Annotated in this window: 48 protein-coding genes; 18 read left to right on the top strand and 30 right to left on the bottom strand. The window is 71.3% G+C overall.

Annotated elements, in window-relative coordinates; genetic code table 11:
• Positions 1-158: 158 nt before the first annotated feature.
• The 6 genes from ACFWRO_RS24620 to ACFWRO_RS24595 form a co-directional block, all read right to left on the bottom strand.
• Complete coding sequence (locus tag ACFWRO_RS24620; RefSeq protein ID WP_384513281.1) at positions 159-1,733, bottom strand: APC family permease; 1,575 nt, start codon at positions 1,731-1,733, stop codon at positions 159-161.
• A 260-nt stretch (positions 1,734-1,993) separates the two neighbouring features.
• Entirely contained in the window at positions 1,994-3,454 is a 1,461-nt protein-coding gene (locus tag ACFWRO_RS24615; protein ID WP_384513280.1) for an aldehyde dehydrogenase family protein, read from the bottom strand.
• The gene (locus ACFWRO_RS24610) at positions 3,451-5,178 is read right to left on the bottom strand and encodes an amidohydrolase family protein (protein WP_384513278.1); all 1,728 of its coding nucleotides are present in this window, start codon (positions 5,176-5,178) and stop codon (positions 3,451-3,453) included. The genes ACFWRO_RS24615 and ACFWRO_RS24610 overlap by 4 nt, the downstream gene beginning before the upstream one ends.
• 576 nt (positions 5,179-5,754) lie before the next feature.
• Positions 5,755-6,879 (bottom strand): LLM class flavin-dependent oxidoreductase, encoded by a 1,125-nt coding sequence (locus tag ACFWRO_RS24605; protein WP_384513276.1) that lies wholly within the window; start codon positions 6,877-6,879, stop codon positions 5,755-5,757.
• Positions 6,880-6,977: 98 nt separating this feature from the next.
• A complete protein-coding gene (locus ACFWRO_RS24600; RefSeq protein WP_384513274.1) occupies positions 6,978-7,739 on the bottom strand; it encodes an SDR family NAD(P)-dependent oxidoreductase in 762 nt (253 codons plus the stop codon).
• 14 nt (positions 7,740-7,753) lie between these two features.
• Positions 7,754-8,674 carry a TIGR03619 family F420-dependent LLM class oxidoreductase gene (locus ACFWRO_RS24595; RefSeq protein WP_384513272.1) on the bottom strand — a complete coding sequence of 307 codons (921 nt, stop codon included), beginning with the start codon at positions 8,672-8,674 and terminating at the stop codon, positions 7,754-7,756.
• A 228-nt stretch (positions 8,675-8,902) separates the two neighbouring features.
• Between ACFWRO_RS24595 and ACFWRO_RS24590 the strand changes: the two genes are divergently transcribed.
• The gene (locus tag ACFWRO_RS24590; RefSeq protein WP_384513271.1) at positions 8,903-9,775 is read left to right on the top strand and encodes a hypothetical protein; all 873 of its coding nucleotides are present in this window, start codon (positions 8,903-8,905) and stop codon (positions 9,773-9,775) included.
• 68 nt (positions 9,776-9,843) lie between these two features.
• On the opposite strand, the gene ACFWRO_RS24585 is transcribed toward ACFWRO_RS24590, so the two are convergent.
• Complete coding sequence (locus tag ACFWRO_RS24585) at positions 9,844-11,061, bottom strand: amidohydrolase family protein (RefSeq protein ID WP_384513292.1); 1,218 nt, start codon at positions 11,059-11,061, stop codon at positions 9,844-9,846.
• Between the two features lie 198 nt (positions 11,062-11,259).
• Here ACFWRO_RS24585 and ACFWRO_RS24580 point away from each other — a divergent pair, with 198 nt between their 5' ends.
• The gene (locus ACFWRO_RS24580) at positions 11,260-14,241 is read left to right on the top strand and encodes a BTAD domain-containing putative transcriptional regulator (protein ID WP_384513269.1); all 2,982 of its coding nucleotides are present in this window, start codon (positions 11,260-11,262) and stop codon (positions 14,239-14,241) included.
• A 204-nt stretch (positions 14,242-14,445) separates the two neighbouring features.
• Positions 14,446-14,646: a hypothetical protein gene (locus ACFWRO_RS24575; RefSeq protein WP_384513267.1), complete on the top strand. Its 201-nt coding sequence runs from the start codon at positions 14,446-14,448 to the stop codon at positions 14,644-14,646.
• 258 nt (positions 14,647-14,904) lie between these two features.
• Here ACFWRO_RS24575 and ACFWRO_RS24570 read toward each other — a convergent pair whose 3' ends face one another.
• From ACFWRO_RS24570 to ACFWRO_RS24555, 4 genes are all read right to left on the bottom strand, one after another.
• Positions 14,905-15,300 (bottom strand): hypothetical protein, encoded by a 396-nt coding sequence (locus ACFWRO_RS24570; RefSeq protein ID WP_384513265.1) that lies wholly within the window; start codon positions 15,298-15,300, stop codon positions 14,905-14,907.
• On the bottom strand, positions 15,297-15,596 hold the full coding sequence (locus tag ACFWRO_RS24565) for a ribbon-helix-helix domain-containing protein (RefSeq protein WP_384513263.1): 300 nt from the start codon (positions 15,594-15,596) through the stop codon (positions 15,297-15,299). The genes ACFWRO_RS24570 and ACFWRO_RS24565 overlap by 4 nt, the downstream gene beginning before the upstream one ends.
• A 60-nt stretch (positions 15,597-15,656) precedes the next feature.
• Positions 15,657-16,367, bottom strand: coding sequence for a hypothetical protein (locus tag ACFWRO_RS24560; RefSeq protein ID WP_384513261.1), 711 nt, complete (start codon positions 16,365-16,367; stop codon positions 15,657-15,659).
• 244 nt (positions 16,368-16,611) lie between these two features.
• Positions 16,612-18,153 carry a FadD3 family acyl-CoA ligase gene (locus ACFWRO_RS24555; protein ID WP_384513259.1) on the bottom strand — a complete coding sequence of 514 codons (1,542 nt, stop codon included), beginning with the start codon at positions 18,151-18,153 and terminating at the stop codon, positions 16,612-16,614.
• A gap of 93 nt (positions 18,154-18,246) precedes the next feature.
• On the opposite strand from ACFWRO_RS24555, the gene ACFWRO_RS24550 reads away from it, so the two are divergent.
• Genes ACFWRO_RS24550 through ACFWRO_RS24540 form a run of 3 tightly spaced genes read left to right on the top strand, consistent with a single transcriptional unit; the run spans position 18,247 to position 20,604 of the window.
• The gene (locus tag ACFWRO_RS24550) at positions 18,247-19,389 is read left to right on the top strand and encodes a lipid-transfer protein (protein ID WP_384513258.1); all 1,143 of its coding nucleotides are present in this window, start codon (positions 18,247-18,249) and stop codon (positions 19,387-19,389) included.
• Between the two features lie 16 nt (positions 19,390-19,405).
• The gene (locus ACFWRO_RS24545) at positions 19,406-19,831 is read left to right on the top strand and encodes a Zn-ribbon domain-containing OB-fold protein (RefSeq protein WP_384513256.1); all 426 of its coding nucleotides are present in this window, start codon (positions 19,406-19,408) and stop codon (positions 19,829-19,831) included.
• Positions 19,828-20,604 (top strand): enoyl-CoA hydratase/isomerase family protein, encoded by a 777-nt coding sequence (locus ACFWRO_RS24540; protein ID WP_384513255.1) that lies wholly within the window; start codon positions 19,828-19,830, stop codon positions 20,602-20,604. The genes ACFWRO_RS24545 and ACFWRO_RS24540 overlap by 4 nt, the downstream gene beginning before the upstream one ends.
• 16 nt (positions 20,605-20,620) lie before the next feature.
• Here ACFWRO_RS24540 and ACFWRO_RS24535 read toward each other — a convergent pair whose 3' ends face one another.
• Positions 20,621-21,187: a hypothetical protein gene (locus tag ACFWRO_RS24535; protein WP_384513253.1), complete on the bottom strand. Its 567-nt coding sequence runs from the start codon at positions 21,185-21,187 to the stop codon at positions 20,621-20,623.
• Positions 21,188-21,307: 120 nt separating this feature from the next.
• Here ACFWRO_RS24535 and ACFWRO_RS24530 point away from each other — a divergent pair, with 120 nt between their 5' ends.
• The gene (locus tag ACFWRO_RS24530; protein ID WP_384513251.1) at positions 21,308-21,979 is read left to right on the top strand and encodes a hypothetical protein; all 672 of its coding nucleotides are present in this window, start codon (positions 21,308-21,310) and stop codon (positions 21,977-21,979) included.
• 69 nt (positions 21,980-22,048) lie between these two features.
• On the opposite strand, the gene ACFWRO_RS24525 is transcribed toward ACFWRO_RS24530, so the two are convergent.
• The gene (locus ACFWRO_RS24525; RefSeq protein WP_384513249.1) at positions 22,049-24,421 is read right to left on the bottom strand and encodes a PQQ-binding-like beta-propeller repeat protein; all 2,373 of its coding nucleotides are present in this window, start codon (positions 24,419-24,421) and stop codon (positions 22,049-22,051) included.
• A gap of 103 nt (positions 24,422-24,524) precedes the next feature.
• Positions 24,525-25,418 carry a VOC family protein gene (locus tag ACFWRO_RS24520; RefSeq protein WP_384513247.1) on the bottom strand — a complete coding sequence of 298 codons (894 nt, stop codon included), beginning with the start codon at positions 25,416-25,418 and terminating at the stop codon, positions 24,525-24,527.
• A gap of 305 nt (positions 25,419-25,723) precedes the next feature.
• Here ACFWRO_RS24520 and ACFWRO_RS24515 point away from each other — a divergent pair, with 305 nt between their 5' ends.
• The gene (locus ACFWRO_RS24515; RefSeq protein WP_362013000.1) at positions 25,724-26,371 is read left to right on the top strand and encodes a TetR family transcriptional regulator; all 648 of its coding nucleotides are present in this window, start codon (positions 25,724-25,726) and stop codon (positions 26,369-26,371) included.
• Between the two features lie 251 nt (positions 26,372-26,622).
• On the opposite strand, the gene ACFWRO_RS24510 is transcribed toward ACFWRO_RS24515, so the two are convergent.
• The 3 genes from ACFWRO_RS24510 to ACFWRO_RS24500 form a co-directional block, all read right to left on the bottom strand.
• Positions 26,623-27,093, bottom strand: a complete 471-nt coding sequence (locus tag ACFWRO_RS24510) for a nitroreductase family deazaflavin-dependent oxidoreductase (protein ID WP_384513245.1) — start codon at positions 27,091-27,093, stop codon at positions 26,623-26,625.
• The gene (locus ACFWRO_RS24505) at positions 27,093-28,259 is read right to left on the bottom strand and encodes an acyl-CoA dehydrogenase family protein (RefSeq protein WP_384513244.1); all 1,167 of its coding nucleotides are present in this window, start codon (positions 28,257-28,259) and stop codon (positions 27,093-27,095) included. Before ACFWRO_RS24505 ends, ACFWRO_RS24510 begins: the two co-directional genes overlap by 1 nt.
• Positions 28,260-28,349: 90 nt before the next feature.
• Positions 28,350-28,721, bottom strand: coding sequence for a DUF1801 domain-containing protein (locus tag ACFWRO_RS24500; RefSeq protein WP_384513242.1), 372 nt, complete (start codon positions 28,719-28,721; stop codon positions 28,350-28,352).
• A 42-nt stretch (positions 28,722-28,763) separates the two neighbouring features.
• On the opposite strand from ACFWRO_RS24500, the gene ACFWRO_RS24495 reads away from it, so the two are divergent.
• The 4 genes from ACFWRO_RS24495 to ACFWRO_RS24480 all read left to right on the top strand — a co-directional run bounded on the left by ACFWRO_RS24495 (position 28,764) and on the right by ACFWRO_RS24480 (position 32,279).
• Entirely contained in the window at positions 28,764-29,939 is a 1,176-nt protein-coding gene (locus ACFWRO_RS24495) for an acetyl-CoA acetyltransferase (protein WP_384513241.1), read from the top strand.
• Positions 29,940-30,061: 122 nt separating this feature from the next.
• Positions 30,062-31,324, top strand: coding sequence for an FAD-dependent monooxygenase (locus ACFWRO_RS24490; RefSeq protein ID WP_384513240.1), 1,263 nt, complete (start codon positions 30,062-30,064; stop codon positions 31,322-31,324).
• A 9-nt stretch (positions 31,325-31,333) separates the two neighbouring features.
• Positions 31,334-31,987, top strand: coding sequence for a pyridoxal 5'-phosphate synthase (locus tag ACFWRO_RS24485; protein ID WP_384513238.1), 654 nt, complete (start codon positions 31,334-31,336; stop codon positions 31,985-31,987).
• Between the two features lie 43 nt (positions 31,988-32,030).
• A complete protein-coding gene (locus ACFWRO_RS24480) occupies positions 32,031-32,279 on the top strand; it encodes an SCO4226 family nickel-binding protein (RefSeq protein WP_384513236.1) in 249 nt (82 codons plus the stop codon).
• Here the strand turns inward: ACFWRO_RS24480 and ACFWRO_RS24475 are convergent.
• The 7 genes from ACFWRO_RS24475 to ACFWRO_RS24445 all read right to left on the bottom strand — a co-directional run bounded on the left by ACFWRO_RS24475 (position 32,269) and on the right by ACFWRO_RS24445 (position 39,258).
• Positions 32,269-34,140, bottom strand: coding sequence for an AMP-dependent synthetase/ligase (locus ACFWRO_RS24475; RefSeq protein WP_384513235.1), 1,872 nt, complete (start codon positions 34,138-34,140; stop codon positions 32,269-32,271). The genes ACFWRO_RS24480 and ACFWRO_RS24475 overlap by 11 nt on opposite strands.
• Positions 34,141-34,176: 36 nt before the next feature.
• Positions 34,177-34,854, bottom strand: coding sequence for a TetR/AcrR family transcriptional regulator (locus ACFWRO_RS24470; RefSeq protein WP_384513234.1), 678 nt, complete (start codon positions 34,852-34,854; stop codon positions 34,177-34,179).
• Positions 34,855-34,983: 129 nt separating this feature from the next.
• Complete coding sequence (locus tag ACFWRO_RS24465) at positions 34,984-36,315, bottom strand: dicarboxylate/amino acid:cation symporter (RefSeq protein ID WP_384513233.1); 1,332 nt, start codon at positions 36,313-36,315, stop codon at positions 34,984-34,986.
• A gap of 387 nt (positions 36,316-36,702) precedes the next feature.
• Positions 36,703-36,993, bottom strand: a complete 291-nt coding sequence (locus ACFWRO_RS24460; protein WP_384513232.1) for a DUF4229 domain-containing protein — start codon at positions 36,991-36,993, stop codon at positions 36,703-36,705.
• Positions 36,994-37,054: 61 nt separating this feature from the next.
• A complete protein-coding gene (locus tag ACFWRO_RS24455) occupies positions 37,055-37,579 on the bottom strand; it encodes a GNAT family N-acetyltransferase (RefSeq protein WP_384513230.1) in 525 nt (174 codons plus the stop codon).
• An 11-nt stretch (positions 37,580-37,590) separates the two neighbouring features.
• Positions 37,591-38,754, bottom strand: a complete 1,164-nt coding sequence (gene mqnE, locus ACFWRO_RS24450; protein ID WP_384513228.1) for an aminofutalosine synthase MqnE — start codon at positions 38,752-38,754, stop codon at positions 37,591-37,593.
• A 48-nt stretch (positions 38,755-38,802) separates the two neighbouring features.
• Positions 38,803-39,258, bottom strand: a complete 456-nt coding sequence (locus ACFWRO_RS24445; protein ID WP_376403111.1) for an Lrp/AsnC family transcriptional regulator — start codon at positions 39,256-39,258, stop codon at positions 38,803-38,805.
• Between the two features lie 126 nt (positions 39,259-39,384).
• On the opposite strand from ACFWRO_RS24445, the gene ACFWRO_RS24440 reads away from it, so the two are divergent.
• Positions 39,385-39,513, top strand: a complete 129-nt coding sequence (locus ACFWRO_RS24440) for a hypothetical protein (protein WP_384513294.1) — start codon at positions 39,385-39,387, stop codon at positions 39,511-39,513.
• Between the two features lie 8 nt (positions 39,514-39,521).
• Here ACFWRO_RS24440 and ACFWRO_RS24435 read toward each other — a convergent pair whose 3' ends face one another.
• Entirely contained in the window at positions 39,522-40,208 is a 687-nt protein-coding gene (locus ACFWRO_RS24435; RefSeq protein WP_384513290.1) for a UbiX family flavin prenyltransferase, read from the bottom strand.
• A 103-nt stretch (positions 40,209-40,311) separates the two neighbouring features.
• Here ACFWRO_RS24435 and ACFWRO_RS24430 point away from each other — a divergent pair, with 103 nt between their 5' ends.
• Positions 40,312-40,923, top strand: coding sequence for a rhomboid family intramembrane serine protease (locus ACFWRO_RS24430; RefSeq protein WP_384513226.1), 612 nt, complete (start codon positions 40,312-40,314; stop codon positions 40,921-40,923).
• 195 nt (positions 40,924-41,118) lie between these two features.
• A complete protein-coding gene (locus tag ACFWRO_RS24425) occupies positions 41,119-42,099 on the top strand; it encodes a hypothetical protein (RefSeq protein ID WP_384513224.1) in 981 nt (326 codons plus the stop codon).
• 24 nt (positions 42,100-42,123) lie between these two features.
• Here ACFWRO_RS24425 and mqnP read toward each other — a convergent pair whose 3' ends face one another.
• Positions 42,124-43,026 (bottom strand): menaquinone biosynthesis prenyltransferase MqnP, encoded by a 903-nt coding sequence (gene mqnP / locus ACFWRO_RS24420; protein WP_384513221.1) that lies wholly within the window; start codon positions 43,024-43,026, stop codon positions 42,124-42,126.
• Positions 43,023-44,480, bottom strand: coding sequence for a menaquinone biosynthesis decarboxylase (locus ACFWRO_RS24415; protein WP_384513219.1), 1,458 nt, complete (start codon positions 44,478-44,480; stop codon positions 43,023-43,025). The genes mqnP and ACFWRO_RS24415 overlap by 4 nt, the downstream gene beginning before the upstream one ends.
• A gap of 89 nt (positions 44,481-44,569) precedes the next feature.
• On the opposite strand from ACFWRO_RS24415, the gene ACFWRO_RS24410 reads away from it, so the two are divergent.
• Both ACFWRO_RS24410 and ACFWRO_RS24405 read left to right on the top strand, forming a co-directional pair.
• On the top strand, positions 44,570-44,926 hold the full coding sequence (locus ACFWRO_RS24410) for a PLD nuclease N-terminal domain-containing protein (RefSeq protein WP_384513217.1): 357 nt from the start codon (positions 44,570-44,572) through the stop codon (positions 44,924-44,926).
• A complete protein-coding gene (locus tag ACFWRO_RS24405) occupies positions 44,926-45,825 on the top strand; it encodes a LysR family transcriptional regulator (protein WP_384513215.1) in 900 nt (299 codons plus the stop codon). Before ACFWRO_RS24410 ends, ACFWRO_RS24405 begins: the two co-directional genes overlap by 1 nt.
• On the opposite strand, the gene ACFWRO_RS24400 is transcribed toward ACFWRO_RS24405, so the two are convergent.
• The 3 genes from ACFWRO_RS24400 to ACFWRO_RS24390 all read right to left on the bottom strand — a co-directional run bounded on the left by ACFWRO_RS24400 (position 45,713) and on the right by ACFWRO_RS24390 (position 47,765).
• On the bottom strand, positions 45,713-46,669 hold the full coding sequence (locus tag ACFWRO_RS24400) for a DMT family transporter (RefSeq protein WP_384513213.1): 957 nt from the start codon (positions 46,667-46,669) through the stop codon (positions 45,713-45,715). The genes ACFWRO_RS24405 and ACFWRO_RS24400 overlap by 113 nt on opposite strands.
• Positions 46,670-46,757: 88 nt before the next feature.
• Positions 46,758-46,949, bottom strand: a complete 192-nt coding sequence (locus ACFWRO_RS24395) for a hypothetical protein (protein WP_384513212.1) — start codon at positions 46,947-46,949, stop codon at positions 46,758-46,760.
• A 492-nt stretch (positions 46,950-47,441) separates the two neighbouring features.
• Positions 47,442-47,765, bottom strand: coding sequence for a hypothetical protein (locus ACFWRO_RS24390; protein WP_384513210.1), 324 nt, complete (start codon positions 47,763-47,765; stop codon positions 47,442-47,444).
• Positions 47,766-47,915: 150 nt separating this feature from the next.
• On the opposite strand from ACFWRO_RS24390, the gene ACFWRO_RS24385 reads away from it, so the two are divergent.
• Complete coding sequence (locus ACFWRO_RS24385; RefSeq protein WP_384513208.1) at positions 47,916-48,200, top strand: GntR family transcriptional regulator; 285 nt, start codon at positions 47,916-47,918, stop codon at positions 48,198-48,200.
• Positions 48,201-48,258: the final 58 nt, after the last annotated feature.

Raw genomic sequence — 48,258 nt, 5'->3', positions numbered from 1 at the left:
TCCCGGGGGGGGGGGGGGGGTCGGCGGGGGGGGGGTGGGGGCGGCGGTTCCCCCCCGCGTTAAGTCCGGGGTGGGGGCGGGGCCCGCGCCCGCCCCCCCCCCACCTCTCGCGTTCATGACTCAGGCACTCAGGTGCACTCAGGTGTACGTACGGGGTGTCAGTCGGCGACCACCAGCGACGGCGTCTCCTTCGTCAGCACCTCGCCCCGGAAGAACGCGGGGCTCTTGCGCTGCATGACCAGCATGATCACGAAGCCGACGAGGAGCAGTCCGACGCCGATCACGAAGACCGAGCCGACGCCGAGGACGGACGAGCCGCTGCCGTAGGCCGGGTCCCACATGTCGTACAGCGTCTTGCCGAAGACGGCGGTCAGCAGGACGCCGCCGAGGACCGGGCACAGGCCCTTGTAGACGAAGTCCCGGCCGGAGCGGAAGAGCTCCTTGCGGAAGTACCAGGCGCAGGCGAAGGCCGTCAGCGAGTAGTAGAAGCAGATCATCAGGCCGAGCGCGTAGATCGTGTCGACCAGGACGTTCTCGCTGACCAGGGTCATCACCGTGTAGAAGACGCCGGTGGCGACGCCCGCGACGATCGTGGCCTTGCCCGGCACCTTGAAGCGCGGGTGGACCTTGGCGAAGGACGGCGGGAGCGCCTCGTACGTCGACATCGCGAGGACCGTGCGGGCCACCGGGATGAACGTCGTCTGGAGGCTGGCCGCCGCGGAGGCGAGGACGGCGACGAAGAGCAGGATGCCGAGGACCGGGCCCATGACCGGGCCCGCGAGGGCCGCGAAGACGTTGTCGGAGGTCTCCGGGTTGGCGAGGCCGAGGCCGGTGTCGCCGGAGCCGACGGCCATCTGCGCGGCGACGCCGGTGGCGAGGTAGGAGCCGACCAGGACGACCATCGCGATGAGCGCGGCGCGGCCGGGGGTCTTGGTGGAGCCCGTGGTCTCCTCGTTGGTCGCCATGCAGGCGTCCCAGCCCCAGTACATGAAGATCGACAGGGAGAGACCGGCCGTGAAGGCGGCGAAGGACTGGACGGCGAACGGGTTCATCCACTCCCAGGAGAAGGAGAGCCCGGTGTCGAAGGCGCCGCTGCCGGCCTTCTGGAACGCCATCGCGACGAAGACCGCGAGGACGACGAGCTGGAGGCCGACGAGGGCGTACTGCACGCCCTTGGTGGCGGTCATGCCGCGGTAGCTGATCGCGGTCGCGATGGCGATGAGCACGAGGCAGGTGACGATGTGGACGGCCTTGTTGTCGTCCAGGGCGGCGATGGATTCGCTGCCGGTGAGTTCACCGGCGAGGAGCCAGAAGTACGAGGTCGCGACGCCTGCCAGGTTGGAGAGCACGATGATCGTCGCGATGACGAGGCCCCAGCCGCACATCCAGCCGATCTTGGGGCCGAAGGCCTTCACGGTCCAGGTGAAGGAGGTGCCGCAGTCGGGCATGACCCGGTTGAGCTCGCGGTACGCGAAGGCGACGAGCAGCATCGGGAGGAAGCCGGCGAGGAAGATCGCGGGCATCTGGAGGCCGACCTCCCCGGCGGTGGAGCCGAGCGTCGAGGTCAGACAGTAGACGGGGGCGACGGTCGAGATGCCGATGACGGCACTGCCCATGAGCCCGACGGAGTTGCCGCCGAGGCCCTTCTTCCGTACGCCGTGGCTGTCGGTGGTGGCGTCCGTGACGTCCCTTACCGTGTCTCCGGCCTGGGGCCGTGCTTCCACCTGAGTCATGAACAGGACGTTAAATGCTGCGGTTTCCACATCCGGATGACGCAAGTCCGGGACTTTGACCGATCTTCACCTTGCATTAAGAGGGCGAAAACAACCTCTGGACATTGATTGAAAGATCGACCACCGGGTCGCACCGACCGATTGGTAGGCGTCTCACCGACCGTCCGATATGCGAGAACCGCAGCACCGCCCCAAATGTCCGTTTTCAAATTTTCCCGAAGTATTTTCCGGGCCGCGCGCCGAGCCGCGCGGGAAGGGGGCTATCCCGGCCAGACCACCGCCTGCGTCTCGCTGTACGCGTGCAGGGCGTACGAGCCCACGTCCCGCCCCACGCCGCTCTTCTTGAAGCCGCCGAACGGGGCCTCCATGTTCCGTCCGATCGTGTTCACCCCGACGCCGCCCGCCCGCAGCCGGGCCGCGATACGGAATGCGCGGGCCACGTCCCCGGACCACACGTAGTCGAGGAGCCCGTAGTCGCTGTCGTTGGCGAGCGCGACGCCCTCCTCCTCCTCGTCGAAGGGGACGACCACGACGACCGGACCGAAGATCTCCTCCTGGACCACCCGCATGTCGTTCGTGCAGTCGGCGAGCAGGGTCGGGGCGACGTAGAAGCCGCGCTCCATGGCGGGCCGGACGCCGCCCGCCACCACCCGCGCGCCCTCCTTCTTCCCGAGCTCGATGTACGACTCCACCCGGTCGCGGTGGGCCGCCGAGATCACCGGGCCGACGACCGTGCCCTGGACCGTCGGGTCGCCGACCTTCATGAAGGCGAGGTAGCCGGTGAGCTTCTCGATCAGCTGCTCGTAGATCCCGCGCTGGGCGAGCACCCGGGTCGGGGCCGTACAGATCTGGCCGCTGTAGAAGGAGAAGGTGGTGCCGATGCCCATCACGGCCGAGTCGAGGTCGGCGTCGTCGAAGACGAGCGCCGCGCCCTTGCCTCCCAGCTCCATCAGCTGCCGCTTCAGGGCCCGGCCGCAGACCTCGCCGATCCGCTGGCCTACGGCCGTGGAGCCGGTGAAGGAGACCATGTCGACCTCGGGCGCGTCGACGGCCGCCTCCCCGACGGCGGCGCCGGCGCCCGAGACGACGTTGACGACGCCGGCCGGGACCCCCGCCTCCTCCAGTGCCCGGGCCATCGCGAAGACGGAGAGCGGGTCCTGCGGGGCGGGCTTCACCACGACCGTGTTGCCCATGGCGAGCGCCGGGGCGATCTTGCCGGCCGGGTTGGCCCAGGGGTTGTTGTACGAGGTGATGCAGGTGACGACGCCGACCGGGCGGCGCACGGCGACCGCGCCGAAGACCCCGGCCTTGCCCATGGGCCCGGCCTCGTTGATCTGCGGGGGCAGCGCCTGCTCGACGGGTTCCAGGGCGCCGCGCGCGTACCGCCGGAACCGGGAGGAGCCGACGGCGACCTGCATACCGCGCGCGGTGCCGGTGGTGGCGCCGGTCTCGGCCTGCGCGAGGGCCACGTTCGCCTCGGCGTCCCTAGCCATCAGGTCGGCGGCCCGGTCGAGGATCGCGGCGCGCTCCTCCGGTTTCGTACGGGACCAGGTCGCGAAGGCCTCGCGGGCGGCGGCCGCCGCCTCGTACACCTGGTGCGTGCTGGCCTCGGGCGCGAGGCCGACGACCTCCTCGGTGGCCGGGTTGACCACCTCGTAGTGCCCGCCGTCGGGCTCGACCCACGCGCCGCCGATGAAGAGTCGCTGATCCGGCTGGTTCATCGGGTGGACACCGTCCTCGTGTCGCGGCCCGAGCGCAGCACCCGGCCGGGGATCGCGCCGGTCACCTCGTCGTCGCGGATGGTCTCCACGCCGTTGACGCGGACGGAGACGATCCCGATCGCGCGCGAGTCGAGCCGGGGGCTGTCCCCCGGCAGGTCGTGCACGAGGGTCGCGGGCCCGGCGTCGATCCGCTCGGGGTCGAAGAGGACGAGATCGGCGTGGTAGCCCTCGGCGATCCGGCCGCGCTCGCGCAGCCCGAAGAGCCGGGCCGGGTCGTCGCTGAGCATCTTGACCGCCTGCTCGATCGGGACCAGCTTCCGGCCGCGCAGGCAGTCGCCGAGGAAGCGGGTCGTGTACGGGGCGCCGCACATCCGGTCCAGGTGCGCGCCGGCGTCGGAGCCGCCGAGCAGCACGTCCTCGTGCTCCCAGGTCTCGCGGCGCAGCGCCCAGGAGGCCGGGTCGTTGTCGGAGGGCATGGGCCACAGGACGGTCCGCAGCTCGTCGTTGGCGCAGATCTCGACGAGGCACTGGAAGGGGTCCTGGCCGCGTTCGGCGGCGATGTCGTTGACGACGCGCCCGGTGAGGCCCTCGTTCTCGCGGCTGTACGTGTCCCCGATGACGTACCGGCCGAAGTGCGCGAGGCGGCGGAAGACGCCGGCCTCCTTGGATTCGGCGCGGCGCAGCATCTCGGCGCGGACGTCCGGGTCGCGGAGCTTGGCGATCCGCTCGGGGACGGGGAGGCCCAGGATCTCGCCCCAGCCGGGGATGAGGTTGAGGGCGCAGAACGTGCCGAGCGACATGTTCATGGGGGTCAGGATCGGCATGGTCAGGGCGACGATCCGGCCGCCGGACTTGCGGGCGCGTTCGGAGGCGAGGAGCTGGCGCGGGACGCGTTCGGGGACGGCGGCGTCGATGGTGAGGACGTTCCAGTTGAGGGGGCGTCCCGCGGCGGCGGTCATGTCGACGAAGAGGTCGATCTCGTCGTCGGAGAACTGGTCGAGGCAGCCGGCCAGGATCGCCTCGATCTGGGTGCCCTCGTGCTCGCCGACGGCCTTCGAGAGGGCGACGAGTTCGGCGGGCGAGGCGTGCCGGGAGGCGACGGGGGCGCCGTCGCCGTCGGAGTGGGTGGCGGACTGGGTGGTGGAGAGGCCCCAGGCGCCGGCGTCCATGGCTTCACGGAGGAGGGCGGTCATCCGCTGGATCTGCTCGGGCGTGGCCTCCCCGCCCACGGCTTCGGCCCCCATGACGTACCTGCGGAGGGCGCAATGCCCCACCATGAAACCGGCGTTGACGGCGATGCGCCCTTCGAGGGCGTCGAGGTACTCGCCGAAGGAGGACCAGCTCCAGTCGACGCCCTCCTCCAGGGCCTTGAGGGCCATGCCCTCGACCTTGGACATCATGCGGCGCGTGTAGTCGGCGTCCTCGGGCCGGTCCGGGTGGAGCGGGGCGAGGGTGAAGCCGCAGTTGCCGCCGGCGACGGTGGTGACGCCGTGGTTCATGGAGGGCGTGGCGAAGGGGTCCCAGAAGAGCTGGGCGTCGTAGTGGGTGTGCGGGTCGACGAACCCGGGGGCGAGGACGAGGCCGCGGGCGTCCTCGGTGGTCCGGGCGACGGCGTCCGCCTCGGCGAGAACGATCCGCCCGTCCCGTATCCCGATGTCGGCGACGCGTGCGGGGGCGCCGGTGCCGTCCACGACGGTGGCGCCCTTGATCAGGTGGTCGAGCATGACGGTCCTTTCGGCACGTGGACTGCCCCGGCCGGGACCCCCGCAGTCGGCCGCGACTGCGAAGCCCCCGACCGGGGCCGGTGACGGAACGGCGATCCGGGAAGACACCGCCCCGCGCTCGTGGTGGGCGGGGGCCTTTCCCCCACCCCGCCCCTTCCCGAAACCCTGCCGGGGGCGGGTATGGGGCTGCTCGCTCAGTTGCACTCGGGACTGCGCCCCCGCCCCGGAAGGCGGGTGGAGTCCCCGGGACTGCGCCCCCGCCCCGGAAGGCGGGTGGAGTCCCCGGGACTGCGCCCCCGCCCCGGAAGGCGGCAGCTTCGCGCCGCCCACACCCGTTGTGGGCAGTCGTTCCGCAGGGCGGAACGGGTGGGCACAACGGACGGCGCCCTGGCGGGCGCGTCCGCTCCAAGCGGCCCTGCGCCCACGGGGCCGGCACCCCGTGAAGACCGTCCGCGCGGAAGCCCTGCCCCACGGGGGCGGTGCCCCGTGCGGGGTGCCCGAGGCCTTCGGCCCTCCGGGCCGGGACCCCGTGCGGGGCGCCCGCGCAAGAGGCCCCTGCCCCTGCCCCGCCCTCCGTCAGGCGCCCGCGGCGTTGCGGAAGCGGGTGGTGCGGTGGATCGGGTCCGTGTCGATCTTGGGGATCACGTGTTCGCCGATCAGCTTGATCGAGTTCATCGTGTCCTCGTACGAGATCCCGATCGGCAGGCCGAAGGAGAGCTGGTCCGCGCCCGCCTGCTCCCAGCGCTTGCACTGGGCCAGGACCTCCGCCGGGTCGCCGCAGATCATCAGCTCCTCCGCGATGAGGAGTTCGATGATCTCCGCGCTGTACTCGGGGAGCAGCTCCGGCCACTCCGGGACGCCCTCGGGGCGCGGGAAGGTGTCGTGGTAGCGGAAGAGCAGCGACTGCAGGTAGTTGAGCCCGCCGCCGACCGCGATCTCGACCGCCTTGTCGTGCGTCTCGGCGCAGATCGCGGTCGAGGTGACCATGACGTTGTCGTTGACGAAGTCACCGACCGCCTTGGCCTCCTTGATCGCCGTCTTGTACGACTCGAGGACCCACTCCATGTCGGAGACCTTCTGCACGCTGAAGCCCAGGACCCCGAGCCCCTTCTTCCCCGCCATCGCGTACGAGGGCGGCGAGCCGGCCGCGTACCACATGGCCGGGTGGGACTTCCCGTACGGCTTGGGCAGGACCTTGCGCGGCGGCAGGGACCAGTGCTTGCCCTGGAAGCCGACGTACTCGTCCTGGAGCCACATCTTGGGGAACTCGGCGATCGTCTCCTCCCAGAGCTCCTTCGTGTGGTTCATGTCGGTGATGCCCGGCATGAACCCGAGGATCTCGTGGGAGCCCGCCCCGCGCCCCGAGCCGAACTCGAAGCGGCCCTGGGAGAGATGGTCGAGCATCGCGACCTTCTCCGCCACCTTGACCGGGTGGTTCACCGGCGCGAGGGGGTTGAAGATGCCCGATCCCAGGTGGATCCGGTCGGTCGCGTGGGCGAGGTAGCCCAGGTAGACGTCGTTCGCGGAGAGGTGCGAGTACTCCTCCAGGAAGTGGTGCTCGGAGGCCCAGGCGTACTTGAACCCGGACTTGTCCGCCTGGATGACGTACTCGGTCTCCTCCATCAGCGCCTTGTGCTCGGCCTCGGGATCGGTCTCGGCACGCTTGCCGACGTATCCCTGTACGAAGATCCCGAATTCCAAGGGGGTTCACCGTCCTCGTTGTTTCTGACGTACCGTCAGATTCTCGATGTGCCCGACTTTCGCACCGCACGGCGGGTCAGTCAATAGCTGACGAGCCGTCAGAACAGCGTCACGCCCGCCAGCCAGCCGCCGTCGACGACGAACGGCTGACCCGTGATGTACGAGGAGTCCTCCGCGGTCAGGAAGAGCGCGAGCGCCGCCACCTCCTCCGGCTTCCCGATCCGCCCCATCGGCACGAGCTTCTGGTACAGCCCCGCCGTCGCCTCCGGGTCCACGCCCTCCGGATTGCTCATCGGGGTGTCGATCGCCCCCGGGCAGACCGCGTTGACCCGGATCCTCTTCGCCGCCAGCTCCAGGGCCGCGACCCGGGTGAGCCCCAGCACCGCGTGCTTGGTGGCGGCGTACGCGCCGACGCCCGCCATGCCCGTCAGCCCGGTGTACGACGCCGTGTTGACGATCGTGCCGCCACCCGCCGCCTCGATCTCGGGCGCGACCGTCCGTATCCCCAGGAAGCAGCCCACCTGGTTGACCTGGACGATCGCCTGGAACTCCTCCAGCGGGGTGGACACCAGCTCGTTGAAGCGCAGGATCCCGGCGTTGTTCACCAGGCCGTCGATCCGCCCGAAGCGCTCCTTGGCGACCGCCACCGCCGCCGCCCAGTCCTCCTCCTTCGTGACGTCGAGGTGGACGTAGACCGCCCGCTCCTCCCCCAGCTCCTTCGCCAGCGCCTCGCCCGGCGCGTCGAGCACGTCCCCGAGGACCACCCGCGCCCCCTCCGCCGCGAAGAGCCGCGCCTCCTGCTCGCCCTGCCCGCGCGCCGCGCCCGTGACGACGACGACCCGCCCGTCCAGCTTGCCCATGTCGGTCCAACTCCTCAGCTCAGGTGGGGGGCGACCTCGGCGGCGAACGCCGCCATCTGATCGGTGAGTTCGGTACGGCTCCGGGAGCGGAACCGCACCTGGATCTGGTGCACGCCCATCGCGCCGTACGCGTTCAGCGACTCCGCCAGTGCCTCCGGCTTGCCGGACAGCGTGCGCCGGCCGAGCTCCCAGCCCGCCTCGCCCACGTACAGCGCCTCGGTGATCGCCCCGACGGTGATCGGGTCCGCGACACCGGCCTCCTCGCGGAGCGCCTTGAGGCGGGCGATCTGGACGGCCAGCTTCTCCCTCGGGTCGCCCTGCGGCAGCCAGCCGTCGCCCTTGACCGCGGCCCGGCGCACGGCGGCGGGCGACGAGCCGCCGACCCAGACCGGCACCCGCGCCTGGGCGGGCCGGGGCCGCTGCCCGAGGTCCTTGAAGGCGAACCGCTCCCCCGCGTGCTCCGGGAACTCCTCGGGCCCGAGGGCCGCCCGCAGCGCGTCGATCGTCTCGTCGAGGACCGGGCCCCGGCGCACGAAGTCCGCGCCGACCGCCTCGAACTCCTCCTGGACGTGCCCGGCCCCGACCCCGAGGACCAGGCGGCCGCCGGAGAGGTGGTCGAGGGTCGCGTACGCCTTCGCCGACACCAGCGGGTGGCGCAGGCCGACGACGGCGACGTGCGAGAGCAGCCGGACGCGCTCGGTCGCGGCGGCCAGGAAGGAGAGGGTGGCGACCGGGTCGTACCAGATGGTGCCCATAGGCCCGGCGAGCCGGCGCGGGATGGCGACGTGGTCGCAGCTCGCGATGTAGTCGAAGCCGGTGCGGTCGGCGACGCGGGCGATCTCCAGCAGGTCGGCGGGGCCCGCGTCGGCCTCCCAGGGCTCGGCGTAGAGGGTGCTCTGCGACTGGACCGGGAGCTGCATCCCGTAGACCACCATGATGGGACCCCCTGCTCTTGATCTGACGATTCGTCATATGGATCGGCGGGTCTCATGCTTGCGTCTGACGGTGCATCAGACAAGGGCCGTGCGGTGACGAGATCCCGGAACCGTTCCGGGCATGTCTCGGAGCCGTAACCGGCTGAGTGACCCCCGCGGCCGCCCCCGTACTCCCCCTCGAAGGCAGCACACGAAGGGCATCGACGCCCGCACCACACAGGGGGAACCATGAAGATCCAGCGCCTCGGAACGATCGCCGCCGTCACCACCGCGGCCGCGCTCCTGCTCACCGCGTGCGGCGGCGGTACGGAGGACAAGGCGACGGACAAGGCGGCGGACAAGCCCGCGGCGAGCGGCACCAGCTCCGCCGCCCCCGCCGCCTCCTCGGAGTTCACCTCCCTCAGCGGCACCGCCAAGCAGAACAAGGCCCAGCCGAAGACCGGCGACTGGGCCAACTCGCCCGGCAAGCCGCAGAAGTGGGTGCAGCTGAGCGCCGCGAGCGCGGGCGCGCTCTCGCCGGTCGTCGTCAACGGCGCGGGCTTCACGCTCTACCGCTTCGACAACGACACCGCGAACCCGTCGAAGGCCACCTGCAACGGCGCCTGCGCGACCACCTGGCCTCCGGTGGTCGTCGCGCCCGGCGGGCGGATCTTCATCGACGGCGTCAAGAAGTCCGACGTGGGCGTCGTCAAGCGGGACGACGGCAAGCTCCAGGTCACCGTCGGCGGCTGGCCCGTCTACCGCTTCAACAAGGACCTGCGGCCCGGCGACACCAACGGCCAGGGCGTCGGCGGCACCTGGTTCGGCGTGACCCCGGACGGCAAGAAGGCCGGCGGCGGCGCGAGCGCGCCCGCCGGCGGGAAGAGCAGCGTCACCCTCTCCGACGAGAAGAACTTCGGCGACCCCTCGGAGGGCCTGGCCGGCACGGGCTGCCAGAACGTGGGGCGCGACGACAGCGCGTCCTCGCTGCAGGCGAGCGGCACGGTGAAGATCTGGACGGAGAGGGACTGCAAGGGCACGTCGAAGTCGGTGAGCGGCAACATCGCCGACCTCGCGTCGATCGGCTTCGACAACGCGATCTCGTCGGTCCGCTTCGGCTGAGCCGCTGATCCGCACGGACCTGTGAGGCCGCCACTCCGCTCGGGGGTGGCGGCCTCACCCATGTACCGCTACGGCACCCAGAGCCCCTCCGCCGACAGCCCGAGCAGCTCGATCGCGTTGCCGCGCACGATCCGCTCGACGACGTCCGGGGCCAGGTGCCCCATCTGGGCCTCGCCGACCTCGCGCGACTTGGGCCAGGTGGAGTCGGAGTGCGGGTAGTCCGTCTCGTAGAGGACGTTCCCGGCCCCGATCGCGTCGAGGTTCTTCAGGCCGAAGGCGTCGTCGAAGAAGCAGCCGTAGACGTGCTCGGCGAAGAGCTCCGACGGCGGGCGCAGCACCTTCTCGGCCACGCCGCCCCAGCCCCGGTTCTCCTCCCACACCACGTCGGCGCGTTCGAGGATGTACGGAATCCAGCCGATCTGGCCCTCCGCGTACATGATCCGCAGGTTGGGGAAGCGCTCGAACTTGCCGCTCATCAGCCAGTCGACCATCGAGAAGCAGCAGTTGGCGAAGGTGATCGTGGAGCCGACGGCCGGCGGGGCGTCGGCGGAGGTGGACGGCATCCGGCTGGAGGAGCCGATGTGCATGGCGACGACCGTGCCCGTCTCGTCGCAGGCGCGCAGGAAGGGGTCCCAGTAGTCGGTGTGGACGGAGGGGAGCCCGAGGTGAGGGGGTATCTCGGAGAACGCGACCGCGCGCACGCCCCGGGCGGCGTTCCTGCGTACCTCCTCGGCGGCGAGGTCGGCGTCCCAGAGCGGGATGAGGGTGAGCGGGATCAGGCGTCCGTGGGCCTCGGGCCCGCACCACTCCTCCACCATCCAGTCGTTGTAGGCGCGGATGCCGAGGAGCCCGAGTTCGCGGTCGCTGGCCTCGGTGAAGGTCTGCCCGCAGAAGCGCGGGAAGGTGGGGAAGCAGAGGGCGGACTGGACGTGGTTGACGTCCATGTCCGCGAGCCGGTCGGGCACGGAGTACGAGCCGGGGCGCATCTGCTCGAAGGTGATGACCTCGAGCTTGATCTCGTCCCGGTCGTAGCCGACGGCGGTGTCGAGGCGGGTGAGCGGCCGGTGCAGGTCCTCGTACACCCACCAGTCGCCGATCGGCCCGTCGTCGCCCTTGGCGCCCATGACGGGCGCGAACTTGCCGCCGAGGAAGGTCATTTCCTTCAGGGGCGCGCGGACGATCCGGGGGCCGGTGTCGCGGTACCTGGACGGGAGCCGGTCCCGCCAGACGTGAGGCGGCTCCACGGTGTGGTCGTCCACCGAGATGATCTTCGGGAAGGTCTCCATGCGTTTCACGGTAGCGCTGATCTGACGACCCGTCAGCTCCTTGTGCGCGTACGAGCGGGTTCCGGCGACCGTCTCGTCGGCCGGAACCTGTCGGATCATGGGGCAGGACTTGTGCAGACAGTCACCCGATGCTGACGCGCCCCCTCCGGACAAGGCAGACTGTCTTGGGCGAAACCAGCGGTACGGGCAGGGGGAGCTATGGACCGTGCGAACGGCCCGCGAGTTCCGGAGCAGCGCGCTCCGTCGACAGGTCCCGGCGTCGTCGGTCACGACGATGTCGGTCACGACCTGCGCTTCGGTGTGCTCGGCCCGGTGCGTGCCTGGCGGGACGGCGAGGCCCTGCCCTCCGGCTCGCCCCAGCAACGTGCCCTGCTCGCCGCGCTCCTGCTGCGCGACGGGCGGACGGCCACGGCCGGCGAGCTGATCGACGGCATCTGGGGCGACGAACCGCCCTCGCAGGCCCTCGCGGCGGTACGGACGTACGCCTCGCGGCTGCGCAAGATCCTGAACCCCGGGGTGCTGGCCTCCGAGTCCGGCGGCTACGCCATCCGCACCGCCCACTCCGGTGCGCTCGACCTGAACGTCGCGCAGGACCTGGCCGCCGAGGCCGACAAGCTGCGCGGGGCCGGTGACCGCACGGCGGCCCGGTCGCGGCTGAACAAGGCCCTCGGGCTCTGGGACGGCGAGGCGCTGGCCTCCGTACCGGGGCCGTACGCCGAGACGCAGCGCACGCGCCTGGAGGAGTGGCGGCTCCAGCTCCTGGAGACCCGGCTCGACCTGGACCTGGAGGCGGGCGCGCACGCGGAGGCCGTCTCCGAGCTGACCGCGCTCACGGCGGCGCACCCGCTGCGGGAGCGGCTGCGCGAGCTCCTCATGCTGGCGCTCTACCGCAGCGGCCGGCAGGCCGAGGCCCTCGCCGTGTACGCGGACACCCGCCGGCTCCTCGCCGACGAGCTGGGCGTCGACCCGAACCCGGAGCTGTCCCGCCTCCAGCAGCGGATCCTGCGGGCCGACGCCGAACTGGCCCGCCCGGTCGAGGAGTCCGCGCCCGCGCCGACCGTGGCCCGGCCCGCGCAACTCCCGGCGACCGTCCCCGACTTCACCGGCCGCGCCTCCTTCGTACGGGAGCTGGGCGACCAACTGGCGACCGCCGAGGGCTCCGTGATGGCCGTCTCGGCGCTCGCGGGCATCGGCGGCGTCGGCAAGACGACGCTCGCGGTGCACGTGGCGCACGAGGCCCGCCCGCACTTCCCCGACGGCCAGCTGTACGTGGACCTCCAGGGCGCCGGCTCCCGCTGGGCGGCGCCCGAGACGGTCCTGGGCGCCTTCCTGCGGGCCCTCGGGACACCGGACTCGGCGATCCCCGACTCGCTGGAGGAGCGGGCTGCGCTGTACCGCTCCACGCTCGACGGCCGCCGGGTCCTGGTGCTGCTCGACAACGCCAGGGACGCGGCCCAGGTCCGGCCGCTGCTGCCGGGCACGGCGGGCTGCGCGGCGCTCGTGACCAGCCGGATCCGGATGGTGGACCTGGCGGGGGCGCACCTGGTGGACCTGGACGTGATGTCCCCGGAGGAGGCGCTGCAGCTCTTCACCCGGATCGTCGGCGAGGAGCGCGTCTCGGCGGAGCGCGAGGCGGCCCTGGACGTGGTCGCCGCCTGCGGCTTCCTCCCGCTGGCGATCCGTATCGCCGCCTCGCGCCTGGCGGCGCGCCGCACGTGGACGGTGGCCGTCCTGGCGGCCAAGCTCGCGGACGAGCGGCGCCGCCTGGACGAGCTCCAGGCGGGCGACCTCGCGGTGAAAGCGACCTTCGAGCTCGGCTACGGCCAGCTGGAGCCGGCCCAGGCCCGCGCCTTCCGCCTGCTGGGCCTCGCGGACGGCCCGGACATCTCCCTCGCGGCGGCCGCGGCCGTCCTCGACCTGGAACTCCACGCCACGGAGGACCTCCTGGAGGCCCTGGTCGACACCTCCCTCCTGGAGTCCGCCGCCCCGGGCCGCTACCGCTACCACGACCTCGTACGCCTCTACGCGCGTGCATGCGCGGAGCGGGACGAAGAGCCCCCGACGGAACGCGAGAGGGCCCTGTCGCGCCTCCTCGACTTCTATCTGTCGACGGCGGCCCGGGTGTACGCGATCGAGCGCCCGGGGGACCGGACCGTGGCGCATCTGGAGGCCACCGACCACGCCGGCCTGGAGTTCTCGGACCACGCCGTGGCCCTCGACTGGCTGCACGCCGAGGCCGATTGCGTCCTGGCCTGCGCCCAGCAGTCCCTGGCGTCGGGCTCCCTGCGCCGGGCCGTCGACCTCCTGATGGCCACGAAGGACCTGGCCGAGTCGGGGGTCAACGCCCTGCGGTACGAGGTGGCGGCGGTGGCCGCGCGGAACGCGGCACGGAAGCTCGGGGACGCCCGCTCCGAGGGCCGGGCGCGCACCACGCTCAGCCAGGTCTACAGCACCGCCGGGCGGTTCGACGAGGCCGACGAGGAGGCCCGGCTCGCGATGGACCTCGGGCAGGCGTCCGGGGACCCGTGGACCGGGGGGAACGCGCCGAACGAGCGCGGCATCCTGGCCCTGTACGAGAACCGTCACGTGGACGCGGAGACCCATCTCTCCCAGGCACGGGACGCGTTCCGGCTCGACGCGAACAAGCCCGGCGAGGCGAGCGCGCTGTGCAATCTGTCGCGCGTCCACCTCGCGACGGGACGCGTCGCGAGCGCCGTCGAACTGGCGACGCAGGGCATCGTGCTCTACCAGGAGGCGGACACCGGGCTCGCCCTGCGGCTGGCCAACGGCAAGTACGCCCTGGGCCTCGCGCTGACGGCGTCGGGGCAGACCGTGCAGGCCCGTGCGGTGCTCACCGAGGCGCTCAGCGTCTTCCAGGAGAGCCGGCAGCAACTGTGGCACGGGATGACCCTGTTCCGGCTCGCCGAGGTCCACCTCGCCGAGCGCCGGTACGCGGCCGCGGCCGCCCATTCCGAGCAGGCGCTGTCCGTGCTGCACGGCATAGGCGGGGAGTGGCGCAGGGCCAACGTGCTGACCGTGCTGGGCCGGGGCCTCACGGCTCTCGGGCAGACGGACCGGGCGCGCGCGTGCTGGAGCGACGCCCTCGCGGTCTTCGAGGGCCTCGGTTCGCCGGAGGCCCAGGACGTGCGCCTGCTGCTGCGGCCGGCGGCGGTTGCCTGACCCGGACGGGTCGTTCATCAATCGTTTATCGCCGCACGGCAGGATCGTCCTCATCGACCCGTCCCGTCGGGGGGCAGGCGGTTCGACACGTGGCCCCACCGTTAAGGTGATCGGCCCTGGACGTCCGCCCGGCGGTCCTCGGGGGAATTGCCGGGCGTACGTCCCACAGTCCCACAGTGCCCAACGACTTCAGGAGCTGGCTCCATGGCCGACAACGTCAAGCCCACGGATTCGCACGCGACCGGCGAGGACATCGCGTCCATGGACTCGCACGCCACGGGCGCGCCCATCAAGCCGCTCGACTCCCACGCCACCGGCGAGGAGATCACGACCATGGACTCGCACGCCACGGGGTCGCCCATCAAGCCGCTGGACTCCCACGCGACGGGCGAGCCGCTCAAGTAGAGAGCCGAGCCGGCCCACGGGGGAACGGGGGACGGGGGCCGGCTCTTGCCGGGGACGGCCGCGGCGGCACCGACGGGGGAGTCGCCGAGGCCGTAACCGTCCGGAAGCGAGCAGCGCACGCACTCGGGGGACGTCCATCGGGCCCGGGGGGACCCGAAGGACAGAGCGCGAACCGCGCCGCGACCGGACACGCAAGACGGAGGGGCCGGGCAATCGCCCGGCCCCTCCGGTGTGGGCACGCTGGTGGTGACCGCCCGCTTAGACGGCCTGGACCAGCACGTTCGGGGCGCACAGCTTCCGCATGTCGTCCTCGTCCGACGTATAGACCGTGACCAGCCCCCGCTGCCGCCCCGCGATGACCGCGAGCGCCGCGTCGATGGCGTACTTGTGGCCGTGCAGGCCCGCGTTCCTCAGCAAGGAGATCGCCGCAGCGGCCACCTCCTCGGTGACCGGTTCGACCACGATGCGGGAGAGGAACCACTTCCACGCCGCGTACGGGACTCGGTCGTGGTACGCCTCGATCAGCGTCATCGAGCTTGTCACGACCCGGGCACCGGTGCGGTGGGCGTCCTTCAAGCGGGCCTTCATGCCCGGATCGCCCAGAACCGACTTGGACAGTCCCTCACTGTCCAAGACGTAGCAGATGTCGCTCACGCGGCATCCGCCCGCGGCGCCGCCGAAGTCTCAGCCTCAGCGCGCTCGCGCGCTTCCCGCTCCTCGTGCCAGCGCTCGATCTCGCGCCGTTCCGCCTCGGCGGCAGCGAGCTCCTCGTCGGTGACGGGCCCGTACTCCTCCTCCATCCAGGCGACGAGCTCCCCCAACCGGTCCTGCTCCCGCTGCCGCCGTATGGCGTGCGTGACGTACGCGCTGAAGCCGCCCGGGCCTACTTCGGCACGGATCTCCTCCGCCAGCTCCTCCGGCAGGGTGACCGTGTACTTCTTGGTTGCCATACCGCCCACCATACCGCCCTCGCGAGTGACCGGCATCACTCGCGAGGGTGATCGCAGGCGTCAGTTCCGCGCGTACGAGCCGAGGCCCACCAGGCAGTAGACGTACTCGTTGATCGTCGCGCCGTTGATGGTGTAGCGGTGGGAGAAGGCGTACTCGGTCTTCGAGTTGCTGTTGCACTTGTTCAGGTCCGAGGTCAGCGGGAACGTCTGGATCACCTTGTAGTGCGCGTCCGACGCCGAGCAGGAGACCTCCTCCACGCCCGAGACGCTCTGCGCGGTCTCGGAGTTCGGGAGCTCGCCGTTGAGGCACGTGCCCTTCGTGTACGGGTCAGGCGCCGGCTCGGTCGTCTGGGTGGGGTCCGGGGTCGGCGCGGTCGTCGAGTCGAGCGGGTTCTCGGACGAGAAGCTCGGCGAGGGCGCGGTCGTGCTGCCGCCGCCCGCGTTGTCCGTGCTGTCGCTGTCGTTGTTCGAGAAGATCAGGAACCCGATCACGCCCGCGACGACGAGCGGCACGACGCAGCCGAGGATCCCGGACTTGCGCGGGGGCGCCGCCGACTGCGGGGCGGAGCCGGCGAAGAGGTTGACGCTGATGCGCAGCTGGATCACCGTGCCGTCGGCGGTGCGCGCCGGGACGAGGTCGCCGTGGCGGCACGGCGGCACGGAGACGTTGGTGGGGCCGGTCGGCAGCTGGACGGTGATGATCACGCCTGTGGCGGCCTGCTGCGGGGAGAGCGTGAGAGGGAACTCGGGCGACGACACCTGCTGCTCCAAGGGGTGAAGGCTGTGTGGTGCTGGGGACGGGGACGGACGCGGTGCTCAGGGCGGGACGGACGTACGCGAGCGGTGTCCGGGGTCGCCGTGCCTCCGGACCCCGGCCGCCCCACCCACCCCGCCCGTCGTGCTCGTCGTGCTTCGCGCTTCGTGCTTGCCGTGCTCGTTCGGCTGACGCCTGCCCATATGACGTGTACTCGACCGGTGTTGGTTGCAGCGCGCCGCCCGCCGGCCCCACCGCCCCCTACCGCCCCCGCAGCACCCCCTTCACCACCTTCCCGCTCGCGTTCCTCGGCAGCTCCCCCACGAACTCCACCGCCCTCGGGACCTTGTAGTTCGCCATCTCCCGCCGCGCCCACGCGATCAGGTCGTCCGCCGTCACCGTCGCCCCCGCCCGCCGGACCGCGAAGGCCTTGCCGACCTCGCCGAGCCGGGTGTCCGGGACGCCGATGACCGCGACGTCGGCGATGTCCGGGTGCAGGCCCAGGAGTTGCTCGATCTCCGCCGGGTAGGCGTTGAAGCCGCCCACGATGAACATGTCCTTGATCCGGTCCGTGATCCGCAGGTTCCCCGCCTCGTCCAGGACGCCCACGTCGCCCGTGTGCAGCCAGCCGTCCGCGTCGATCGCGCGGGCCGTCTCCGCCTCGTCCTCGAAGTAGCCGCTCATCACGTTGTGGCCGCGCACCAGGACCTCGCCCGCCGGCGAGAGCCGGACCTCCGTGTCCGGGATCGGCCGGCCGGAGGTCGTCGCGACGACCTCCGGCGCGTCCCCCCGGCGGCACATCGTCACGATCCCGCTCGCCTCGGACAGTCCGTACGCCGTCAGGACCGTGCCCACGCCCAGCTCCCCCCGCAGCCGCTCCACAAGCCGCAGCGGCACCACCGCCGCGCCCGTGACGACCAGCCGCAGCGCCGAGAGTCCGTGGGACGTACGGGACGGGTGGTCCAGGATCGACTGGTGCAGCGTCGGCGGGCCCGGCAGCACCGAGATCCGTTCCGCCGCGATGTTGGCGAGGACCGTGTCCACGTTGAAGACCGGCTGCGGGATCATCACCGCGCCCCGCATCAGGCACGCGATGATCCCGGCCTTGTAGCCGAACGTGTGGAAGAAGGGGTTCACGATGAGGTAGCGGTCGCCCTCGCGCAGGCCCGCCAGCTCCGACCAGATCGCGTAGCAGCGCAGGGTCTGGGCGTGCGTGATCACCGCGCCCTTCGGCGCACCCGTCGTCCCCGAGGTGTAGATGATGTCCGAGGGGGCGGAGGGATCGAGGGAGTCCGCCCGCGCCCGGACCGCCGCCCCGCTCACCCCGTCGCCCTCCGCGAGGAAGGACTTCCACGTCACGTAGTCGTCCGGGGCGGTCTCGCCGAGCACCACCACCCGCTCCAGGTCCGGGAGTTCGACCTCCGCACGGCGCAGGGACGCGACGTACGAAGTACCCAGGAACGTGCCGGTGATGAAGAGCAGCTTCGCCCGGGAGCTGGAGAGGACGTACGCCGCCTCCGTGCCCTTGAAGCGGGTGTTCAACGGGACGAGCACCGCGCCCGCCGTCACCGCGCCGAGCGCCGAGACGATCCAGTCCAGCGTGTTCGGCGCCCAGATCGCGACCCGGTCGCCCCGCTCCACGCCCGCCGCCATGCAGGCGGCCGCCGCCCGTTCGACCCGCGCGCCCAACTCCTCGTACGAGACCCGGTTACGGCCCTCGACGACCGCCTCCGCCGTCCCGTACCGTTCGGCCGCCGCGCGCACCAGGCCCGCTATGGAGCCCCACTCCAGGTCACCGCGCATAACCGCCCCTCCCGCCGCACCCGTAGCTGACTATCCGTCAGATTAGCTGTAGCCTGACGCGCTGTCAGCAGTGAGGACGAGCGAGGGGGTCGTGTGCTCAAGGACCGCACAGCCATCGTCGGCATCGGAGAGACGCCGTTCGCCAAACAGCTCCCCGAGTCGGAGAAGACCCTCGCCTGCCGGGCGATCCTCGCCGCTCTCGACGACGCCGGGATCGCCCCCTCCGAGGTCGACGGCTTCGCCTCGTACACGATGGAGGAGACCGACGAGGTCGAGGTCGCCAAGGCCATCGGCGCCGGGGACGTCACCTTCTTCTCCAAGATCGGGTACGGAGGAGGTGGATCCTGCGCGACCGTCGGGCACCTCGCCGCCGCCGTCGCCACCGGGCAGGCGAGCGTCGGCGTCGCCTGGCGCTCGCGCAAGCGCGGCAGCGGGCCCCGGCCCTGGAAGAACACCGCCGCCCAGCTGCCCACCCCCGGCCAGTGGACCCGCCCCTTCGGACTGCTGCGCCCCACCGACGAGATCGGCATGCTCGCCCGGCGCTACATGCACGAGTACGGAGCGACCCGCGACCACCTCTTCAACGTCGCCCTCGCCTGCCGCAACCGCGCCAACCAGAACCCGGCCGCGATCATGTACGAACGCCCGCTGACCCGCGAGATGTACATGACCGCCCGCTGGATCAGCGAGCCCCTCTGCCTCTTCGACAACTGCCTGGAGACCGACGGGGCGTTGGCCTGCGTGATCGTCAGCGCCGAGCGGGCCCGCGACTGCCGCCGGAAGCCCGTGTACGTCCACTCCGCCGCCCAGGGCCTGCCCGCCCAGCACCACGGCATGGTCAACTACTGGAACGACGACCCGCTCACCGGCCCCGCCTGGACCGCCGCCCGACACCTGTGGAAGCAGGCCGACTTCGGCCCCCAGGACGTCGACGTCGCCCAGATCTACGACGCGTTCACCCCGCTCATCCCGCTCTCCCTGGAGGGCTACGGCTTCTGCGAGCGCGGCGAGGGCGCCGCGTTCACCGAGGGCGGCGCACTGGAGATCGGCGGCCGGCTGCCCATCAACACCGGCGGCGGCGGCCTCAGCGAGGCGTACGTCCACGGCTTCAACCTCATCAACGAGGGCGTGAAGCAGCTCCGGGGCACCTCCACCGCCCAGGTCCCCGACGCCTCGACCTGCCTGGTCACCGCCGGCGAGGGCGTCCCCACATCGGCCATCCTGCTGCGAGCCTGAGGAGTTGAGTTCCACCATGCTGACGCCTGTCGTGGACGAGGACGGCGCGCCCTTCTGGGAGTACGCCGCCCGTGGCGAGCTGCGGATCCAGGGCTGCGCCGGCTGCGGCGAACTGCGCTTCCCGCCCCGGCCCTGCTGCCCGCACTGCCAGTCCTTCGCCGCCGAGTGGCGGCTGATGTCCGGGCGCGGCCGCATCTGGTCGTACGTCCTGCCCCACCCGCCGCTGCTGCCCGACTACGCCGCCCAGGCCCCGTACAACGCCGTCGTCGTCGAACTCGCCGAGGCGCCCCGCATCCGGCTCGTCGGCAACGTCGTCGCCACCCCGGACGCGGCCCTCGACTCCGTCGACCCGGCGCGGCTGCGGATCGGGGCGGGCGTGAAGGTGGCGTTCACCGAGATCGACGGCATGGCCGTGCCGCGCTGGCTCCTGGAGCGCGGATGACCGTCACCGTCGCACGCGACAAGGAGACCGGCGTCGCGGTCGTCACCCTCGACCGGGCCGACAAGCACAACGCCATCACCCTGGACATGGCCCGCCAACTGGGCGAGATCTGGCGGGAGTTCCGCTTCGACGACACCGTACGGGCGGCCGTCGTCACCGGCGCCGGACAGCGGGCCTTCTGCACCGGCATCGACCGGGCGGCCGCCACGGGCGTCCCGCAGCCCTCCTCCCCGTACACGATCGACGACCCGCTGATCGCCATCGGCCCCAAGGCCAACGACCTGTGGAAACCGGTCGTCGCCGCCGTGGAGGGCATGGCCTGCGGCGGCGCGTTCTACCTCCTCGGCGAGGCCGAGTTCCTCGTCGCCGGCGAGGGCGCCACCTTCTTCGACCCGCACACCACCTACGGGATGGTCAGCGCCTTCGAGACCATCCACATGGCCCAGAAGATGCCCTACGGGGAGATCGCCCGGATGGCGCTCATGGGCAGCGCCGAACGGATCTCGGCCCGCCGCGCGTACGAGACGGGCCTCGTCTCCGAGCTGACGGCGGACGGCGGCGCGCTGGACGCCGCCCGCCGCGCCGCCGCCGTCGTGGCGTCCCACCCGACCGAGGCGGTGCAGGGCACGGTCCGGGCGCTCTGGTCGGCCAAGGAGGCCGCCCGCGCCCAGGCCCTCGCCCACGCACCGCACCTGGTCACGCTCGGCAACCTGCCGCCGCAGCGGCAGTCCGAGCTGTTCGTCAGGCGGGGGGACGGCTTCCGGCTGCGGTGACCCCGCTACTGCTCGGTCACTGCTCCGTCACCCGGTCGACCGCGCACGTCTTCACCTTCGCGACCGTCTTCGGGCTCGCCATCGCGACCTCGAAGGTCTTCGTCTCGCCCGGCTCGACCGTCACGAGCTTCGACGCCTCGTCGACGTCCACCCCGCCGGAGCCCTCGAAGTCGACCTCGACCTTGAACGTCTGGGTCATGATCTCGCGCGAGGTGATCTCCAGGGTCGCCGTCGTGTCCGCCTTACGGGCCGGCTTGCCCTTCCGCTTCTTCTGCTCCGGCTTCACACAGTCGACGACCACCACGTCCACCGTGGAGGTCGGGGACGACGTGACGCTCGGCGTGGGCGCGGTGGTGTAGTCGCTGCCGCCGCTCGAACTTCCGAGGTCGTTGTTGTCGTCGTAGTCGTAGTCGTTGTTCTTCTTCTTGGAGCTGGAGCAGCCGCCTCCGGAACCGCTGCTCTTGCTCTTGCCCCCGCTGCCGCCGCTGCTCTTGCTCGTCTGGAAGCCCGTCAGCGCGAGCACCACCACTGTGAGCGTCGCCGCGAGCTTGAGCCCCCTGCGGCGCGCCGTCCCCGTTGCCATTGCGCTCCTTCTGTCGTGTCCGCGCCACCCTAGTGGGTGTCTCGCCGGCGCCGCGTGGCGTGCCCCCCGTACCCGGCGTAGCGTCAAGACCGAGAGCCGGACCGGTAAGGAGGCCGATCGATGGTCCGCAACATCATCGGCTCGGTCCTGGCCCTCGCCGGAGCGACGGCCGCCGTCTGGAGCCCCTTCCGTGCCTGGTACGACGGCCGTCACGGCAGCGACTACCGCATCGAGGACCTGTTCGGCGGCATCACCGACGCGAAGGCGGAGGTGATCGGCTCGATCCTGCTCCCGTTCGCCTTCGCGGCCCTGGTCACCCTGCTCGGCGTGGTGCTGCGCTCCCGGCTGCTCGTGGCCTTCGCCGGCCTCGTCGTGCTCGGCTTCACCATCCTGTGGATGGTCCGCGTCGGACAGGCGGAGGGCAGCCTGACGGTCGGCGGGGACGGTACGGGGCTCGGCATCGGCGTCGCGAACGCCTTCGGCGGCGGGCTCCTGCTGCTCCTCGGCGCACTCGTCATGTCGGGCCGCACACGCGCCCACACCGTGCCCCTGGAACCGGAGCCGACGTACCCGATGCGCCCCACGTACCCCACGCTGGACGGCGGCGAGCCCACCCGGACGATGGGCGTCCCCACCTGGGATCCCGACCGGGACCGGACGCAGGCGCAGGACTGGCCCCCGACACAGGCCCCGGACTGGGACCGCGACCGGACCCAGGTCCAGGACTGGAACCAGGGCCAGGACTGGAACCAGGGCAAGGCCCCCGGCCCGGGCCAGAACGACCGCGCCTGAGCCCTCGCGTACGGGCTCAGGCCTCAGGCCCTCAGGCCCCCGGGCGTCACGCCCGTCATGCCCTCCGCGTCAGACCCTCGGCGCCGCGCCCCGTCCCGTGGCCGTGCCCTTCACCGCGTCCAGCGCGTACACGCACCGGTCCTTGCTGCACGCGTACACGACCCCGGCCCGCGCCACCGGCGAGCCCGTGATCTCGCCGCCGGTCGCCAGCTTCCAGCGCAGCTGGCCGCCCGCCGCGTCCAGCGTGTACAGGACGTGGTCCGCCGAACCGAAGTGCACGCGCCCGTCGGCCACCACCGGCGTGCCGATCAGCTCGCCGCCCGCCGCGAACCGCCACTTCGGCGTGCCCGTGACCGCGTCGAGCGTGTACAGCGCGCTGCCGCTGCCGACGTGCACGTTCCCGTTGACGACGAGCACCGGCTCACCGGACTGGCGGGACTCGGTCGCGATCCGCCAGCGGTCCTGGCCGGTCGTCGCGTCCAGGGCGTACACCGTGCCGAGGTAGTCGGAGAGGTAGACCCCGCCGCCCGTGACGGCAGGACCGGGGGCGAAGGCGGGCGGGGAGAGGAAGACCGCGGGCGCCTCGAAGTGCCAGCGGACGTGCCCGCCCGCGTTGTCGATCGACAGCACGCGCGTACCGGCCGCGACGTACACGCAGCCGTCCTCCGCCGGAGCCACCCGCACCGGCACGTTGCCGCAGGACGCGGCGTCGCCGACCGGGTACGACCAGCGCTCCGCACCCGTACGGGCGTCGAGCGCCTGGAGCCGGGCCTCCCGCCACACGTACACGGTGTCGCCGTGCACGGCGGGCCCCGCCTCCGGGGTCTCGAAGTCGGTCTGCGCGCCGGTGATCTCCCACAGCTTGGCGCCGTTGGAGGCCTCCCAGCCCTGGACCCCGCCGCCGCGCGTGCCGGTGACGACCGTGCCCCGGTCGACCTTGAGCGAGTACACCCAGGCGTCGGTCTGGAGCCGCCAGCGCTCGCTGCCGTCGGTGGCGTCGAGGGCGTAGAGCGTGGGCCCGTCGGAGGCGTGGATACGGCCCTGGGCCACGGCCATCGACCAGGCGACGTCCCGCGTCTTGAACTGGCGGCGGCCGCTGGCCACGTCGAGGGCGTGCACCTCGAAGGAGGTGACGTAGAGCAGGTCGCCCGCGACGACCGGGGTGCCCCAGACGTCGTTGGACATCCGGAAGCGCCAGGGCCGCCAGTGCGCGGGCTCGGGCTCCGGCGTCGGCGGGGGTACGGGCAGCCGGGTGTCCGGCTGGGGGCTCGGCTCGTGGGTGTGCGTGCCGCCGGGCGGGCGGATCCAGCCGGTGGCGGTGCTCGAGTCGACGACCGGGCCGAGCGCGGCGCGGGTGTCGGCGACCCGGAGACCGGGGCCGATCTGGACGCCGGCGCCCGCGAGCCGTACGGGACCGCCGACCTCGGCGGGAGAGCCCGCGTGCCGGCCGCCGCCCTGGCCGCCGCGCCCGTCGCCGCTCCACTCCGGCGGCTGCCGGGGCGGGCGGGGCGGGGTGGGCGGGCTGACCGGGGGCGGCGGGAGGGTGGTCCGGCCGCCGCGGCGCCGCTCGATCATCTCGACGGCCGACTGCGGCAGCCAGGCCGACGCCGTACCGCTGTCGTCGCTGCCCGGACCGAAGAGATGCGGCGCGAGCTGGGCCTGCAGATCGGCCGGGGTGGGGCGGCGCGAGACGTCCATCTGCATACAGGAGTCGATGAGCGGCCGCAGCTCGTCCGGCAGCCCTTCCAGGTCAGGACCCTCCCTGAGCAGCATGAACACCGTCTCGACGGGGTTGGCGCCGTGGTACGGCGCGTGCCCGGTGGCGGCGAAGACGAGCATGGACCCGAGCGAGAAGACGTCACTCGCGCCGGTGACGCTGCGCGAGTCGCGGGCCTGCTCGGGCGACATGTACGCGGGCGTGCCGACGGCGACGTTGGTCATGGTCAGCCGGGTGTTGGAGACCCCCGAGGCGATACCGAAGTCGATCACCCGGGGGCCGTCCTCGACGACGAGGACGTTCGACGGCTTCAGGTCGCGGTGGACCAGACCGGCGCCGTGGATGGACTGCAGGGCCTCGGCGACCCCGGCGGCCAGCCAGCGGACGGCCTGGGCCGGCAGCGGCCCGCACTCGTTCACTATCTCTTCGAGGGAGGGCGCGGGGACGTACGCGGTGGCCAGCCACGGCACGGCGGCCCGCGGGTCGGCGTCGACGACGGCGGCCGTGTAGAAACCGGAGACGGCCCGGGCGGCCTCGACCTCACGGGTGAAACGGACACGGAACAGCTGGTCCTCGGCGAGCTCGGTCCGCACGGTCTTGATCGCCACGCGCCGCCCGGAGGCCGAGCGCGCGAGATAGACGAGACCCATGCCACCTGCACCGAGCCGGCCCAGCACCTCGAAGGGCCCGATCCGTCTCGGGTCGTGCTGCGTCAGCTGCTCCACTTGCCTGCCACCTCCCCGTACGGGCCATGAGGGTACGGCCCCGTGGCCCTGATTCTTCCTGTCCGAGGCGCCGGTTGCGAACCCGGGGGCGGATCGGGGTGTCTCAGCGCATATCGCCGGAGGGGGCGGGGGGCCTTTCGTCCGGTTCGACCGGTTCGGGGGCGGGGGTGGAGGCGGGGGTGGAGGCGGGCTCGTCCGCCGCGTTGCCCTCTCCCTCCGGTTCCTTCGGTTCGGCGAGGATCGCGAAGCGGGCGCCCTGGTTGTCGTGGAGGACGGCGATGCGGCCGTGGGGGGTGTCGAAAGGCGGGTTCGTGACGCGGCCGCCGAGGGCGACGGCCGTCGCGCAGGTCTCGTCGCAGTCGGCGACGGCGAAGTAGACGAGGACGTGGCCCGGCATCGCGGCCGGGAAGGCGTCGGTGAGGACGGCCCGGCCGCCGAAGGCGGTGTCGTCGCCGGCGCGCGAGCCGGGCGGGGACCAGACGCGGTAGTCGAAGTCGCTCTCCCTGCCCTCTTCGCCCGGTTCCACCTGGCGGCCGAGGTAGCCGAAGACGGAGGCGTAGAAGGTGTCGACCGCGTCGCGTTCCCTCGTATAGACCTCCATCCAGCAGAAGGAGCCGGGGAGCATCGTCTTCTCGAAGCCGTTGTCGTCGCCCGCCTGGCGCAGTCCGAACACGGCCCCGCCGGGGTCGGCGGCGAGCGCGAGGACGCCGAAGGGGCCCACGGGGTACGGCTCCATGATCATCTGGCCGCCGGCGTTCCTGATCCGGGCGGCGAGCGTGCCGGCGTTCGCGGTGGAGAGGTAGACGGTCCAGGTGGTGGGCATCCGGCCGTCGCTCTTCGGTACGAGCCCGGCGACGCGCTTGCCGTCACTGAGGGCCTCGTCGCGGTCGGGGTCGAAGGTCCAGCCGAAGAGCTCGCGGTAGAACCGCTTCCCCGCCTCCAGGTCGGAAAGCTGTGCCTCCACCCAGCAGGGGGTGCCCTCTGTGAATGCCGCCATGGCTCCACGCTAGGTCGCGGGACCCCTCCCCGCACGCCCCATAATCGAACATACCGCCATATAGGGAGGCGCTCGCCTCGGCCTCGACGGAGTTGTCCACCGAAGTTGTCCACAGGCTGTTAATAAGCCTTTTCGAGTGGAGCACCCCTCGGCCGGGCTCCCCGGGGCTCCTGGGGCCCTGGGGCCCTGGGGCCACCCGGGGCTCCTGGGGTCCGGGGGGCCACCCGGGTGCCGCCCCGGAGGGGGTGCACCCCATTTGCAGTCGGCCGAATCGCGCGCCGATCACTGCTCGGTAAGCTGACGGCATGACAGGACAAGTACGCACCGTCGACGGCCGCGTGGCCGGACGACGCGGTCAGGCGACGCGGCAGAAGCTGCTCGACTGCCTCAGCGAGATGCTCAGCTCCTCGCCGTACCGGGACGTCAAGGTCATCGACGTGGCCCGGAAGGCGGGCACTTCCCCCGCGACGTTCTACCAGTACTTCCCCGACGTCGAGGGTGCCGTCCTCGAGATCGCCGAGGAAATGGCCAAGGAGGGCGCCGCGTTGACCGAGCTGGTCTCCGGCCGCTCCTGGGTCGGGAAGGCCGGCTGGCAGACCTCCGAGGAACTGGTCGAGGGCTTCCTGGACTTCTGGCGCCGGCACGACGCGATCCTGCGGGTCGTGGACCTCGGCGCCGCCGAGGGCGACAAGCGGTTCTACAAGATCCGCATGAAGATCCTGAACTCCGTCACCAACTCCCTTACGGACGCGGTGAAGGACCTCCAGGCCAAGGGGAAGGTCGACAAGGACGTCAGCCCCGCGGCGATGGCGGGATCCCTGGTGGCGATGCTGGCCTCGGTGGCCGGCCACCAGAAGGGGTTCCAGACCTGGGGCGTGAAGCAGGCCGAACTGAAGCCGAACCTGGCGCTGTTGGTGCACCTGGGGATCACGGGCAAGAAGCCGACGAAGTAGCCCGCCCGGCTCGCCGGCAGACCCCCGTACCCGCGCTTCGTCCGTCCTGTCGCGCCGGCGGCGGCCTCTTCCCGAGACCGCCGCCGGCGTTCCCCTGTCCGGAGGCGGTACGCCGCGGGCCGGTACGCCCGGGCATCGCGAGAGGCTGACGCCACGGGTACGCCCGGGCCGGTACGCCCTGTGCCGGTAAGCCCCGGGCCGGTACGCCCCGGGCATCGCGAGAGGCCGGGCCACCGGTACACCCCCGCCCGTCACCGCCTCGTCAGCCGGAAGAGCCTGATCTCGCGCTCCACCCGTGCCTGGTACGTCGCGTACGGCGGCCAGAACCCGAGCGCGGCCCGCCACGCGGCGGCCCGCTCCTCCCCCGCGAGCAGCTCCGCCCGCACCGGGATCGTCTCGCCGCGCCAACTCACCTCCACGTCGGGGTGTTTCAGCAGGTTCCCGGTCCACGCCGGGTGCCCGTCCCGCCCGAAGTTGGAGCCGATCAGGAGCCAGGTCCCGGCCGGCTCGGGCATGCACGCGAGCGGCGTGACCCGCGGCTGCCCCGACTTGGCGCCCTTCGCCGTGAGGATCAGCCCGGGCAGCATCTGGGCGCTGAGCAGCACCTTGCCGCGGGTCAGCCGGTGCACGGCCCGGTCCATCGCGGGGATGAAGTGCGGGGCGACCTTCGCGAACGTCCTCGTGGACGACACCTTCTGCATCAGACGTACGCCGACGGGCATCAGGCCGCCACCTCTCCGAAGAGTCCTGTCACCTGGGCGGCCCGCTCGCGCAGCCGCCGCGCGGGCCCGAAGAGCAGCTCGTCCGCCGTCGCCCGCTTGAAGTACAGATGCGCCTCGTGCTCCCAGGTGAAGCCGATGCCGCCGTGCAGCTGGATCGTCTCGCCGGCCACCGTCCGCAGCGCCTCCAGGGCGGCGGCGAGGGCGAGGGCGCCCGTTCCCGGTTCGCGGGCGGCTCCGTACGTCAGCGAGCGGGCCGCCTCCACCTGGACGTACAGGTCGGCGACCCGGTGCTTGACCGCCTGGAAGGAGCCGACGGGCCGCCCGAACTGTTCGCGGGAGCCGACGTACTCGACCGTGCGGTCCAGGGCGGCCTGCGCCGCGCCGACGGCCTCGGCCGCGAGCGCCACGGCCACCGACCGCCCGGTATCGGCGAGCGCCCCGAGCACGTCGACCGGCTCCTCGCCGAGCAACTCCGCCTCCACGTCCCGCAGTTGGATCGAGGCCTGGGAGCGGGTCGCGTCCAGGGCGGGCTGCCGTACGCGGACGAGTCCGGCGACCTCCGCCCGTACGAGGAAGAGCAGGGTCCGGCTGCGCGCGAAGCCGCCGGTGTGGGCGGCGACCAGGAGCAGCCCGGCGCTGTGCCCGTCGAGGACCTGGGTCGCCTCCCCGTACAGCTGCCAGCCGCCGTCCGCGGCCCGTGCCTGGACGCCGCCGGCCCGCCCGCCGCCCGCGACCCAGGAGCCGTTGTCGCCGGTCAGGCCGAGGGCGAGGGCCAGCGAGCCGCCGGGGACGGCGAGTGCACAGGTCAGGGAGCCGTCGGCGATGCGCGGCAGCAGGTCGGCGCGCTGCGGTCCGGTGCCGAGGGCGTGGATCAGGGGCGCGGCGAGGAGGGCGGTGGCGAGGAGCGGGGACGGGGCGAGGGCCCGGCCGGTCTCCTCGCAGGCGAGGGCGAGTTCGGCGGGGCCGCAGCCGACCCCTCCGTACTCCTCGGGCAGGGCGAGCCCGGGCAGTCCGAGGGTGCCGGACATCCGGTTCCACAGGTCGGTGTCGTACCCCTCGGGGGTGGCGACGGCGGCACGGACCTCGGCGGGCCCGGAGCGTTTGGCGAGCAGTTCGCGCAGGGTGCGGCGGATCTCGTCCTGCTCCGCGGTGAAGGCGGTGTCCATGGTGCTCCCCTCCGTATCTGACGGCCCGTCATGTTAGGGCGGACGGACCCAGAAACCCAGAGTCTGGAGCACGCGGAACCACAGGGGGACTCAGCAGACCTCCCCCGGCGCCTTCGCCGTAGCCCGCAGCAGATCCCGTACGAGGGTGAAGTCCACCCGCTCCGGGCGGCGGAAGCGCAGGCACCCCTTGCCCATGTCCTGGTCGGCGAGCCGCTCCTCGAAGCCCTCCCGGACGTCCGGACGCATCAAGTAGAAGGAGATGTACTGCTTCTGTGAGGCGAAGGCGATCTCCGGCTCCCCGCCCGGCCGCCGGTACGTCGGCATCCCCCACTCCATGGCCTCCTCGAAGCCGTGGAGTTCGGTGCGGCAGAGCTCGCGCAGCCGGACGAGCGCCGTGAGGCGGTCCGGGTCCAAGACCTCGGTGAGGTAGGTGTCGACGTCTTCGGCCATGCTTCGCACCATCTAGAGACTCCCTGTCGCTGTATCTGATGTACCGTCAGATTCATGCCCACCACTTCACGGAACCGCGACCGCGCCGGGCGACGCGTCGCCGTCGTCGGCATATCCCTCTCCGACTGCGGCCGGGTCGACGAGGCCACTCCCTACACTCTGCACGCCCAGGCCGCCCGCCGCGCCCTCGCGGACAGCGGCCTCGACCGCTCGGTGATCGACGGCCTCGCCTCGGCGGGGCTCGGCACCCTCGCCCCGGTCGAGGTCGCCGAGTACCTGGGGCTGCGGCCCCGCTGGGTGGACTCGACCGCCGTCGGCGGCGCCACCTGGGAGGTCATGGCCGCCCACGCGGCCGACGCCATCGCCGCGGGCCACGCCAACGCCGTCCTGCTCGTCTACGGCTCGACCGCCCGCGCCGACATCAAGGCCCGCCGCCGCACCTCGAACCTCTCCTTCGGGGCGCGCGGCCCGCTGCAGTTCGAGGTCCCCTACGGACACACCCTGATCTCCAAGTACGCGATGGCCGCCCGTCGCCATATGCACGAGTACGGGACGACCCTGGAGCAGCTCGCCGAGGTCGCCGTCCAGGCGCGGGCGAACGCGGCGCTCAACCCGGAGGCGATGTTCCGCGAGCCGATCACGGTCGACGAGGTGCTCGGCGGCCCGGTGATCGCGGACCCGTTCACCAAGCTGCACTGCTGCATCCGCAGCGACGGCGGCTGCGCGGTGCTGCTCGCGGCCGAGGAGTACGTACCGGACACGGCGAAGGCGCCCGTGTGGGTCCTCGGGACGGGCGAGCACGTCTCGCACACGACGATGTCGGAGTGGGAGGACTTCACGGTCTCCCCGGCGGCGGTCAGCGGCCGGCTCGCGTTCGAGCGCGCGGGCGTCACTCCGGCGGACATCGACCTCGCGGAGGTCTACGACGCCTTCACGTACATGACGCTGGTGACCCTTGAGGACCTGGGCTTCTGCGCGAAGGGCGAGGGCGGCGCGTTCGTCGAGGCGAAGGACCACCTCCCGGTGAACACGGACGGCGGCGGTCTCTCGGCCTGCCACCCGGGGATGCGGGGCCTGTTCCTGCTGGTGGAGGCGGTCCGCCAGCTACGCGGCGAGGCCCCGGGCCTCCAGGTCCGGCGCCCGGACGGCAGCCTCCCGGAGTTGGCGGTGGCGTCGGGGACGGGGGGCTGGTTCTGCTCGTCGGGAACGGTGGTACTGGCCCGCGGCTAACGACCGGTGACGGATCTATACATCCGTCATAGACAAGCGTGTAGGACACTCGTATAGTCATGGCTGCGGGGTCGACGCGACTCCGCACCCACGACCGCGATCACGCGACCAGGAGTCCTGCCATGACGCACGCACCCGCGAACCGAACGGTCCTCATCTCCGGCGCCTCCATCGCCGGCCCCGCCCTCGCCCTCCTCCTCCACCGCCACGGCTTCACCCCCACCGTCGTCGAACGCGCCCCCGAACTCCGCACCGGCGGCTACAAGGTCGACATCCGAGGCACCGCCATCGAGGTCTGCCGCCGCCTGGGCATCCTGGACGAAGTGCGAACCAACTCCACGGACATGGACGGCGGTTCGTACGTGGACGCGCAGGGCCGCACGATCGGCGAGCTGCCCGCGGAGATCTTCGGCGGGCGGACCGAGGGGGACGACGAGATCATGCGCGGCGACCTCGCCCGCATCCTGTACGAGCGGACCCGCGACGACGTCGAGTACGTCTTCGGCGACTCCATCGCGGCCCTCCACGACGACGGCGACGGCGTGGACGTCACCTTCGAGAGCGGCACCCGCCGCCGCTTCGACCTGGTGGTCGGCGCGGACGGCATGCACTCCAACACCCGGCGCCTCGCCTTCGGCGACGAACGGCGCTTCACCCGCTACCTGGGCGCGTACATCTCGATCTTCTCCGCCCCCAACCACCTGGGCCTCACCCGCTGGGAGACGTACCACGCCCGCCCGAAGAAGCTGATCTCCGTCTACAGCACGGCGGGCGAGCAGGCGCACACGGCAAAGAACCTCTTCGTCTTCTCCGCCCCCGACGAACTCTCCTACGACCGCCGGGACACGGCCGCGCAGAAGCGGCTGCTGGCGGAGGCCTTCGCGGGCGACGACTGGGAGATCCCGCGCCTGATCGCCGACGCGGCCGACGCCGACGACTTCTACTTCGACGCGATCGCCCTCGTCGAAATGGACCACTGGTCGAGCGGCCGCGTCGCCCTCATCGGCGACGCCGCCCACTGCACCTCCCCCGCCTCGGGCCAGGGCACCGGCCTCGCCCTCATAGGCGCCTACGTCCTCGCGGGCGAACTCGCGGCCGCCCACGGCGACCACCGCACGGCCTTCGCCGCGTACGAACGCGTGATGCGCCCGGGCGTCGAACTGAACCAGCGCTTCGCGGCCCGCTTCGCGAAGGAGATGACGGTCTCCTCCCGCTGGAAGATCGCCCTCCGCATGACCATGGTCCGCACCCTCCCCCGCACCCCCTGGAAGAACCTCATCGCGAGGAAGATCCGCACCGACATCCAGCACGCGGCGAACGCGGTCCCGCTGAAGGAGTACGCGGAGAGCAAGGCGCACGACGAGTCCACGGAGTACGCGGCCTAGGCTTCCGGCATGAACGACTTCGACCGCACCCTCCGCTCCCTCAAGGTCTGGGACACCACCCTCCCGGTCTTCGCGCCCGAGACCGCGCCCGTCGAGCCGCTGGCGCTCTTCCACGAGTGGTTCGTGGCCGCGGCCGAGGCGGGGCAGGTGGAGCCGCACACCATGTCGCTGGCGACCGTGGACGAGGGTGGGCGGCCCGATGTGCGGACCGTGATGCTGCACGGGGCCGACGCGCGGGGCTGGCACTTCGCCTCGCACGCCACCAGTGCCAAGGGCCGCCAGCTCGCCGCCCGCCCCGAGGCCGCGCTCGGGTTCTACTGGCCGGTCCAGGGCCGCCAGGTCCGGGTCAGGGGCCGGGTCTCGACCTCGCCGCGCGACGAGGCCTACGCCGATCTGCACGCCCGCACCACCGGGGCCCTGGCCTCCGCGCTCGTGGGGCGGCAGAGCGAGGTCCTTGACGACCTGGACACGCTGGCACGCGTGAGCCGGGCGGCCTGGGAACGGGCGGAGGCGGAGCCGGGGGCGCACGCCGAGAGCTGGACGCTGTACGTCCTGGAACCGGCCGAGGTCGAGTTCTTCCAGGGCGACGAGCGCAGGCGGCACGTACGGCTCCGGTACCGCAGGGACGCCGCCGGCTGGGCGCGGGAGCTGCTCTGGCCGTGACCGGGGGCCGGGGCGCACCATGAGAGGAGGAGGTGGGAGAACCATGGGTACGTACATGGATGTCCACCGGAACATGGTCGGGATCACCGCCGACGAGCTGAAGGAAGCGCACGCGGCGGACCAGTTGATCGAGAAGGACGAGGGCGTCCACTTCGAGAAGGCCTGGGCCGACCCGGAGTCCGGCACCGTCTACTGCCTGTCCCACGGGCCCTCGGCCGAGGCCGTCCAGCGCATTCACGCCCGTACGGGCCACGCCGCCGACGAGATACACGAAGTGACCCTCATGGTGTGACGGCCGCGTCCTCGCCCCCGTACATGCCCTCGACGTCGTCGGCGAAGTCGCGCAGCACCGCCGCGCGCCGCAGCTTCAGCGAGGGCGTCAGGTGGCCGCTCGCCTCGGACCACTCGGTGGTCAGGACGCGGAACGCGCGGATGGACTCGGCCCGGGAGACCAGCCGGTTGGCCTCGTCCACGGCGCGCTGGAGCACACCGAGGAGTTCCTCGTCGCGGGCGAGCTGCCGGATCGGGAGGTGGTCCTTCCTCCGCATCCGCCGCCAGTGGACGAGCCCCTCCTGGTCCAGGGTGAGCAGCGCGGTGATGTACGGGCGGTTGTCGCCGAGGACCAGGCACTGGCCGATCAGCGGGTGGGCGCGGAGCCAGTCCTCCAGCGGGGCGGGGGCGACGTTCTTGCCCGCCGAGGTGATGAGGATGTCCTTCTTCCGGCCGGTGATCCGCAGATAGCCGTCCTCGTCGAGCGCGCCCAGGTCGCCGGTGGGGAACCAGCCCTCGTCGTTGAAGGGCAGCGCCACCCCGCGCTGGGCGTCCCAGTAGCCGGCGAAGACGTGGCCGCCCTTGAGCCAGACCTCGCCGTCGTCCGCGATCCGTACCGCCGTCCCTGGCAGGGGCCGGCCGACCGTCCCGGTGCGGGGCCGCCGGGGCGGGGTGACGGTGGAGGCCGCGCAGGTCTCCGTGAGGCCGTACCCCTCGTAGACGTCGATCCCGGCGCCCGAGTAGAACTCGGAGAGGCGGGTGCCCAGCGGGGAGCCGCCGCAGATCACGTGCCGTACGCGGCCGCCGAGGGCGTCCCTGATCCGCCGGTAGACGAGCGGGTCGTACAGCGCGCGGGCCGCCCGCAGCCCGAGCGAGGGCTCGTCCTCGTGGCCGTACCGCTGGGCGACGCGCGCGGCGCGGTCGAAGGAGGAGGCCCGGCCACTCCGCTCCGCCGTCGCCCGGGCGGAGTTGTACACCTTCTCCAGGACGTACGGGATGGCCAGCAGGAACGTCGGCCGGAACCCGGCCAGGTCGGCGAGCAGGTCGCCGTTCTCGATGGACGGCGCGTGCCCGAGCCGCACCCGGGCCCGTACGCAGCCGATCGCGACCATCCGCCCGAAGACATGCGCGAGGGGCAGGAAGAGCAGGGTCGCGGGCGCCTCCTTGCTGAGCTCGCGGAACACCGGGTGCAGGAAGGCGATGGCGTTGTCGACCTCGGCGAAGAAGTTGCCGTGGGTCAGGGCGCAGCCCTTGGGGCGGCCAGTGGTGCCCGAGGTGTAGACGAGGGTGGCGAGGGTCTCGGGGCCGAGCAGCCCGCGCCGGGCGGTCACGGCCTCGTCGGGAACCCGCTCCCCGGCCCGCTTGAGCTGGTCGACGGCGCCGGCGTCGAGGACCCAGAGGTGCGCGAGCCCGGGCAGCCCGCGGCGCTCGGTGGAGACGAGCCGGCCCTGCGCGGGGTCCTCGACGACACAGGCGACGGCGCCGGAGTCCTGGAGGATCCAGCGGGTCTGGAAGGCGGAGGAGGTGGGGTAGACGGGGACGGTGACCAGGCCGGCGGCCCAGGCGGCGAAGTCGAGCAGCGTCCATTCGTAGGTGGTACGGGCCATCAGCGCGAGCCGGTCGCCGGGTTGCAGCCCCGCGGCGATCAACCCCTTGGCGGCGGCGTGGACTTCGGCGGCGAAGGCGGAGGCGGTGACGTCGCCCCAACCGCCGTCGGCGCGCTTGCGCCCGAAGACGACGGCTTCGGGCTCGACAGCCGCGTTGCCAAAGGGGACATCGGCGAGCGACCCGTGCGGGACCGGCGGGACGAGCGCCGGTACGGAGGCCTCCCGTACCGCTCCGGCGACGAGGGTGATCCGAGGCTGAGGCTCGATGACGGACACGTGCGACTCCTCGGCCTTCGGTAACTCCCGGTAAATCTAGGAGAGATCAGGGATCGGGGACAATCCCCGAGGGGACCACCGCTCACTCCGCATCAGATTGCCGAGCCCGGCCCACGCGAAGTTCATCAGCGTCGCCGCCGCCTCCCAGGCCGTCATCCCCGGCGTCTCGTTGGCCCAGCAGGCCAGCGACTCGGCGGCCCCGACGAGCGCCTGGGCGAGCCCCGCGACGTCCCGCTCGGCCAGCTCCGGATCGCGGTCCGTCGCGCGGTGGGTCTCCTGGGCGGCGGCCCCGATCAGCGTCCCCACGTACGCGACGATCTCGTCCCGCATCCGCCCCGCCTCACCGGCGAACGGCTCCCCGTGCGTCCGCGCCTGCCGGCTCAGCACCGCCCACCCGTCGGGGTGTTCGGCGGTGTGCGTGAAGAAGGCCAGCAGCCCCGCCCACAACTGCTCCTCGGCCGGCTCCGCCGCATCGACCCCACCCACCACGGCGGCGAGCAGCGCCTGCGCCTCGCGCCGGATGCAGGCGGTGAAAAGCTCTTCCTTGGAGTTCAAGTACAAGTAGACCAACGGCTTGGAGACCCCGGCGAGTTCGGCGATCTCGTCCATCGACGCGGCCTGATACCCCAGCCGCCCGAAGGCCCGCACGGCGGCATCCATCATCTGCCGCTCCCGCACCTCCCGAGGCATCCGCTTCCCCTTCACCCCACCCACAACGACCGCCGCCTTCCCGCCCTGCCCACCGACTCCGGGGAGAGCCTATGTGCACCGCCACGGACCGCGGGAACGCGTGATGCCCATGCCCCCGAGGGGACATGGGCATCACGGGCGTGCGGGTGAGGGTCAGGCGGCGACGGCCACCGACTCGCGGGTGCTCTCGCGCTCGTCGACCGGGGAGGACGACGCGGAGTTGTACGCGTCGAGGTCGAGGATCTTCTCGCGGGCGGCGACGACGACCGGGACCAGAGCCTGGCCGGCGACGTTCGTGGCCGTGCGCATCATGTCCAGGATCGGGTCGATGGCCATCAGCAGGCCGACGCCCTCCAGGGGGAGGCCCAGGGTGGAGAGGGTCAGGGTCAGCATGACCGTGGCGCCCGTCAGGCCGGCCGTGGCGGCCGAGCCGACGACCGAGACGAAGGCGATCAGGAGGTAGTCCTGGATGCCCAGCTGGACGTCGAAGATCTGCGCGATGAAGATCGCGGCGAGCGCCGGGTAGATCGCGGCGCAGCCGTCCATCTTCGTGGTGGCGCCGAACGGCACGGCGAAGGAGGCGTACTCCTTCGGGACGCCGAGGCGCTCGGTGACCTTCTGGGTGACCGGCATCGTGCCGACCGAGGAGCGGGAGACGAAGGCCAGCTGGATGGCCGGCCAGGCGCCCTTGAAGAACTGGATCGGGTTGACCTTGGCGACCGTCGCGAGCAGCAGCGGGTAGACGCCGAACATCACGAGGGCCGAGCCGATGTAGACGTCGGCGGTGAAGGTCGCGTACTTGCCGATCAGCTCCCAGCCGTAGTCGGCGATGGCGAAGCCGATGAGGCCGACGGTGCCGATCGGGGCGAGGCGGATGACCCACCACAGGGCCTTCTGGAGGAGCTCCAGGACCGACTCGGAGAGAGCCAGGATCGGCTTGGCGCGGTCGCCGAGCTTGAGCGCGGCGACGCCGGCGACGGCGGCCATGAAGACGATCTGGAGGACGTTCAGCTCGGTGAACGGGGTGATGACGTCCGTCGGGATGATCCCGGTCAGGAAGTCGATCCAGGTGCCCTCGCGCTTCGGCAGCTTGCCGTCCTGCGGGGTGAGGCCGGTACCGGCGCCCGGGTTGGTGAGCAGGCCGATCGCGAGGCCGATGCCGACCGCGATGAGCGAGGTGATCATGAACCAGACGAGGGTCTGCGCGGCAAGCCGGGCCGCGTTGTTGACCTTCCGGAGGTTGGTGATCGACACCAGGATCGCGAAGAAGACGAGCGGGGCGACGGCCAGCTTCAGGAGCTGGACGAAGATGTCGCCGACCTGGCCGAGGGTGTCCTTCAGCCAGCTGATGTCCTGGCTACGGGCGAGCCAGCCGAGCAGGACGCCGAGCACGAGACCGGCGACGATCTGGGCCCAGAAGGGGATCTTGGGTATTCGGGAGGAAGTCGGGGACTTCGTCTCGGGCGTGGACGCGGACGCGGACACAGACACACTCCAGCGATGCGTATCGGGGAAATACGGGGACGGGGGTGCGGTACACACGCGTGCAGGCGGTACCGCTGCATGATGCCGGGGTCAGAGCTCGCGGCAACAGACCGCGGACATACAGCGGCACAGATCGACATGCAGGCGCGCCACGAGCGGGGTGCTCACGGCATCGAGGGGGCGCACTGCTGTCTTCATGGCAGGTACGTTAACACTTGAACTTTGAGAACCTCAAAGCCATTCTTTGAGGCCCTCAGAACCCTCCCGGACCTCCGAAACACAGAAAACCCCGGCCAGGAGCCTTCGAAGCTCCCGATCGGGGTGTCTGTGCGGTGTTTGTACTGTGATGAAACTTACCCGGGCCTTACCCGGGTTCGCACCCAGGTCTTACGCGTCCTCGCGCGACCGGTTCTCCGCCAGGCGGTCCTTCGCCCGGTCCACCTTCGCCACGATCTGCTCGGACATCGCGTCCCGCTGGCCCCGCAGCAGGACGAAGCTGAGGGGCGCGGAGATCACGATGGAGAGGATCAGCACCCAGAGCAGGTTGGAGTCGCCGAGGCCGCGCGGCAGCACGCCGAGGCGGACGAGCCCGACCAGCACGAGGAAGCACCCGGCGAAGATGCCGAGGCGCATGAGGGTGTAGCGGAGGGTCGCAGCGCCCGTCCCGTTCGCGGCCACGACGGCCCCTTTCTCTGTCTGTGTCAGTTCGCCCGTCCAGTGAAGCACGGGACGAAGGGGATCAATTCAGCGGGAGCAGCATGATGATGTCGTCCCGGTCGTCGCCCTCGGCCACCCGGATCGCGCCGGGCACCCGCCCGACCTCCTTGTAGCCGCAGGAGGCGTAGAAGCGGTCGGCGCCCGTGCCGCCCCGGCAGGTGAGCCGGATCGCGTCGATCCCGTCGAAGCCCCGCACCGCGTCCTCGACGGCGGCCATGAGGTCGCGGCCGTACCCCTTGCCCTGGTGGGAGGGGTGGACCATGACCGTGTAGAGCCAGACCCAGTGCTTCATCAGCCGGTGCGTGTTGTACGCGACGAAGGTGGTGGCGGCGACGGTGCCGTCCTCCCCGTACCCGACGACGAGCCGCATCCGGCCCTCGGCCATGGCGGCGAGGTGCTTGACCAGCTCGGGCCGGACCTCGTCCGCGGTCACCGGCGGGACGAAGCCGACGGCTCCGCCCGCGTTGGAGACGTCCGCCCACAGGCGCAGGACGCCGTCCCGTACCTCAGGGGTGATCGAGGGGTCGAGTTCGAACCTCAGGGACATCGGTCGGTGCCTCAGAGCCGCATCGGCTGGGGCGACTCGCGGCGGTCCGCCTCCGGGCCCGGGTACTCGCGGATGATCTCGTACCGCGTGTTCCGCTCCACCGGGCGGAAGCCGGCGTCCCGGATCAGTTCGAGCAGGTCCTCGCGGCCCAGCTTGTTCGGCGTGCCGTAGTTGTCGGCGTCGTGCGTGATCTTGTACTCGACGACCGAGCCGTCCATGTCGTCGGCGCCGTGCTGGAGCGCGAGCTGGGCGGTCTGGACGCCGTGCATGACCCAGAAGACCTTGACGTGCGGCACGTTGTCGAAGAGGAGGCGGGAGACGGCGAAGGTCTTGAGGGCCTCCGCGCCGGTCGCCATCTTCGTGCGCGCCTGGAGCTTGTTGCGGACCTTGCCGTCCTGCATGTCCACGAAGTCGTGCTGGTAGCGCAGCGGGATGAAGACCTGGAAGCCGCCGGTCTCGTCCTGGAGCTCACGCAGTCGCAGCACGTGGTCGACGCGGTGCCGGGGCTCCTCGATGTGCCCGTACAGCATGGTCGAGGGGGTCTTGAGCCCCTTCTCGTGCGCGAGGCGGTGGATCCGGGACCAGTCCTCCCAGTGGGTGCGGTGGTCCACGATGTGCTGGCGGACCTCCCAGTCGAAGATCTCCGCGCCGCCGCCGGTGAGGGACTCCAGGCCGGCCTCGATGAGCTCGTCGAGGATGTCGGAGGCCGACATGCCCGAGATGGTCTCGAAGTGGTGGATCTCGGTGGCGGTGAACGCCTTCAGCGAGACGTTCGGGAGCGCCTTCTTCAGCTCGGAGAGCGAGCGCGGGTAGTAGCGCCAGGGCAGGTTGGGGTGGAGCCCGTTGACGATGTGCAGCTCGGTGAGGTTCTCGTTCTCCATCGCCTTGGCGAGGCGGACGGCCTCCTCGATGCGCATCGTGTACGCGTCCTTCTCGCCCGGCTTGCGCTGGAACGAGCAGTACGCGCAGGACGCGGTGCACACGTTCGTCATGTTGAGGTGGCGGTTGACGTTGAAGTGGACGACGTCACCGTTCTTGCGGGTCCGGACCTCGTGGGCCAGGCCGCCGAGCCAGGCCAGGTCGTCGGACGCGTACAGAGCGATGCCGTCCTCGCGGCTCAGCCGCTCTCCGGAACGGACCTTCTGCTCCAGCTCGCGCTTGAGTCCCGCGTCCATGCGGCCGCCTCCCATGTCTGACGATTTCAGGCTCCACCCACCGTACTCTCAGCCCTCCTCGGGCAGATCCCCGACCCGGTTCTCCCACTTGGTGGAGAGCACGATCGTCGTACGGGTACGGGAGACGCCCTTGGTGCCGGAGAGGCGGCGGATCGTCTTCTCCAGGCCGTCGACGTCGCCGACGCGGACCTTGAGCATGAAGGAGTCGTCGCCCGCGATGAACCAGCAGTCCTCGATCTCGGCGAGGTCCTTCAGACGGCGGGCCACGTCCTCGTGGTCGGCGGCGTCGGAGAGGGAGATGCCGATGAGCGCGGTGACACCGAGGCCGAGCGAGGCGGCGTCGACCGTCGCGCGGTAGCCGGTGATGACGCCGGCCACCTCCAGACGGTTGATGCGGTCGGTGACGGAGGGGCCGGAGAGCCCGACGAGCCGGCCGAGTTCGGCGTACGAAGCGCGGCCGTTCTCGCGCAGAGCCTGGATGAGCTGCCTGTCCACGGCGTCCATAGGTATGAAGCCTTCCATTGTCCAGCGATACCGCGAGTTTAGGTATAGAATCTAAGGCACACAGGGGTCGACACCCTGTGAATCTTTCAATTGAACAAAGACGATCTTTCAGGAGTGGTGTTCACCGTGTACACGATCGAGATGGCCTACGCCCGTATGCGCGAGCTGCAGGACCTGGCCGACCGCTCGCGTGCCCACCAGCCGTCCCGCGCCACCCGGCGCGCCGAGAAGAAGCGCACCGCGAAGAAGCGCTGATCACGGCCCTAATCCCCCCGAGGGGCAGCCGCTCCACCGAGCTCCCCCTCCCAACGGCGGTACAGCCGGTGCGGCACCCCTGCCGCGTCGAGCACCCGCCCCGCGACGAAGTCCACCAGATCCTGGATGTGCGTCGCCCCCGCGTAGAACGCCGGCGAGGCGGGCAGCACCACTGCGCCCGCCTCGTCCAGCGCGACCAGGTGCTTCAGCGTCTGCCCGTTCAGCGGGGTCTCCCGCACCGCGACCACCAGCGGCCGCCGCTCCTTGAGCGTCACGCTCGCCGCCCGCTGCAGCAGGTCCTTCGAAAGCCCCAGCGCCACGCCCGCCACCGAGGCGGTGGACGCGGGCACGATCAGCATCCCCTTCACCGGGTACGAGCCGCTGCTCGGCCCGGCGGCCAGGTCACCGGCCGCCCAGTACCGCACGTCGTCGATTTGGGGCGCGAACGTCCCCGGCTTCCCGTCGGCGCCCCGCGCCAGCCAGGTCGCCAGGTCCTCGCGCCAGTGCGCGTCCCGGAAGGCGATCCCGGTCTCGTCGAGCAGCGTCAGCCGCGACGCCCGCGAGACGACCAGGTCGACGCTCTCCCCCGCCGCGAGCAGCCCCCTCAGCACGGCGGCGGCATACGGCGTCCCCGACGCCCCTGACACCCCGACCACCCAGGGACGACGCTGCTGTTCCTCTACTACCGGCTCCACGCGCTCCACGCCGCCGAGCCTATCCGGCCGCCCGGCAGGAGAACTCCGCACGGGGTCCCGTACGTTCTCCCCTACACAGGGTTCGGACCGCAGGGGGATGGTCATGTCAGACATCGAGACGACGGAGTGGCGTACGTCCGACCGGGCGAAGGCCGCGGTACAGCTCATGGCGGGCTGGGTGGCCCTGCTGTGGGTGCTCGAAGGCGTCGACCACGCGACGGGCCACGCGCTCGACGAGTACGGCATCATCGCCCGCGACCCGGACAGCCTCGGCGGGATCCTCGCCGCGCCGTTCCTGCACTTCGGCTTCGGACACGTCGCCGCCAACAGCGTCCCGCTGCTCGTCCTCGGCTTCGTCGCGGCGCTCGGCGGCATCCGCCGCTTCCTCGCCGTCTGCGGGCTGATCATCCTGGCCGACGGCGTCGGCGTCTGGCTGATCTCCCCCTCGAACTCGATCACCGCGGGCGCGTCCGGCCTGGTCTTCGGCCTCTTCGGCTACCTCGTGGTCCGCGGCTTCGTGGAGCGCAAGCTCCTCGCCATCGCCGTGGGGCTCACGCTCGCCGCGCTCTGGGGCGGCGCCGTCCTCGCCGGCATCTCCCCCACGAACACGACCGTCAGCTGGCAGGGCCACCTCGTCGGCCTGGCAGCTGGTGTGGGCGCGGCGTTCCTCTTCCGGCCGGCGGCCAAGGACGGGCGGGCAGCCCTGACGGGGTGACCAGCCGGCCAAGGGCAGGCAGGCAGCCCTGACGGGGTGACCAGCCGGCCAAGGACGGGCGGGCAGCCCTGACGGGGTGACCGTGCGGTCGAGCGAGAGTGCCCCGGCTCTGCCCTCAGGGGCCTCGACCGGTCGACCGTCTCCCGAGAAGACTGCGGTGGCGCACATCATGACGTCACCCCTTCCGGAGCGGCCATGTTCACTCACCGAGACCGCGGATCGGCCGAGGCCACGCACGGCCACGGCTCCGGGCACGAGCAGCGGACACCCGCAGCCCCGGAGCACGCCCATCACTCCGGGCACCATCACCCCGGGCACCCCGGACACCTCACGCCCGCGGCCCTCCAGGCCATCCAGCGCAGCCACGGGAACGCGGCGGCCGTCCGCGCGCTCGGCCGGCAGGACGCGACCCAGCCCGCCCCCCAGTTCGCGATCCAGCGGGCCGGCTCCGGAGACGGGCAGGCGAGCGCACCGGCGGGCGAGCAGGCCCCTCAGACGCGGTACCGGATCCAGATCCAGACGGCGAAGAACAGCCGCACCCACCACCTCGACTACTGGGCGAACCTCGCCCTCGGTCACGCCTGGGTCGCCCTCTACAGGGACGAGGGCGGAACGGAGACCTGGAAGTCGTACGGTTTCTTCCCCGCCGAGGAGGTCGCGCACGACAAGCCCTTCAGGTCGGTGAAGGGTCAGGTCAGGAGGAACCACGATCACCCTGACCAGGCGTCCTCCAAGCTCACCGCGGAGCTCACGGAGGAGCAGTACAACAAGGCGCGGGAGTTCATCCGGTCGAACGAGAGCCGCTCCTACAACCTGGCCACGTTCAACTGCACCACCTTCGCCCGCTCGGTCTTCCAGGCCGCGACGGGCGAGTCCGCCCCCGGCCTCGGTCTCCCGCTCCTGGAGAACCCGAACACACTGCAGGACTCGATCAAGCGGCGCAACGACAAGAAGGGCGCTCCGCGCAAGGGCGAGAACATCACCGCGGACGTGGGCTCGAACTCGGACTACGACTCGGACAGCAGCAGCGGCAGCAGCAGTGGCGGCGGCAACTGGGGCGATCCGCTGGGCGGCCTCCGGCCGATAGACCCCGCGACCCCGGACCCGGCCGCGGTCCCGGCCCCGCCGCCGGCCCGACCGGCCGCACCGGCCCGCCCGCGCTTCGAGATCGACTGAGCGGGCCGGGTGGGGCGAGAGGCTCTAGACCGTCAGCCCCCGCACCACCAGGTCGATCAGGGCGCACAGGAAGAGCGAGATGCCGATGAAACCGTTCGTCGTGAAGAACGCGCGGTTGAGGCGGGACAGGTCGTGGGGCTTGACGATCGTGTGCTCGTAGCAGAACGCGGCGACCACGATCACCAGGCCGACCCAGAAGAACGTTCCGGCGTCGGTGGCGAGGGCGTACCAGACCAGCAGGCCCGTCGTGACGACCGCCGAGCCCCGCGCGCCCCAGAGCGCCGCCGGGACGCCGAAGCGGGCGGGGACCGACATGACGCCCTCGGCGCGGTCGGCCTGGACGTCCTGGCAGGCGAAGATCAGGTCGAAGCCGCCGATCCAGATCCCGACCGCGAGGCCGAGGATCACCGCGCCCCAGGACCACTCCCCGGTGACCGCGAGCCAGGCCCCGATGGGCCCTATGGCCTGCGCGAGTCCGAGGATCGCGTGCGGGAAGTTCGTGAACCTCTTCCCGTACGGGTAGACCACCATCGGCACAACGGCGAGCGGCGCGAGCGCCAGGCAGAGCGGGTTGAGCAGCGCCGCCGCCCCGAGGAACACGACGACGGCGATCCCCGCCCCCGTCCACGCGGAGCGCACCGACACCGCGCCGGTCACCAGCTCGCGGCCGGCCGTTCGCGGGTTACGGGCGTCGATCTCCCGGTCGATGATCCGGTTGCAGGCCATCGCGAAGGTCCGCAGCCCCACCATGCAGATGGTGACGAGGAGCAGCTTCGCCCAGTGGATGTTCTTGTCCAGCTGGAACATCGCGGTCAGCGAGGCGATGTACGCGAACGGCAGCGCGAACACCGAGTGCTCGATCATCACCAGGCGCAGGAACGCCTTCGTACGCCCCGGCCGGGCGCCGGGTACGGCCGCGGTGGTCACAGGCCGTACTCCTTCCAGCGGCGGTCCACGAGGGCCGCCGTCGCCGGGTCCGACTCCACCATGTCCGGCCAGCCGCCGTCCCGGGTGTAGCCCTCCTCGGGGAGCTTCTTCGTCGCGTCGATGCCGGCCTTGCCGCCCCAGAACTGCTGGTACGAGGAGTGGTCGAGGTGGTCCACCGGCCCCTCGACGACGGTCAGGTCGCGGGAGTAGTCGGTGTTGCCGAGCGCCCGCCAGGACACCTCGTGCAGGTCGTGGACGTCGCAGTCCTTGTCCACCACGATGATCAGCTTCGTCAGCGACATCATGTGCGCGCCCCAGATGGCGTGCATGACCTTCTGCGCGTGCTTCGGGTACTTCTTGTCGATCGAGACGATCGCGCAGTTGTGGAAGCCGCCCGACTCGGGCAGGTGGTAGTCCACGATGTCCGGCACGATGATCTTCAGAAGCGGCAGGAAGAACCGCTCCGTAGCCCGCCCGAGCGGACCGTCCTCGGTCGGCGGGCGCCCCACCACGATCGACTGGAGCAGCGGCCGCTTCCGCATGGTGACGCAGTCGATCTTCAGCGCCGGGAAGGGCTCCTGCGGCGTGTAGAACCCGGTGTGGTCGCCGAACGGCCCCTCCGGGAGCATCTCGCCCGGCTCGAGCCAGCCCTCGATGACGACCTCGGCGTGCGCGGGCACCTGCAGCGGCACGGTCTTGCAGTCGACCATCTCGATGCGCTTGCCCTGCACGAAGCCCGCGAACAGGTACTCGTCGATGTCGCCGGGCAGCGGCGCCGTCGACGCGTACGTCACGGCGGGCGGACACCCGAAGGCGATGGCGACCGGCAGTCGCTCGCCCTTCGCCGCGGCCACCGCGTAGTGGTTCCGGCTGTCCTTGTGGATCTGCCAGTGCATGCCGATGGTGCGCTTGTCGTGCCGCTGGAGCCGGTAGAGCCCGAGGTTCCGCACACCCGTCTCCGGGTGCTTGGTGTGGGTGAGCCCCAGGTTGAAGAAGGAGCCGCCGTCCTTGGGCCAGGTGAAGAGCGCGGGCAGCATGTCCAGGTCGACGTCGTCGCCGGTGAGGACCACCTCCTGCACGGGGGCGTTCTCGGCCTTCACCTTCTTCGGCGGCACGTGGACCATCGAGCCCAGCTTGCCGAAGGCCTCCCGTACGCCGACGAAGCCCTGCGGCAGCTCGGGCTTGAGCAGCCCGCCGATCTTGTCGGAGATGTCCTCGTACGACTTCAGCCCCAGGGCCTTGAGAAGCCGCCGGTCGGTGCCGAAGACGTTCATCGCGAGCGGCATGGCGGAGCCCTTGACGTTCTCGAAGAGAAGCGCGGGACCCCCCGCCTTGTTCACCCGGTCGACGATCTCCCCGACCTCCAGGTACGGATCGACTTCGGCCTTGATGCGCTTGAGGTCGCCTTCGCGCTCCAGCGCCCTGAGCAGCGAGCGGAGATCGTCGTAAGCCATAGGGGCAAGTATCGGTCACCGGCTAGGCTTGACCTGTCACCGGGGCCGACGAAACGTTCCCCGCCACTGTTTCCAGGGGGCTGTCCCACATGCTCAGGGCGCTGATGTTCATCCTGCCGCTGGCGCTGACGATCTACGCCTTCATCGACTGCCTCAACACCCCCGAGGACGAGGCCAAGCACCTGCCGAAGGTCGTCTGGGTCATCATCATCCTGCTGTTCTGGATCGTCGGCCCGGTGGTGTGGTTCGTGGCGGGCAAGAAGCGCAAGGCCCCGGCCGGCGGCCGTACGCAGCGCTCCGAGTGGGTCGCGCCGGACGACAACCCCGAGTTCCTGAAGTCCATCCGCGAGGAGAAGGGGAAGGACGAGTCCCTCCCCGAGGAGGACCTCAAGAAGCGCGACCAGGGCGAGGCCCCGGACAAGGACAGGGACAAGGACAAGGACTGATGGAGCTGAAGCTCCTGGTCACGTTCGAGAAGGTCTCCACGGTCCTCTCCTTCACCCGCGCAGCGACGGAACTGCGGTACGCCCAGTCCAGCGTGACCAGCCAGATCCGCGCCCTGGAGTCCTCACTGGGCGTGGAACTCTTCGAGCGTCTCGGCAGCCACATCCGCCTCACGGAGGCGGGCGAGCGCCTGGTCCCGTACGCCCGCCGGATCATCGAGCTGACGGAGGAAGCGAGGACGGCGGTAGCGGAAACGGACGTACCGGCGGGAACGATCGCGATCGGCACGATGGAGTCACTGACGTCATACCGTCTGCCACCCTTGTTGGAGCTCTTCCACCACCGCTACCCGAAGGTCCAGCTGTCGCTGCGGACCACGCTCGGCGACGAGACGAGGCAGGCGCTGCGCCAGGGGACGTACGACATCGGTTTCCTGATGGAGCCGGACACGGAGCACGCGGGCCTGGAGAGCGAGATCCTGGCGCCGGAGCCCCTGGCCCTGGTCGCCTCCCCCCGTCACCCTTTGGCGACCCGTACGTCCCTGACTCCGGCGGACCTGGCGGCGACCCAGCTGGTGGGCACCGAGCCGGGCTGCCCGTACCGCGACCTGTTCGAGGCGGCGCTCAGCGAGTGGTCCCCGCCGTTCATGGAGTTCGGCACGATCGAGGCGACGAAGCGGGGCGTGGCGAGCGGCCTGGGCATCGCCCTGGTCCCCAGGATCACGGTGGCCGAGGAACTGTCGACCGGGGTGCTGGTGGAGCTGGACTGGAAGGTCCCGTTCACGCTCTTCACGCAGATCGCGTGGAGGAGGGGGAAGCGGCTTCCGGCGCATGTGCGCCTGTTCGTGGAGCAGGCGCGGCGACTGGTGTCGGAGCAGACCCCGCGGGCTTCGCAAGCGTGACCCGCAGACTGGCGAGAACGATCAGCGGCACCCCAAGGGCCTGCACGACCCCGATGTGATGCCCGTACACGGCCCAGTCGGCGACCATGGCGACGGCGGGGTAGGTGAAGGCGAGCACGGCGATCTTGGCGGTGGGCAGCTTCTGGTAAGCGGCGTACATCAACACATACATAACCCCGGTGTGAATAACCCCAAGCCCAACAAGCCAACCCCACCGGCTTCCAATCTGGCCGCCCTCCCCGAACTCGACGAAGGGGAGCAACAACGGCAGCCCGACAAGAACCTGGACGAGGGCGATGAGGTGGGGCCGTACGCCGCTGACGCGCTTGGTGACAATGGTCGACAGCGCGTAGAGCACGGCGGCGGAGAGGGCGAGCCCGAGCCCCTTGAGGGAAGCGGTGTCCCCGGGCCGTATGCCGGACACGAGCACGAGCCCGACGAAGGCGACCCCGAGCCAGCCGAACTTGGCGGCGGTGATCCGCTCCCGGAAGAGGGCGGCGCCGAGGACCACCAGGAAGAACGGCTGGGTGTGGTAGACGACGGTGGCGAAGGAGATCGAGGTCGCCTCGTAGGCCTCGAAGAGGAACACCCAGTTGAAGACGATGAACACGCCCCCGAGCGCGGCCATCCCCAACTTCCTCGCCGTGAACCCGTGCCCGCGGAAGTACCCCCGCACGAGGCTGTACACCCCGAGGGCGACGGCCCCGAAGAGGCACCGGAAGAACACCACGGTGAAGGGCGAGGCCCCGGACTCGACGACGAAGATGCCGAGGGTGCCGGAGAGCACCATGGCAAGGGTCAGTTCGACGGTGCCCCTGGCCTGCGTCCCACTCTCGTTTCTCATGCCCCCGACGCTACGAACGGCCCCGCCGGCAGGTCCACGAGCCAGCGGGGCGTCCTCCCGATGGCGCCATCGGCCCGGCCGATGGGCCTCAGTTGTTGGAGCCCACGGTGTTGTCGTGCCCGGCGTTGAACACGTCGTCCTGCGCGAACTGGAACCAGTCGCCGAACACGATGGTGTGCGAGGCCTCCGGCTCGAAGTTGACGAACACGTCAGCACTCGCGACACCGGCAGTACCGAAGACGATGGCACCGGCGGCGAGGGCGGTCAGCAGGGAACGCATGGCAGAGACCTCTCGATAGAACGACGGACAACTCGGCAAGCTAAATCCACCCGCCACCCGCGTCCCGCACACCTGGCCGGTACGGCCCTGGGCTTCAGCCGATCGGCGGCAACGACCCCTGGCCGCCCGACCGGCGCGGGAGGGGGCCGGGGCCCGGCCCACGCACGCCGAGACCGCCGCCTTCCGGACGGCCAACAGCCCACGGCGACGACGCTACGAGCGGGGCCGGGACCGGCCCACGAGCCGGCGGGGGCGACGCGGCAGGCACGACCGAGTCCGGCGGCGCCAGCCATTCCCTGCCCCCGCGCTCGGGCCACAGGAACGCCGAGACGCTCACCGCGTCGGCGATCTCCGGGGTCACCCACCAGGCGTCCCCCGCGCGGTCGCGGTGCGGACCGTCGTGTCCCACGGCGAGTACGCAGACCGAGCCCGCGCACACCGCGCGCATCACCTCCACGACGGCGATCACGGGCCGCCGCGCGCCACATCGGCTCACCGGGCACCCCTCGCGTGGATGTTCCGCTGGTCGAGGTCGACCCCGACCGTCGCCAGCCACAACGCCCGGCGGCGCCTGCGCTGTACGTACGGCCGCTCCAGTGGCGATTGGGCGCCGTCGAGGAGCATCGTCTGCTCCTGGGCGTAGGGAGAGCGGCGGGTGGGGGCGCGGTGGCGCGGCGCGGCGCGCTGTGGCGTCGGGCGGGGTCGAGTCGCCGGACGCGGGCGGTGCCTCCCTGTGGGCGGCAGGGTCAGGACGAGCAGCCAGAGAAGGACCGGCATCCAGGTCCGGCCCAGCAGGCGCGCGATAGGGTTCCGCACGTCATCAACTCCCTTAGCAGTTGGCGGCCATGCCCCGGGAGGTCTAGCCACCTCGCCGGGGTCTTCGTGTCACATGAGCCTACGAGGCATGTATAGCTCTGCATAGCTCACCAGTGGTTCGCACAGGTCTTCGATGCTTACGTTGGTCGGGTGACCGACCGCAACCAGATCCCCGAGTTCGACCCGCAAGGCCCGCAGCTGGTGTACGTCGCGGTGGCCGACCACATCGCCGCCCGGATAGCGGCCGGTGAGTTGAGTCCAGGCGCCCGACTGCCGGCCGAGCGAGACCTCGCGGAGGAGTACGGCGTCGCTTACCTCACGGTCCGTCGCGCAGCCCGGGTCCTGCGCGAGCGGGGCCTGATCCTGACCGTCCACGGCAAGGGCACGTTCGTCGCCGATCCACTCCCGGCGGACGAGGGTCAGGAACAGGTGTGACGACCGCAGGCCCTACCTACCGGCCTGTTCCGGACAGACCTCGATGAAGGCGCGGACC

This window comes from Streptomyces sp. NPDC058579 (assembly GCF_042718575.1).
Lineage (GTDB): Bacteria > Actinomycetota > Actinomycetes > Streptomycetales > Streptomycetaceae > Streptomyces.
This window is presented reverse-complemented; position numbering and strand designations above follow the sequence as displayed.

Bases quoted from the DNA above. Each gene is read 5' to 3' on its own strand.
- ACFWRO_RS24620 (WP_384513281.1), bottom strand. From the start codon at position 1,733: ATGACTCAGGTGGAAGCACGGCCCCAGGCCGGAGACACGGTAAGGGAC.
- ACFWRO_RS24615 (WP_384513280.1), bottom strand. From the start codon at position 3,454: ATGAACCAGCCGGATCAGCGACTCTTCATCGGCGGCGCGTGGGTCGAG.
- ACFWRO_RS24610 (WP_384513278.1), bottom strand. From the start codon at position 5,178: ATGCTCGACCACCTGATCAAGGGCGCCACCGTCGTGGACGGCACCGGC.
- ACFWRO_RS24600 (WP_384513274.1), bottom strand. From the start codon at position 7,739: ATGGGCAAGCTGGACGGGCGGGTCGTCGTCGTCACGGGCGCGGCGCGC.
- ACFWRO_RS24595 (WP_384513272.1), bottom strand. From the start codon at position 8,674: ATGGTGGTCTACGGGATGCAGCTCCCGGTCCAGTCGCAGAGCACCCTC.
- ACFWRO_RS24590 (WP_384513271.1), top strand. From the start codon at position 8,903: ATGAAGATCCAGCGCCTCGGAACGATCGCCGCCGTCACCACCGCGGCC.
- ACFWRO_RS24585 (WP_384513292.1), bottom strand. From the start codon at position 11,061: ATGGAGACCTTCCCGAAGATCATCTCGGTGGACGACCACACCGTGGAG.
- ACFWRO_RS24580 (WP_384513269.1), top strand. From the start codon at position 11,260: ATGGACCGTGCGAACGGCCCGCGAGTTCCGGAGCAGCGCGCTCCGTCG.
- ACFWRO_RS24575 (WP_384513267.1), top strand. From the start codon at position 14,446: ATGGCCGACAACGTCAAGCCCACGGATTCGCACGCGACCGGCGAGGAC.
- ACFWRO_RS24565 (WP_384513263.1), bottom strand. From the start codon at position 15,596: ATGGCAACCAAGAAGTACACGGTCACCCTGCCGGAGGAGCTGGCGGAG.
- ACFWRO_RS24555 (WP_384513259.1), bottom strand. From the start codon at position 18,153: ATGCGCGGTGACCTGGAGTGGGGCTCCATAGCGGGCCTGGTGCGCGCG.
- ACFWRO_RS24545 (WP_384513256.1), top strand. From the start codon at position 19,406: ATGCTGACGCCTGTCGTGGACGAGGACGGCGCGCCCTTCTGGGAGTAC.
- ACFWRO_RS24540 (WP_384513255.1), top strand. From the start codon at position 19,828: ATGACCGTCACCGTCGCACGCGACAAGGAGACCGGCGTCGCGGTCGTC.
- ACFWRO_RS24535 (WP_384513253.1), bottom strand. From the start codon at position 21,187: ATGGCAACGGGGACGGCGCGCCGCAGGGGGCTCAAGCTCGCGGCGACG.
- ACFWRO_RS24530 (WP_384513251.1), top strand. From the start codon at position 21,308: ATGGTCCGCAACATCATCGGCTCGGTCCTGGCCCTCGCCGGAGCGACG.
- ACFWRO_RS24520 (WP_384513247.1), bottom strand. From the start codon at position 25,418: ATGGCGGCATTCACAGAGGGCACCCCCTGCTGGGTGGAGGCACAGCTT.
- ACFWRO_RS24515 (WP_362013000.1), top strand. From the start codon at position 25,724: ATGACAGGACAAGTACGCACCGTCGACGGCCGCGTGGCCGGACGACGC.
- ACFWRO_RS24510 (WP_384513245.1), bottom strand. From the start codon at position 27,093: ATGCCCGTCGGCGTACGTCTGATGCAGAAGGTGTCGTCCACGAGGACG.
- ACFWRO_RS24505 (WP_384513244.1), bottom strand. From the start codon at position 28,259: ATGGACACCGCCTTCACCGCGGAGCAGGACGAGATCCGCCGCACCCTG.
- ACFWRO_RS24500 (WP_384513242.1), bottom strand. From the start codon at position 28,721: ATGGTGCGAAGCATGGCCGAAGACGTCGACACCTACCTCACCGAGGTC.
- ACFWRO_RS24495 (WP_384513241.1), top strand. From the start codon at position 28,764: ATGCCCACCACTTCACGGAACCGCGACCGCGCCGGGCGACGCGTCGCC.
- ACFWRO_RS24490 (WP_384513240.1), top strand. From the start codon at position 30,062: ATGACGCACGCACCCGCGAACCGAACGGTCCTCATCTCCGGCGCCTCC.
- ACFWRO_RS24485 (WP_384513238.1), top strand. From the start codon at position 31,334: ATGAACGACTTCGACCGCACCCTCCGCTCCCTCAAGGTCTGGGACACC.
- ACFWRO_RS24480 (WP_384513236.1), top strand. From the start codon at position 32,031: ATGGGTACGTACATGGATGTCCACCGGAACATGGTCGGGATCACCGCC.
- ACFWRO_RS24455 (WP_384513230.1), bottom strand. From the start codon at position 37,579: ATGTCCCTGAGGTTCGAACTCGACCCCTCGATCACCCCTGAGGTACGG.
- mqnE (WP_384513228.1), bottom strand. From the start codon at position 38,754: ATGGACGCGGGACTCAAGCGCGAGCTGGAGCAGAAGGTCCGTTCCGGA.
- ACFWRO_RS24445 (WP_376403111.1), bottom strand. From the start codon at position 39,258: ATGGACGCCGTGGACAGGCAGCTCATCCAGGCTCTGCGCGAGAACGGC.
- ACFWRO_RS24430 (WP_384513226.1), top strand. From the start codon at position 40,312: ATGTCAGACATCGAGACGACGGAGTGGCGTACGTCCGACCGGGCGAAG.
- ACFWRO_RS24425 (WP_384513224.1), top strand. From the start codon at position 41,119: ATGTTCACTCACCGAGACCGCGGATCGGCCGAGGCCACGCACGGCCAC.
- ACFWRO_RS24415 (WP_384513219.1), bottom strand. From the start codon at position 44,480: ATGGCTTACGACGATCTCCGCTCGCTGCTCAGGGCGCTGGAGCGCGAA.
- ACFWRO_RS24410 (WP_384513217.1), top strand. From the start codon at position 44,570: ATGCTCAGGGCGCTGATGTTCATCCTGCCGCTGGCGCTGACGATCTAC.
- ACFWRO_RS24405 (WP_384513215.1), top strand. From the start codon at position 44,926: ATGGAGCTGAAGCTCCTGGTCACGTTCGAGAAGGTCTCCACGGTCCTC.
- ACFWRO_RS24400 (WP_384513213.1), bottom strand. From the start codon at position 46,669: ATGAGAAACGAGAGTGGGACGCAGGCCAGGGGCACCGTCGAACTGACC.
- ACFWRO_RS24395 (WP_384513212.1), bottom strand. From the start codon at position 46,949: ATGCGTTCCCTGCTGACCGCCCTCGCCGCCGGTGCCATCGTCTTCGGT.